39 protein-coding genes and 3 pseudogenes (2 of these 42 running past the window's edge) are annotated in these 57,671 nt (G+C 43.8%); 11 read left to right on the forward strand and 31 right to left on the reverse strand.

The genetic code is table 11. From position 1 onward, the window contains the following. The 16 genes and pseudogenes from CLIN57ABFB40_RS12635 to CLIN57ABFB40_RS12710 all read right to left on the reverse strand — a co-directional run. Positions 1 to 840: the start of a hypothetical protein gene (locus CLIN57ABFB40_RS12635; RefSeq protein WP_254871767.1), read on the reverse strand. The gene continues 1,113 nt to the left of window position 1, outside the view; the window shows 840 of its 1,953 coding nt (coding positions 1–840); its start codon is at positions 838 to 840; its stop codon lies beyond the left edge, outside the window. A gap of 38 nt (positions 841 to 878) precedes the next feature. Next, positions 879 to 3,281: a glycoside hydrolase family 3 N-terminal domain-containing protein gene (locus CLIN57ABFB40_RS12640; protein WP_175630446.1), complete on the reverse strand. Its 2,403-nt coding sequence runs from the start codon at positions 3,279 to 3,281 to the stop codon at positions 879 to 881. A 24-nt stretch (positions 3,282 to 3,305) separates the two neighbouring features. After that, complete coding sequence (locus CLIN57ABFB40_RS12645; RefSeq protein WP_175630447.1) at positions 3,306 to 4,454, reverse strand: glycoside hydrolase family 105 protein; 1,149 nt, start codon at positions 4,452 to 4,454, stop codon at positions 3,306 to 3,308. A gap of 11 nt (positions 4,455 to 4,465) precedes the next feature. Continuing rightward, positions 4,466 to 5,734 (reverse strand): DUF4861 domain-containing protein, encoded by a 1,269-nt coding sequence (locus CLIN57ABFB40_RS12650; protein WP_175630448.1) that lies wholly within the window; start codon positions 5,732 to 5,734, stop codon positions 4,466 to 4,468. 22 nt (positions 5,735 to 5,756) lie between these two features. Continuing rightward, on the reverse strand, positions 5,757 to 9,863 hold the full coding sequence (locus CLIN57ABFB40_RS12655) for a hypothetical protein (protein WP_175630449.1): 4,107 nt from the start codon (positions 9,861 to 9,863) through the stop codon (positions 5,757 to 5,759). A 21-nt stretch (positions 9,864 to 9,884) separates the two neighbouring features. Beyond that, on the reverse strand, positions 9,885 to 11,045 hold the full coding sequence (locus tag CLIN57ABFB40_RS12660) for a glycoside hydrolase family 105 protein (protein WP_175630450.1): 1,161 nt from the start codon (positions 11,043 to 11,045) through the stop codon (positions 9,885 to 9,887). Between the two features lie 108 nt (positions 11,046 to 11,153). After that, a complete protein-coding gene (locus CLIN57ABFB40_RS12665) occupies positions 11,154 to 12,179 on the reverse strand; it encodes a formylglycine-generating enzyme family protein (protein WP_229126921.1) in 1,026 nt (341 codons plus the stop codon). Between the two features lie 28 nt (positions 12,180 to 12,207). Further along, the gene (locus CLIN57ABFB40_RS12670; protein WP_175630451.1) at positions 12,208 to 13,737 is read right to left on the reverse strand and encodes a RagB/SusD family nutrient uptake outer membrane protein; all 1,530 of its coding nucleotides are present in this window, start codon (positions 13,735 to 13,737) and stop codon (positions 12,208 to 12,210) included. A gap of 12 nt (positions 13,738 to 13,749) precedes the next feature. Beyond that, on the reverse strand, positions 13,750 to 16,950 hold the full coding sequence (locus tag CLIN57ABFB40_RS12675) for a SusC/RagA family TonB-linked outer membrane protein (RefSeq protein WP_175630452.1): 3,201 nt from the start codon (positions 16,948 to 16,950) through the stop codon (positions 13,750 to 13,752). A 155-nt stretch (positions 16,951 to 17,105) separates the two neighbouring features. Further along, on the reverse strand, positions 17,106 to 21,116 hold the full coding sequence (locus CLIN57ABFB40_RS12680) for a two-component regulator propeller domain-containing protein (protein WP_254871768.1): 4,011 nt from the start codon (positions 21,114 to 21,116) through the stop codon (positions 17,106 to 17,108). A 39-nt stretch (positions 21,117 to 21,155) separates the two neighbouring features. Further along, the gene (locus CLIN57ABFB40_RS12685) at positions 21,156 to 23,231 is read right to left on the reverse strand and encodes a beta-galactosidase (protein ID WP_175630454.1); all 2,076 of its coding nucleotides are present in this window, start codon (positions 23,229 to 23,231) and stop codon (positions 21,156 to 21,158) included. A gap of 208 nt (positions 23,232 to 23,439) precedes the next feature. Further along, on the reverse strand, positions 23,440 to 24,144 hold the full coding sequence (locus CLIN57ABFB40_RS12690; RefSeq protein WP_175630455.1) for a hypothetical protein: 705 nt from the start codon (positions 24,142 to 24,144) through the stop codon (positions 23,440 to 23,442). 15 nt (positions 24,145 to 24,159) lie between these two features. Further along, positions 24,160 to 25,668 carry a hypothetical protein gene (locus CLIN57ABFB40_RS12695; protein ID WP_175630456.1) on the reverse strand — a complete coding sequence of 503 codons (1,509 nt, stop codon included), beginning with the start codon at positions 25,666 to 25,668 and terminating at the stop codon, positions 24,160 to 24,162. 43 nt (positions 25,669 to 25,711) lie between these two features. Then, entirely contained in the window at positions 25,712 to 26,683 is a 972-nt protein-coding gene (locus CLIN57ABFB40_RS12700) for a hypothetical protein (protein ID WP_175630457.1), read from the reverse strand. 48 nt (positions 26,684 to 26,731) lie between these two features. Further along, positions 26,732 to 28,960: a hypothetical protein gene (locus CLIN57ABFB40_RS12705; protein ID WP_175630458.1), complete on the reverse strand. Its 2,229-nt coding sequence runs from the start codon at positions 28,958 to 28,960 to the stop codon at positions 26,732 to 26,734. A gap of 611 nt (positions 28,961 to 29,571) precedes the next feature. Then, positions 29,572 to 30,041 (reverse strand): annotated as a pseudogene (locus CLIN57ABFB40_RS12710) (IS66 family transposase); the annotation flags it as partial. A 3-nt stretch (positions 30,042 to 30,044) separates the two neighbouring features. Between CLIN57ABFB40_RS12710 and CLIN57ABFB40_RS12715 the strand changes: the two are divergent. Next, positions 30,045 to 30,428 (forward strand): annotated as a pseudogene (locus CLIN57ABFB40_RS12715) (DNA-binding protein); the annotation flags it as partial. A gap of 152 nt (positions 30,429 to 30,580) precedes the next feature. On the opposite strand, the gene rhuM reads toward CLIN57ABFB40_RS12715, so the two are convergent. Further along, positions 30,581 to 31,555 (reverse strand): RhuM family protein, encoded by a 975-nt coding sequence (gene rhuM / locus CLIN57ABFB40_RS12720; RefSeq protein WP_175630459.1) that lies wholly within the window; start codon positions 31,553 to 31,555, stop codon positions 30,581 to 30,583. Between the two features lie 398 nt (positions 31,556 to 31,953). Between rhuM and CLIN57ABFB40_RS12725 the strand changes: the two genes are divergently transcribed. From CLIN57ABFB40_RS12725 to CLIN57ABFB40_RS12740, 4 genes are all read left to right on the forward strand, one after another. Continuing rightward, positions 31,954 to 32,658: a fumarate reductase gene (locus CLIN57ABFB40_RS12725; RefSeq protein ID WP_024986771.1), complete on the forward strand. Its 705-nt coding sequence runs from the start codon at positions 31,954 to 31,956 to the stop codon at positions 32,656 to 32,658. Between the two features lie 37 nt (positions 32,659 to 32,695). Continuing rightward, on the forward strand, positions 32,696 to 34,675 hold the full coding sequence (locus tag CLIN57ABFB40_RS12730) for a fumarate reductase/succinate dehydrogenase flavoprotein subunit (RefSeq protein ID WP_175630460.1): 1,980 nt from the start codon (positions 32,696 to 32,698) through the stop codon (positions 34,673 to 34,675). A 36-nt stretch (positions 34,676 to 34,711) separates the two neighbouring features. Next, positions 34,712 to 35,467 carry a succinate dehydrogenase/fumarate reductase iron-sulfur subunit gene (locus CLIN57ABFB40_RS12735; RefSeq protein WP_004298485.1) on the forward strand — a complete coding sequence of 252 codons (756 nt, stop codon included), beginning with the start codon at positions 34,712 to 34,714 and terminating at the stop codon, positions 35,465 to 35,467. Between the two features lie 362 nt (positions 35,468 to 35,829). Then, positions 35,830 to 37,581, forward strand: coding sequence for an AAA family ATPase (locus tag CLIN57ABFB40_RS12740; RefSeq protein ID WP_175630461.1), 1,752 nt, complete (start codon positions 35,830 to 35,832; stop codon positions 37,579 to 37,581). A gap of 260 nt (positions 37,582 to 37,841) precedes the next feature. Here CLIN57ABFB40_RS12740 and dprA read toward each other — a convergent pair whose 3' ends face one another. From dprA to CLIN57ABFB40_RS12755, 3 genes are read right to left on the reverse strand one after another with little or no spacing between them, the layout of a single operon-like run. Continuing rightward, positions 37,842 to 38,966, reverse strand: coding sequence for a DNA-processing protein DprA (gene dprA, locus CLIN57ABFB40_RS12745; RefSeq protein WP_175630462.1), 1,125 nt, complete (start codon positions 38,964 to 38,966; stop codon positions 37,842 to 37,844). Continuing rightward, a complete protein-coding gene (locus CLIN57ABFB40_RS12750) occupies positions 38,959 to 39,363 on the reverse strand; it encodes an acyl-CoA thioesterase (protein ID WP_175630463.1) in 405 nt (134 codons plus the stop codon). The genes dprA and CLIN57ABFB40_RS12750 overlap by 8 nt, the downstream gene beginning before the upstream one ends. A gap of 33 nt (positions 39,364 to 39,396) precedes the next feature. Further along, complete coding sequence (locus tag CLIN57ABFB40_RS12755) at positions 39,397 to 40,686, reverse strand: peptidase U32 family protein (RefSeq protein WP_175630464.1); 1,290 nt, start codon at positions 40,684 to 40,686, stop codon at positions 39,397 to 39,399. 124 nt (positions 40,687 to 40,810) lie between these two features. Here CLIN57ABFB40_RS12755 and dusB point away from each other — a divergent pair, with 124 nt between their 5' ends. Further along, on the forward strand, positions 40,811 to 41,806 hold the full coding sequence (dusB, locus tag CLIN57ABFB40_RS12760; protein WP_175630465.1) for a tRNA dihydrouridine synthase DusB: 996 nt from the start codon (positions 40,811 to 40,813) through the stop codon (positions 41,804 to 41,806). Between the two features lie 57 nt (positions 41,807 to 41,863). Here dusB and CLIN57ABFB40_RS12765 read toward each other — a convergent pair whose 3' ends face one another. Together CLIN57ABFB40_RS12765 and CLIN57ABFB40_RS12770 are read right to left on the reverse strand one after the other, a co-directional pair. Beyond that, on the reverse strand, positions 41,864 to 42,829 hold the full coding sequence (locus CLIN57ABFB40_RS12765) for a phosphatase PAP2 family protein (RefSeq protein ID WP_175630466.1): 966 nt from the start codon (positions 42,827 to 42,829) through the stop codon (positions 41,864 to 41,866). Further along, on the reverse strand, positions 42,820 to 43,827 hold the full coding sequence (locus CLIN57ABFB40_RS12770; protein ID WP_175630467.1) for an NAD-dependent epimerase/dehydratase family protein: 1,008 nt from the start codon (positions 43,825 to 43,827) through the stop codon (positions 42,820 to 42,822). Before CLIN57ABFB40_RS12770 ends, CLIN57ABFB40_RS12765 begins: the two co-directional genes overlap by 10 nt. A 285-nt stretch (positions 43,828 to 44,112) precedes the next feature. Here CLIN57ABFB40_RS12770 and rnr point away from each other — a divergent pair, with 285 nt between their 5' ends. From rnr to CLIN57ABFB40_RS20300, 5 genes and pseudogenes are all read left to right on the forward strand, one after another. Next, a complete protein-coding gene (gene rnr / locus CLIN57ABFB40_RS12775) occupies positions 44,113 to 46,269 on the forward strand; it encodes a ribonuclease R (RefSeq protein WP_175630468.1) in 2,157 nt (718 codons plus the stop codon). Between the two features lie 177 nt (positions 46,270 to 46,446). Beyond that, on the forward strand, positions 46,447 to 46,926 hold the full coding sequence (locus CLIN57ABFB40_RS12780) for a pyridoxamine 5'-phosphate oxidase family protein (protein ID WP_175630469.1): 480 nt from the start codon (positions 46,447 to 46,449) through the stop codon (positions 46,924 to 46,926). Then, positions 46,913 to 47,212, forward strand: coding sequence for a glycoside hydrolase family 3 C-terminal domain-containing protein (locus CLIN57ABFB40_RS20295; RefSeq protein ID WP_254871769.1), 300 nt, complete (start codon positions 46,913 to 46,915; stop codon positions 47,210 to 47,212). Before CLIN57ABFB40_RS12780 ends, CLIN57ABFB40_RS20295 begins: the two co-directional genes overlap by 14 nt. After that, positions 47,187 to 47,315 carry a hypothetical protein gene (locus tag CLIN57ABFB40_RS20460; RefSeq protein ID WP_262886965.1) on the forward strand — a complete coding sequence of 43 codons (129 nt, stop codon included), beginning with the start codon at positions 47,187 to 47,189 and terminating at the stop codon, positions 47,313 to 47,315. Before CLIN57ABFB40_RS20295 ends, CLIN57ABFB40_RS20460 begins: the two co-directional genes overlap by 26 nt. Before the next feature lie 39 nt (positions 47,316 to 47,354). Next, positions 47,355 to 47,552: pseudogene (locus CLIN57ABFB40_RS20300) on the forward strand (fibronectin type III-like domain-contianing protein). Positions 47,553 to 47,823: 271 nt separating this feature from the next. On the opposite strand, the gene CLIN57ABFB40_RS12790 reads toward CLIN57ABFB40_RS20300, so the two are convergent. The 9 genes from CLIN57ABFB40_RS12790 to CLIN57ABFB40_RS12830 form a co-directional block, all read right to left on the reverse strand. Then, on the reverse strand, positions 47,824 to 49,587 hold the full coding sequence (locus tag CLIN57ABFB40_RS12790; RefSeq protein ID WP_175630470.1) for a CotH kinase family protein: 1,764 nt from the start codon (positions 49,585 to 49,587) through the stop codon (positions 47,824 to 47,826). An 88-nt stretch (positions 49,588 to 49,675) separates the two neighbouring features. Next, a complete protein-coding gene (cysK, locus tag CLIN57ABFB40_RS12795; RefSeq protein ID WP_175630471.1) occupies positions 49,676 to 50,623 on the reverse strand; it encodes a cysteine synthase A in 948 nt (315 codons plus the stop codon). A gap of 460 nt (positions 50,624 to 51,083) precedes the next feature. Beyond that, positions 51,084 to 51,992 carry a hypothetical protein gene (locus CLIN57ABFB40_RS12800; RefSeq protein ID WP_175630472.1) on the reverse strand — a complete coding sequence of 303 codons (909 nt, stop codon included), beginning with the start codon at positions 51,990 to 51,992 and terminating at the stop codon, positions 51,084 to 51,086. 6 nt (positions 51,993 to 51,998) lie between these two features. Further along, complete coding sequence (locus tag CLIN57ABFB40_RS12805) at positions 51,999 to 52,988, reverse strand: alpha/beta hydrolase (protein WP_175630473.1); 990 nt, start codon at positions 52,986 to 52,988, stop codon at positions 51,999 to 52,001. A 48-nt stretch (positions 52,989 to 53,036) separates the two neighbouring features. Further along, the gene (locus tag CLIN57ABFB40_RS12810) at positions 53,037 to 54,239 is read right to left on the reverse strand and encodes an alginate lyase family protein (RefSeq protein WP_175630474.1); all 1,203 of its coding nucleotides are present in this window, start codon (positions 54,237 to 54,239) and stop codon (positions 53,037 to 53,039) included. Between the two features lie 120 nt (positions 54,240 to 54,359). Further along, a complete protein-coding gene (locus CLIN57ABFB40_RS12815) occupies positions 54,360 to 55,112 on the reverse strand; it encodes an SDR family NAD(P)-dependent oxidoreductase (protein WP_008641349.1) in 753 nt (250 codons plus the stop codon). Positions 55,113 to 55,136: 24 nt separating this feature from the next. Then, a complete protein-coding gene (locus CLIN57ABFB40_RS12820) occupies positions 55,137 to 56,603 on the reverse strand; it encodes an MFS transporter (protein WP_175630475.1) in 1,467 nt (488 codons plus the stop codon). A 4-nt stretch (positions 56,604 to 56,607) separates the two neighbouring features. Continuing rightward, a complete protein-coding gene (locus tag CLIN57ABFB40_RS12825; RefSeq protein WP_175630476.1) occupies positions 56,608 to 56,952 on the reverse strand; it encodes a cupin domain-containing protein in 345 nt (114 codons plus the stop codon). 236 nt (positions 56,953 to 57,188) lie between these two features. Further along, a protein-coding gene (locus CLIN57ABFB40_RS12830; RefSeq protein ID WP_175630477.1) for a heparinase II/III family protein crosses the window boundary here: on the reverse strand, positions 57,189 to 57,671 show its 3' end. The gene runs 1,725 nt beyond the window's last position; only the last 483 of its 2,208 coding nucleotides appear in the window; the start codon falls outside the window, past its right edge; the stop codon is at positions 57,189 to 57,191.

The following is a 57,671-nucleotide window of genomic DNA, read 5'->3' on the forward strand; positions in this document are numbered from 1 at the left end:
ATTGCCCGTATATAAATTGGTCCAGCCTTTGCAACGGGGTGGATTGGCGCAATACAATCCCTGATTCCAAGGCAACATCAATTGTGCTGCCATGTGTTGATAAGTAATTGCAGCCGTCTTACGTATCTCTTCATCCCGACTGAATTCGGCAAGCATTCGCACGTATTGAAGATTGGTTCCTATATAAGTGAATGCATCTGCTTCGCGGCAATTGTCTGTGAAAAACTGTTTCAGGACATTGAGGATTCTGCCTCGCAAATAATCTTTCAGGTAAGAAGAGTCATGCCCGTCCGCATCCACAAAATCCGGCCATTCTTCTGCACACAGAAAACCGCTTGTCTGATGCATCATCCGCATATTCAGCGTTCCACGCTCGCTTGTATACTTCCCTATTTTCATAAATTCCTTAATCTTCTTACGCAGTTTTTCCGGCATTTTATCTTTGGTAAGCAGATAACCGTGCATAGTGGCATGAGCAAAGAAATCCATATCAGAACCGGACTGATAGAAATCATCCACATGGTCCAGTTGATATTGATACATATCAGTCAACTTCGAGATAGCCTCTTCCGTTTCATAATCGCACCACAATCGTACATAGTAAAATGGAGACAGATACTTGATGTTGTCCTCTTTCGCAAGTTTAGCTTGTAGCATACGTTGAATGAGCGACCGGCTTCTCTCTTCATAAGTGGCTCCGCGCATGACAGGTTCTGCGTCATTCTGCAAATTTTCCAATACAGAAGGCGAGAACGGGCTTCTTTTCTGCCCCATACTGTCATTACAAATGACCATGCCAAGCGACAACAATATGCAAAAGCCGATATATCTTAGTTTCATATTATCTTTGTTGTTAAGTTTGAAAGAATTCAACTCTGTCATTCATGAATCGTAAAGCCACCGGTAAGGCGAATATCAGTAGAGGACGAGCCAATCATCACTTTAAATGTACCCGGTTCCACCACAAAATTCATATCCTTGTTCCACAAGCCCAAATCCTGGGGAGTTAATCGGAAATGTACCGTCTGCTCTTCTCCCGGTTTCAAAGTGATGCGTTCAAAACCTCGCAGTACCTTCACATAAGTAGTCACACTGCTTACCTCATCCCTTAGATAGAGTTGTACCACTTCATCCCCCACGCGACTTCCCACATTCTTTACCTTGCAAGATACAGTGATGCCACCTTGCGTTCCTTGTCTTTCGGGAGTGATAACCAAGTCACGATATTCAAAAGCGGTATAGCTCAAACCATATCCGAAAGGGTAAAGAGCACCATATACCGAAGTCTCCGAAGCCTCATCCGAACCGGGCTTGAACGGGAAAGCAAACGGTATCTGCCCCACCGATTTAGGGAAAGTAACCGCCAAGCGCCCTCCGGGATTATAGTCGCCAAACAGAGCCTCTGCAACCGCCTGGCCGCCGAACTCACCAGGAAACCAGGCATGAAGAATAGCGGGAACATACTTTTCCGCATAGTTGATACTGGCGGCACGTCCATCAATCATCACCAATACAACCGGTTTTCCTGTAGCACAAACAGCTTCCAACAATTCCTGTTGACGCCCCGGTAAGTCCAGACTCGTACGTGAACGGTCTTCACGAACCGTCAGTTCCGAGCCTCCCAAAACCATGATAACCACTTCCGCTTCACGTGCAGCAGCCAGTGCCTCTTCCATCATGTGCTTTTCTTCTTCCGTCTTCTCAAAAGGAAGTATCTCACTCTCCGGGAAATGAGGATCGACAATCTCGCATCCTTTCTTATATACCACAGAAGCATCCGGCAATAGCTCTCTGATTCCCTGATAAACCGTTTTTACCCGCGCATTAGCCGGACCATAACGGCAAATCAGTTGTTCGCGTTCATCTGCATTCGGGCCAATGACGGCTAACTTCGTATATGATTTCTTCAAAGGCAACAGCTGGTTCTCATTCTTCAATAATACCAATGACTGGCGGGCTACCTCTAATGATAAATCCTGATGTTCCTGGCAATGAACCACCTTTTCCGCCTGTTCGCCATTTCCTCTAAACGGATTATCAAACAGTCCCAGCCAAAACTTAATACGCAGAATATCCGCTACCCGGTCATCGAGCGTCTTTTGCGATACCTTTCCTTCGGCAATGGCTTTCCGCAGAGGTATGATAAAATCTTCGGGAGCCGTGAAATGAGTACGGATATTGAGTCCTGCATTGACAGCCTGCGCTACTCCGTCAACTTCATCTGTCGCCACCTGATGCTTAGTCGTTATAAATTCTACCGCTTCACTATCGGACACTACATACCCCTTGAAACCGTATTCCTGACGCAGAATACCTGTCAGAAACTTATGACTGCCGGTAATCGGTTCACCGTCATAATCATTGTACGAACTCATTACGCCCAATGCGCCCGCCTCCGTAAATGCCACCCGGAACGGGTCCAGATACAGAGTACGCATTTCTCTCGGTGCTACATGAGGATCAGTGCGTGTCTTCCCGTCACGTCCTCCTACCGGTATGCTATATACAGCAAAGTGCTTGACCGTAGAAACCAGATTCTGCTTTTGCAGACTCATAATCATCTGTTTTCCCAACTGTCCCACCAAGTATGGATCTTCTCCGTAAGTCTCCACAGCACGTCCCCAACGAGGGTCCTGCACGATATCGAGAATAGGAGAATAGATATTGGTATATCCCAACGCATCGGCTTCTTTTGCTTCCGCCTCTCCGACACGGGCAATCAATTGCTTATTCCAGGTAGCTCCCTGTCCGATTTGCGAAGGGAAGTAAGTAGCCCGGTCATGGCACAATCCACGGATGCCTTCGTTAGTGAAGTCTACGGGAATGCCCAACCGTGTCTGTTCCACAAACCAGCGTTGGAGATCATGCTTCGTCTTTACATGCTTCGTATAGGGAAAAGAATATTCGGAACCGAACTCTCCCAATCCGTTGTGTTGTTCATCGATATTGCCGATTCCGTCTTTCCAAATTTCCAGTTTCCACCCTTCGACAGGTACGGCCTCCTTCAACACCCGTCCCGAACCATAAAGGGTAGCCATTTGGCAGGTCTTTTCTTCCACCGTCATTTGGTTCAGCAAGTCTTGCACACGCGCTTCCACAGGAGCACTCGGATCTTCGTAAACATCCATCCTGCCATTCTTATTGAAATCAATCCAGCCTTTGCGATAGATTCCGTTCTTGGGAGTGGCAGAAACAGAAGGGCTGTTGAAAGCCGCAGCAGATATATTTAAAACCGTGGCAGAGCAAATAGCCCAGGTAGTGACTTTTAAAAATGTCTTCATGTGATTCCAGTCTTCAGTTTATACTTATGATTGAGCTTTCAGCAGTTGATACTGGTCGTAAAACATAATGGCGACTCCATATCCGAACGGACGGTCATTCACAACCCCACGATTATAATAGTAGTCCTTATCACCGATACAAGTGCCGGCACATACATTCTTCATCACCAGATACTCTCCTTTCTTCATCAGGCTATGTTCCTGCAAACCGTTATAAGCACGTTCCACTACCGGCAGATAGGTGTCGGCAGGCAACAGCCCGTTTCTGATTCCCGCTGTGATAGCGTATGCGAACATCGCTGTGCAGGAACTTTCGATAAAGTTTCCTTCCTCGCCCGGATAAACAGGCAATTGATACCAATGTCCATTCTTTTGATCCTGTACATGGGCCAATGTATTCATCATTTTGAGGTATTTCTCTTTCAACTGTTCATATTCTGGCATTTGTTTCGGCATAAGCTCAAGGATATTCACCAGTGTCATGGTAATCCATCCGTTGCCTCTGCCCCAGAATTCATTATTTCTCCGATAAGGATTATCCGCCCATCCCAACAGGCAACAAGGGTCGACCGTAGAAATAGAATCATTATCCCAACCATGATACCACAAGCCTGTTTCCGGATCTTCCAGTTTCTCGGCGTGCGCATTGATTTGGAAAATGGCTTCTTTCAGAAACTTCTCATCCCCTGTCAGTTTATACATCTGCATCAAAAACTCGCTTACCATATAGACAGTATCATCCCACAATTCGATCACTTCTTCACGATGAGAGATTCCTCCGTTAGTAGATCGCGGGATATTACAATAATCCTTATAGACATCAAAAGCTTTTTCCTTATATATCTCTTCCCCTGTGGCCTGCGCCAGATAAGCCATTCCGAAGCCGGAAGCCACTGCATTAGGATGCAGCCCGTTCACATCGCCCATTGTATGTTCCATCGCCTCGCGCACATAAACAAACATCTGTTCTGTTGCGATATTATTCTCACAACGTTCAATGGCAGCTTTCAAGAAAATGGCTTCATTCCAGTTCCACACATACTTGTTAGCAGGCATATAAGATTCTATCACATAGCGGTTTAATTCATCTCCCCAGGTATTCGCTTTCTTATCTGTTGCACATGATGAAAGCATGCTTACAACGATAAGCAATAAAAATATTTGTTTCTTCATTTCTTCTTATCTTATTTGATGGTTATAATTACAGGATGATTCAAGTGATCGGCATAGGTATCAATTAAGCGGATGAAATCTTCTCGTTCGGAAAAACTGTCCACACCAAGTTCCCAACCAGCATATACCTGATAGTGATAGCCTTTCTCTCCCGATTTCAGTTTGGCACACCATGTCTTAAGGATTCCGCTTCCTGTGTCGGGGGTATGGAAGGTTTCTATCAGTTGTTCCTGCGGAATCAGTAAGGCCATTCCTAATTCATAGTCCTTATTAACCGTCTGCTTATCATGAGTAATCATGGAAATCCACTTCCCATCATATTGCTTCTCCACAGGTTCCTTTGTGTTGTTATTGGCCACAATACCCGTTACTAATACCGCATTTTCAGTAAGCGGCGAGATCCGGATATCTTCTTCGTGTCCTTGTTTTCCCGCCCATATCGTCACCGTTTCATGAACGTCGATTTTTGTTCCCAATACATCCCAGCCAATAAAGTCTAACCGAAACATTGAGCGTACCGGACCTTCCGTGATTATCTCAAAGTGAGAGGAGTCGATGATATCCACCGTATCTTTAGACTCCACTCCCATACGCACCAACGTATCCGGCAACTGAAGGGCGAGCCCACCCAAACCAAAAGAATTGGCCGCACTCAAAATGTCGCATCCCCACTCTCTTAATACCTGATAGGTGTTATCCGGGTATCCGTCCGCACGGATACCTACTGTATCCAGCACCATCTCCGATATTCTCTTACCAAACAGATCCCGACAGTTCCGCCCGTCGAAATAGTGGCGGAAAGCTATTTTATCATTTTCCCATGCCGGTCCATCCATCTGATAAGGATAATTCACAGATCTAGGTAAGTTATGTTTGCCATGCATATCAAATGCCAGTTCCTCCACGTGCCCGGGAGAAGTCATTTTCCCATAACGAATATTGGTACGTCTTTCAAAAACTGGATAATCAGATACAGAAACCCACTCTACCATCAGTTCAACCTTTTCTTCTCCTTTCAGGGTATATACAAAAGCCAATTCATCCCACACACCGTCCCGATCAATATCATCAACCTGACAGGGAACGTATGTACCGTCCAGCTTCTTCACTACGGGAACCAGGCTCTCACTGGCAGCTTTCAACTCCGCACGTGAAAGTTTGAAACTTTCATCTACACGCTCTTTATTTATCGGATTCTGTAACACAATGGTAGTTGCGGCTTTCTCCTGACAAGAGGAGAAACTGACGAGCAAAGCACACAGAATATAGATGATTCTCATTGCACCTCTAATAGATTGGTTATTAATCGGGATAATATTTCTCCAGTGACATAGGCTCCGGCATATACGGTGGCATCCAGAATGCGGACTGACGTTTGAACTTCAAAGCCGTAGCCGGATACCAGTTCTTCCACGAAGCCGGATCAGTATTCTCTATCGGAGACAAAGTTCCTTCTCCATTCCCATTGACAGCGGAAACAGCATACTCATATATGGTCAGATTCTCCCTGTTCTGCAAACGATTATCCAACGAACCGGGCATATTGAAGGCTTTCCGAACACCTTGAACTGTCTTATCAGTAAAGCAGTTTGCCTTTCCTTCATAGATTTTCCGGAATTCAGTTTCACCTTTCACTCTCCGGTACAAACGATACTGCTGTACGCCAAGAACTCTGCCCCACGATAATGTCACGCAGTTATCATTGAGTTTCATCCAAATACCCTCCGGATAGTGGGGTGCTTTATCAGTAATATAAACCGGATATTCCTGTGCAAAAGAAGCCTCCCTCTTTCCATTCATGGCAACAACCCGAACATGAATTTTACCTTCATAACCATTTTTGGATAACTTATAAGGAGATTGATTCGTCGTTTTCACCGCTTTCCAGTTCTTTCCACCATCAACCGAAACTTCCAGCCGCACCGTCTTCATCCGATTCGGATTTTCCCACTCAACCGATAACTGATTCTTTTCGTACGTTACATTCGTTATTTTAGCAGGTAGCGGCATAGCCTTTCCTGTGGTATACTCCCATGTATGTTCACCCTGTGGTAATGTCACCACTGCCTGTCCTGCCTTCACGCTGACAGGTTGAGCTACACCATCGATATAGAAAACTCCTTTAGTTGTCAGTCCCGAAAGAGTCATCTCGGTGGCTTTCAAAACCTTAAACATACCCGACAAAGTTCCATCAACCGCACGGGTCACGGCAACAGCCGCATCCGGTTCTCTCTTCAATGACAAACTTAAACCGTCTGCTGAAATCTTTGTACCTTTGATTAAAGCTAGTTGCAGACTGCCATCCTTCATCCGGCGAATCACTCCTGCCTTGCCTTCAAATGTTTCTTGCTCCGTGTGATATTCCAAATCCTTTCCTGCACGGAACACCAAATCTTCACTTTGCGGAGCACGGATGCCTACTACTCCTTCCGGGTAAGCATCTTTCTTAGCCGGAATGAAATCGGTTACATCTTTCGTTTCCAATAAAGGAATATTCTTCATGCTCCCCCGCAAGGGCGTCACTTTACCTTTCTTATGAGAAACCAATGTCAGCAGCGAACCGAAGGCATCCCGATAAAAGCCTTTGGATGTAACAGTTTGTGCAGTTGTCCAGTAATCATTACGTGCCGGTTTGGACAAGAAAGTAATTTGGGGATAATCAAATCCTTTTCCTGTAAACCAGGAGAAACGATGTGCTGCCCGCCAATTAGTTCCTGTTTCATCAAAGATCAGATAGTAATCCGTACCAACAAGCAAGATACTGCGGGACTGGTATTCAGGCCAGCTATATAAATCTGTTCCGGTAGCAGGTAACAGTTCCGCAAACTGCGCAATACCCAGATCATAGAGTGGAGCAGTCAACTCATTCATACCGATCGTACGGAACTCTCCGTTCTTCATCACACCGAAGTTGGTGATCCCATCCAAATTATTCGTCACATGGTCACCGGCATTTTCATTCTCATGACCGGTGAAAAGTTGTCCCTGCACATAAAAATAGATGCCACCGGAATTTCCCTGTGCCTGATTTCCCCAACGATAATTAGGTCCTTTGTCCACTTGTTCCAAATGGATAGACAATTCTTCCGGCGTGTCCACACCCGCCCGGAGCACAATACCATGCCCTACATATTTACAGCTTTTCAGATGCGGGTTCGTTCCGGCATTATTTACTGTATGCATCTGCTTATACACCTCCGTCCAATCCGAATTATTCGGTTTATGCTCCAGTTCTTTACCCAGCTTGCCAGCCCAAAAGATATTCTCTGCCACTATCGGATCGTAGTTAAATAGCCATTCTCCCAATTCCATCAACGAAGAAGGACGATCGAAAGTCGTTCCTCCCCCATGTGCGCCGTGAGCAGGATACTGGCGAGTGAAATGTTCTCCGTCCAATGCATCTCCCGGCTTCCATCCTTGCGGATAACCCGGCTTCGCATCTTTTATATTTCGATAATTATAGACAGGAGCAGTCAGCATATCCACCAACCATTTACCTCTCTCCGCCATATACGGGCTGGCAAACCGGTTCTTACCATCATACAATTCACTTGCTATATTAGAGTGACCTGTTGGACGAAGATAAGCCCAGTTGTAGACGCCCAAGCTCTCTACCCAGCGTCCGCCTTTTCCTTCAAAAGCTTTCACCTCGGGGCGTGTGTAGAATAGACCGTAAATTTCCAGACATTTCTCAAAGAAGTCTCCCCACTCCTTAGCCATCGGATGTTCCGGGAATAAATAAGATACCTGCATAGGAACACACCAACCATCGGCCGCCATATTTGCCGTACCCGCCAATGAGGTACGGATAGCATTCATCTCTTCGAGCATATTGACGTATCCCCCCATTATAAATAGGGCATTCACAGTCTTCCGTTGTTTCTCGGTCAACTTACGGGCATGAAACAGATAACCTTCTACCAATTTAGAATATACCGGACGGTGTTCTATTGAATGAATACCCGGATAAAAGTTCAACCCCATCGGATAATAAGCGAAAGCGGATGAGATCACACTCTTATAGAAACTCTCCGGAGTCAGCTTAGTGACATCGGTAAACAGGTTTTCCGGCTGTTTCCTGTCATCCGGATATTCCAGTTCCCAGTCCTTAACCTTATCCAAGCTCAAGGAAGCATATTGCTGATGTAGCATCTGTGCATAGCGATAGGACAGAAACTCCGATCGATGTGCACCACCATTAGCGGCAATCTTATCGATGCGTTTATTAAACTCTTTTACTGCTTGCTGACCTTGCTCTTCCGAAAAGAAGGCAATTGCAGTAGAACGACTTCCGTTCACGAGCGGATATTTAAAATATAACTTCTTCTGATTGTACCGGAAATAAATACTTAAATCGGGAGTCGGCTGCCAGATTCCATATTGACGGTCGTCCCACTTTTGATGATCATATACAAATACCCCCAGTTCATCCGCATTCTTCCCTTCTTCCCAAAAAGACATAATCGGAGTCTGCTCTCTCACTGAATTTCCACCAAATGGAGAAATACGATAAATCATCTCCTTGGAAGGATCTTCTATCCAGCCCATTCCCGTCCAATGAGGATCTTCCTGCGAATAGCTGGTATGAACAGGTGCATCGATACCCACCCATTGCGATGCTTTGTCGAATACCCGGTCCCACTGCGTTCCGAAACGTTTGACAGGAGCAAAATCCTCCCAACACATATCTAGATATACCTGATCTTCTTTCGACAGATTATTCATCTCTTCTTCCAAGATAACGAACGGATAACCTTGCACCACTTTTACACGAGCGATATAAGTAGCATTCCCTTCCAGATAATACTTCACCTGATATGTAACAAACAGATCACCTTTTTCCACAGGAATAGTCTCTATCCGTTCAATCTTTTTCCGGCCAGCATATAATACATTATTTCCTATCTTTCGTTCACCTTTGCGAAGCGAGATAATGGGAGCCGGAGCTTTTACCACCCCGGCTGCCTGTGAACCTGGAATATACACAACCAACTCCTCATTGCCTATTGAAAACTGATTTCCTTCTGACGATACTTTCAACGGACGTTCCACCGCAACAGGTCGGGAACCTGTCGCAGTAAATTCATATTGAAACGATCCTCCTTGCGGCAACACCGCAAAGAAACTTACCGTAGCGTTATACAACAGTCCGTTCTTTACCACCTTTTCCGATAATTGGAAAGGAACAGACTTGTTTTTTATTTTATCGATCAATGAAAGCGCATCCTCTTTCACTCCTCCTTCAAAAACGACCGGATAATTTACCAGAGTTCTCGGCCAATTATAAGTTGCAATATCAATCACATCCTGTTTTTCGAACCGGACGGATTTCCCGGCAGACATTCTTACCTGTGCCTGCAAGCATACTGCCAATACAATGAATACTACAAACAGAATACGTGTTTTCATGGTCTAAAATATTATCAATCTTTATAAGTTTGCCACCAATGCATATGCACACCAAAGCATAGGTGCTTGTCCGTGAAGATCTCCCGTCAGTGGCAGACGGTTGACGTAATGTTCACGACTATTCTTAATCATCGTTCCCTCGCATACAGCCTTTACATCTCCTGCTTCATCAATATAGTTACATAAAGCAATCCAGCCCTGACGTGCTGCCTTTCCATATTCTTCCGCATCCAGCCAACCTTTCTTCACGCCTACAATCATTGCATATGTAAACATAGCACTTCCCGAAGTTTCCTCCCACAATTCCGGATCATCTACCAACTGTCTCCACATGCCATGTTCATTCTGGGTCTCTTTCAGTTTTCTCATCATCTTCAGATAACCCTTCATAATGGCAGGTCTATCTGAGTTATTCTCCGGTAAGATACGTAATAATTCTGCCATTCCCACAGCCATCCAGCCGTTGGCGCGTCCCCAACAATAATGAGCGGAAGGAGCATGATAGAACAAACCGTTATTCAGTTGCAATGAATCCAGATAAACAACCATTTCACGAGAAGCACGATTGATGTATTTCTCATCTTTTGTCACCCGGTAAGCCTGTGCCTGAATAGCTGTAATCATAAACATATCGTCCATCCATAAACGTGTTTGCCAGGAAAATCCCTTATCCGCCCACGCTTGTTCGTAGGCAGTCAGTTTCAGTGTATCAGGAGCCTCCCACTGTGTATCGGCATATTTCATACCCATTTCCAGGTATTTTTCGTCCTTTGTTTGCATATACAGTTCCAAAGGCAATACGCCAAAAACATTATTATCAACATGGTTTGCCTTAGGTTGCAAATAAGCCTCTGTAGTGAACAACGGTTGGAAGCGTGCTTCAAGTCGTTCCTGCAACCCGATATTTTGTGTTGCTTTTGCGAACCACAATCCTCCCAACCAAGTACATACATCCGGATAAGTGACCTGTGTACGCGGCTCGTCCACACGTAACGGACTACCGTACTGCGAATGCCATTGCTCCAAAAAGCGGTTGGATATTTTATTTCCTACAGCCACCGGATCTGCTTCCAGTGGGAAGTCTGTTAATTCAGTATTCGCTGTTCCGCGATGTCCGAATGTGAAAGCACATACAGCTACTACCACTAAAAGTAAAGATCCTATTATACTATATTTTCTCATAACTCATACCTATTTAATAATTTAATATACCAGTTTTTGCTGTTGGACAATCGGCAAAGCCGATATGCCCAGGCAAATTAGTAGATAAAAGAGAATCAATCTCACAAATCAATCTATTTTGGGATGTACTAGTCTGAAACCGATTAATTTATTACGTTTCTCTATGGGGAAAGCGCTGCGTGAGGAAACCCGACAAGCATTTGTATTGGTATTCCATCCTCCACCACGACAGATACGTTTTTGTGGTACATCTGATGGCAACGATTCCGGTCCCGTCGGATCTATCTGATCTTCTCCGCCATATTCTTCATACCAGTCAAGACAAACTTCGGCTACGTTACCGGACATATCATAAAGCCCCAATTCGTTCGGTGCTTTCTTTCCTACTTCTTCCGGCCAAAACTGCATAGCTGTTTGTCCTTCGGGCAATCGGTAACAATTGGATAGATTATATCCTACTTCATCGAAGACATTACTACCGGCATAGATTGTAGAAGTCCGTTTTCTACCACCACGGGCAGCAAACTCCCACTGTGCCTCGGTAGGAAGCATAAAATGCAATCCGGTTATCTCATTCAGTTTATTACAAAAGTTCTGCATCTCTGAAAAAAGACGATTATCCATTGGCAAGCGAGTACTAGCCTTGTCTTTCCAGGAAAAATTCTCCCACTTACCCATTACATAAGAATATAATTCTTGCGTGACCTCAAATTTACAAATGTAAAAATCACTAACAGTCACTTTATGCACTGGAAGCTCGTGAATATGAACGTTCTCTCCCTGTTCCGCAGTTCCTCCCATCAGGAAAGTACCACCGTTCACAAACACCATATCTTCCTTAATAAATTTTTCAAAAAACTTTACTCGTTCGGGACGTATTTCTGTGGTCCAAACATTTTCCGGATCTGCCGGATACCAATCCCTAGCATCTTTGATGCGTGGTATTTTGGTTGCATTTATAGTAGCAGCCTCAAACAAAGAAGGACCTTCCTTTAATGGCTCCGAACTGAAATAGGCATCACCCGGTTCTACCGGACGTGATATGTTATCATACTCATCATTATCGCTGCAAGAAGTAGTTGCCATAACCAAAGCAGTACCCAGCATTATATATTTTAATGTTTTTATCATCATAGCTTTCTTTTTTAGCGTTAACCGTTGATTAATATCCATCATTCTGCCACATAATCTCCTTATTTCCGTAAGCCAATATATCCGAAAGAGGGATAGGAGCTAGTTTATAGTATGAGCGCATACTATAAAGAGGTTGTTCACTCGTTTCATTATATCCTTCGTCTTTCAAAGCAAAATGCGCTTTCATAGCATCCTCTGCCAAATCCCAACGAATCAAGTCCGGCCAACGGATACCTTCAAAACAGAATTCTACAAAACGTTCTTTAACAAGATAATCGAATACAGACTGTTTATCAAGGAAATCTTCAGCGACTTTAGCTGTCAACCCGGCTCTTTTTCTTACATCATTGATAATAGGCAATATCTTTTCAGACAAGTTCGCCGAATAGTTCACCTCATTCAACGCTTCCGCATACATCAGTTTCACGTCCGTATACCTTAGGATAGGAATATTATTTCCCCATTCATCAACGGCAGTAGGCGCATTTTTAGTAGCTCTCAAGAATTTTCTGACATAATAGACATCCGGTTGCGGAGTACTTTTATCTCCATACAAGTTATTAACAATGGTCAGATCTCTTCTTTTATCATTCTCTTCATAAACGCCATCACCTGCAAGAGACATAGACGCACGGATAGAACCGGAGGCACCAATAAATGTAATCCCATTCAGTTTCTCATAGTCCCCCTTATCCTTATTCAATGTAGAAGGTATAAACCAGCCACTGAAACTCTGGCTCAATCCCAAAGCCTTGCCGGCAGTACCACCTAAATACTGCACCTCCCACACGCGTTCCTTATCATTATTATACACGTCACTGAAACAATCTTCGTATTTATCGGCCAATTTATAAAGAGTACCTTCCTTGGCAACTACCTGCGACAAATATTCCGCAGCAGTAGCATAATCGCGCATATACATATAAGTACGTCCCAGCATACCGGCAGCAGCATATTTTGTCACCCGCCCTACTTCACTGCTTGCCCAGCTTTCCGGCAATCTGTTGAATGCATCCTTAAAATCGGATATAGCTTGTCCGTAAGTATCTTCCTGACTGGAGCGCTTCACCTTATACACTTCTTCACGAGTGATTTCCTTCGTAATCAGCGGAGCACCTCCCCAGCACCAAGCAAACTGAAGATATGCCAATCCACGCAAAGCATAAGCTTCTCCAATAATATGCTTCTTACGATCTTCATCCGTAAACGTTACCGCATCTATTCTACTTAACAGTTGATTACAACGAAAGACCAGCGTCCACCAAGACGACCAAGGCTTTGACCATCTACTCTCCATAGGAGTATCCATAAACCGTCCTATCGGACTGGAGTTACGAACTTCGTCGGCACGGGTAACAATCGCTTCCAGATAATTCTTATTGTAGATCGTTTGCAATTGGGCATAACAACCATTAATGGCAGTCTCAAAATCCTGCGGCGTCTTATAATAATTCTGGTCAGTGTAGATAGAAGGCTGGTCTACATCCAAGTATCCCTCGCAAGAAGAAAATGCGAACAGACAACTTATCCCTATGATTAATTTATACAATGATTTCATAATGACAATAGATTAAAATGTTAAGTTAACTCCGAATATATACTTTCTTGACTGTGGATAAGTGGTATAATCCGCACCACGTACCATCGGATTACTAGGTGAATAGCTATTGACATCCGGATTGCCGATATAGTCGGTGAATGTATACAAGTTTTCTGCCGTCACATATATCTTGGCATCCTGAATATGAGATGTTCTCAACCATTTCTTAGGCAATTTATAAGTCAGGCTGATATTCTGTATGCGCAAGAAAGACGCATTATAAATAGCCAAGTCCGTCATGTGCATTTGGCCGTCTTTATTTAGAGGCGAGTTGTTACCCAGACCGTAAGGCAACGGAGTCACTCCATCCCATGACATGTCCACTCCCAGATCAGTTGGTATCGGATTGCCACCGGCATAATCTTCCTTGTAGCAATGCAGCCATCTTTTTAATCCGTTATAGTTTCCGCGTCCCGTATCCAGACTACGTCCTGCCAGATAAAGTACTTTACCACCAATCTGTCCGCGCAAGAAAACGCTCAACTCAAAGTTCTTATAAGAGAAGCGATTGGTGAAGCCATACGTCAGGTCAGGATCGTTCGAACCGTAAGGAACCATATCATCGGAGTTGATTTCTCCATTTCCGTCTGTATCAACATATCTCACATTCCCCGGAACCTGATTGGTCAATACAGGAACACGCGGACGGCTTTTGTCATATTTACCATCAGGACCAAGTTCAAAATCACTGTCTGTCAGCAAACCATTCGTGCGGTAAACGTAGAACTGCGAAATCGGTCCCCCTACTTTCGTAATAAAACGGGCGTCATACGCTTCTGTTATCACATCATCATTACCTCCCATATCAAGTACCTTGTTCTTATTCGCTGCCAAATTGAGCGAAGTAGACCATTTGAATGCTTTCGTATGTATATTAACCGTTGTCAGGTCAATTTCCCATCCCCGGTTTTCGATAGATGCCAAGTTCGTCTTTACTGTTCCAAATCCGGTGGCTGCCGGCAATTTCATCGAATAAAGCAAGTCATCTGTCTTATTGACATAATAATCGACATTTAACTGCACACGATTATTGAACATTGACAAATCGAATCCCAAGTCGAATGCTTTGGTTGTTTCCCATTTTAGGTTTGCATTGGCTATGTTTTTAGCATACACACCCACTTGTGAAGTACCTCCGTACACCGTGTTAGTCACATCATAATTAGGTATATAGTCCGCAGTACCGATACGGTCATTACCGGACATACCCCAAGAAGCACGAAGTTTCAACAGGTTGATAAGTTTGATATCTTTCATAAATTCTTCACCACTAATCTTCCAACCACCAGATACAGACGGGAACATCGCCCAGCGGTTTCCAGGACCGAAACGGGAAGAACCATCACGACGTACAGATGCCGAAGCTAAATACTTATCAGCATAATTATAAGAGACACGACCGAAAAGTGAAGAAGTGCGAACAATCGTTCTCGAGCTGCTGGCGTTGGTAGGAGTAGCTCCCATGTTGAGGGTCGGCACACTTTCCAACGGATAGTCCATGGCTCCCATGTTCGTTCTGAACTCATTGCGTTCGTCGATACTCTGACCTAACAATGCTTCCAGTGCATGCTTTTTACCAAACTTCTTATTGTAAGTCAACGTATTCTGAATACCGGTGCGGCTCACACTGATTGTATTAACAGTTCCTTTCGTTGTCGAACCATTATTAGGCTGCACATTGGCAGGAAGGAAATACTCATCAATTCTCATGTCCGAATTATAGTTGAACAATGTCTTAAAAGTCAATCCTTTTATGATTTTAGCTTCTGCCCACAAAGAAGTATTGAATGTCTTTTTCTCGGTCTTATCTATTACACTCATTAATCTTTCATAAGGATTCACATTGTTACGGTAACTGGCATTAAACCCATACTCACGAGTATTCTCATCCAAACCGATGATAGGAGGCATCTGTAAGGCACTCATAATCTGCTTATCCTTTCCTTCAGACTCACCTTTATCCTGATGAGAAATGGTAGGAGCGAAAGTAGCACCCACTTTGATATACTTATTCAGATTTACAGAAGCATTCAAACGGAAGTTGAAACGCTCGAAACCAGTATTCTTCACAATACCTTCCTGATTGAGATAACCGGCAGAGAGATAAACAGCATACTTCTGCCCTTTGCTCGATACAGATACCTGGTGACTATGCGTGAAAGCATTTTGCAAAATTTGATCGATCCAGTCAGTAGTTGGAATATCATTTCTGAATCTCCAGTCGGCTACGTCCGAAGCCGGATTAACCAGCCATTGCTCTTTAATCTGGTCGCCGGAGGATCTTTTATTATTGGGCACATACATACTGTTTGTTCCTCCTTTATTCAGATACTTGGCATTAGTATACCATATATTATAGGCGAGCCATTCTTGAGTAGTCATCATGTCCGGCAATCCGACCGCATTCTGCGTACCGATATAAGACTCCCACGTAATCACCGGCTTGGAGCCCTTAGCTTGTTTAGTTTCAATCAGTATTACGCCTGCCGAACCTCTGGCACCATAAATAGAAGTAGCAGCCGCATCTTTCAATACTTGAATAGAAGCTACATCCGAAGGATTTACATCGCTCATGGATTCCGTAATCACACCGTCCACAACGATCAACGGTGAAGAAGAACCGTTAATAGAACTTGCACCTCTGACCAGCACCTGCATTTCCTCACCGGGAATACCGCTCGATGTCTGTGTCTGCACACCTGCCAACTGACCGGAAAGCGCATCACTCAAACTGGTAATAGGACGTCCTTCAATAGCGTCCGAAGATATTTTGGAAACCGAAGTAGTCAGATTGGATTTCTTCACCGAACCGTAGCCTACAACGATCACCTCATCCAGTGCCTTAGAGTCTTCCTCAAGTTTAATAAGGAGCTGGCTTTTATCACCTACTTTGACTTTCTTCTCCACAAAACCAACATAAGTAATAACCAACACTGCATTCTTACTTACATTTAAGGTGAATTTACCATCAAGATTAGTTATCGTACCTACTGTTTTGTTTCCACTTTCCACTACGTTGGCGCCTATAATAGGTTCTCCCATCATATCTGTCACCGTACCGGTCACTTTCATTTGCGCCCAAGTCATCGTACTCAAGCATAACACAAAAAGAGTAACCAGACATCTTATTTTCCTGCCGGAACTCTTCTTTAGATTGTTTTTGTCGTTCATACACTAAATTTTACAAGGTTAATAAATCGTTTACTATTCCTTAGCGGCGCAAACATAGATAATGTTCATTCATCTCACTTGGGGAATAGTATCAAAGACCTGTAAAAACGTCCCAAAGTTATCTTTTGGGACGTTTTTACCATAGAAATATGCTTTTATACATATTGCTTAAGGTAATTGGCAGGTGCTATGTTATAAGTCGATTTAAACACTTTACTGAAATAAGAGGGGTCAGAATATCCGACATCATAAGCCACCTCGGAAACGGTATATTTACCAGTCGCCAACTTCTCGGCAGCCAACTTCATACGTACATTCAATATTAACTTATTAGGTGATACATCTGAAATAGCTTTTATTTTACGAAAGAATTGCGAACGACTCATTCCCAACGCTTCGTGCAGATCATTAACTGATAAATCGGGATCTTGTGCTTTTTCGCGAATCAGCTCCATTAACTGTTGCAAAAACTCATCCTCCGCACTCAATTCGTCAACAGGCACCTCGATAGCATCCAGTTTTTCACTGAAAAGCTGACGAAGCCGATTACGGTTCTTGATGATACTCTCCAATTTAGCCAACAGAACTTTAGGTGCAAACGGTTTCAACACATAATCGTCCGCCATCGCTCCATACCCTTCTTCAATATGTTCATTCAGCGCTTTGGCTGTCAACAGCACCACAGGAATGTGAGCGGTAGTCATTTCTCCCTTGATTGCCTTACACAGCTCGAGCCCATCCATTACAGGCATCATCACATCACTGACAATCAAATCGGGAATTTGCTCGATAGCCATTTCCAACGCATCTTTCCCGTTAACAGCTTCCGATACGATGTACTGCTTCGACAATATAGAAGCGACATACTGGCGCATATCATCATCATCTTCCACTACCAGCACACGACATCGGTCGTCATTGTCCGATGCCACAGCATTTTCTTCCTCGATGGGCGCAATACATTCCCGTTTTATCTTTTCCAAATACGTATCTTCATGTGTCTCTACAAATTCCACATTGGCTTCAGCGAAACATTCCCTTCCTAAGTTCAACTCTACAAAGAACTCGGAGCCATGACCAAAGACACTCTCCGCCCATATCCTTCCTTTGTGCAACTTCACCACATATTGCGCCATGTTCAGCCCGATACCACTACCAAATAAATCGGCTTTACTTCCCTGCTCCACCTGAAAAAAAGGATCGAATATTTTCGACAGATTCTCTTCCGAGATACCTTCTCCACAATCCTTCACAGAAATCACCACATGGTTTTCTTTTTCCAATGAACGTACTTTTATCTGCGTCTCTTTGGGTGAATGTTTCACTGCATTGGACAAGAGATTGAACACTACCTTCTCCATCAAATCCATATCAATCCAAAGATCATCACCATAATAGGTGTTCTTATATTCGATAGTCAATTCTTTCTTATGTAACAAATCAGAGAAACTGTCGATCTGGCTGGTCAGGAAGGTTCCTATATTGACCCGGCTCAATTTCAACATCATAGCCCCATACTCCAGCTTCCGGAAGTCCATCAACTGATTGACAAGCAACAACAACCGATTGGAGTTCTTATAAATCTGCTTCATGGGGAACAAGAATTTGCCGGGCAACGTTTCATCCTGCAAGATGTCTTCTGACGGACCGGTAATCAAAGTCAGCGGTGTGCGAAGTTCATGAGAGAAGTTTGTGAAAAGTTCAATTTTCATTCGGTAATTGCGTTCGGTGTTTTCCTTCTCTATTTCTTCTATTCTTCTTTTATACTTGGCGGTCTTCCGCTTATACAGATAATACATTAAAGCACCGACCAGTGTAAGTGCCAACAAAACATAAATCATTTTCGCCCATCCGGTCAACCAAATAGGTGGATACACAACTACATCCACCGCACTACTTTCGCCCCATTCACCATTACTATTGCACGCTTTTACATAAAAAGTATAATGCCCGGCAGGCAAATGCGAATAAATGACTTCATTACGTTCAATATAATTCCAGTTCTTATCCAACCCTTCCATTTGGTAAACATATTTATACCCCTTCGGAAAGATATAATCCAACGGAGAAAACTTAATGGAGACAGCCGCATTCTTGTAGGAAAGTTCCACATGCTCCAAACTGCGTGCATTATCAAATTTCACCTGATCTGTGCCCTCGTCCGAATCCAGACTATTGACAGAAGATATGCGCACCACCGGCAACAACTTTTCTTGTTGGGCAACAATTTCTTCAGGAGAAAACTCCGCAATGCCATTGTTTCCACCAATATAAATCCGTCCGTCCTCTGTTTGGAGTAAAGCATTTCTGGATACCTCATTCAACGGAAAGCCGGTGTCTTTTGTATAATTGACAATCTTCGCGTCTTTCACAGATAGTCGCGATAACCCAACGACGGTAGATATCCAAAAATCTCCCATTGTCGGATCTTCCAGTACACCACATACGGAATTGTGTATCAATCCTTCTTTTACTCCGAAATGTTCGATAGTTCCTTTCTCCAAGTGACAACGATATACACCTAGATTATAAGTACCAATCCAAAGATATTGATTGCTATCCAAATAAAGAAGACTGACGTTTTTGTTCTTCAGAACACTGAAATCAATCTGCTCACCTTTGAAATAATGAGCAGCCTCCTTAGGATGATAAGGAAATTTCCATACGCCACTGGTACGTCCGCCAACCAGCATGGTCGTGCCATAAGGCAATAAATCCTGCGTCAGCATGAATCGAGTGTCTCCATCCTGATTCGTAGAAAAAGAACGGCTAAGTGTCTGCGTCTGCGGATTATAACAGGAAAGTTCGTTTTCGGCAATCCAGATATTACCCAATGTATCCTTTGCCATCGCACGTATCTGCGCATTGGGCGAAAGTGCGGTCATCTGCCTGCTAATAGAAAGAGTTTGCAAGTTCAAGGAATAAACTCCTTTATTTAACACATAGAAAAGCACTTCATTTTCACTGTTCCGAAACATATAGTATACTTCATCCTCTCCCGTACAATTTTTCCCCATTGGCAACGGAATGTTTTCAACCTTGCCATCGGCAAGACTCAATGTACAAATTCCGCTATTGTGGCCGATCCATAACTTGCCCTGCGCTTCTATCAACTTACCATTAACCCTTACCGGCTGATTGACATTGGTAGTCAGCGAATGATACCGGAACAGGTATTGACCGGAATTATAAAACAAGGCACCCTCGTTGAAAGTACCGAACCATAACGATCCCTGTCTGTCTTTATAAAGAGCCATCAAACGACGTGTTGACAACAGCCCCACAGGAATACGTTCTTCAAATGTCCGGCGAACGGTATAGGTATATTCATCCATTACTGCCAATCCGTTATCGGTTGCAAGCAACAATGTCGAATCATTATATACCTTTATATCATGCACCTGCCCTTCCCATAATCCCATATCGGCAGGGAGCTTCACTTTAATCTTCGTCACTGTACGAGTAGAACAATCATAGAGTTGCAAATTTCCCAAGCTTGAAGCCAGCCAGGTACGCCCTTTCGCATCCAGAAAAATCTTCAGGAAAGCCGGATAGTCCGGTCCGTCAAGAATATACGAGTAATCGGAAGTGCGGGTATCCAGTCTAAGAATACCTTTATTAGCCACATTCAAGAGAAGGAATTCGTCCGTACAGGGAGCCATGCTGTTGATGTACAATCCTTTCAAGTCTTCCATACAAATGCATTTCCCATCCCGCAATACATAAACTCCCATTTTGGTAACCACCCAGACGGCCTTATCCGGTGCTATCCACAATCCGACCACTACTCCGCGAGGAAGTTCATCACCTTGATAGAGCGTATTCAAATCGATAAATCTTTCCGCAAACGTATCAAACAAAGTCACCCCATTGAAAGTACCGATCCACATTCTTCCCTGTCCGTCGCCCGTGATACTGACAATGTCATTGGATTGCCTGACCGTCTCTTCCGATTCATAAAAGAAACTCTTTATTTCATAGCCGTCCAAACGATTCAGTCCATCCTTGGTACCTAGCCATATATAACCCATTTCATCCTGATAAATAGCTTTTACCGTACTGTTGGACAGTCCGTCAATAACCGAATATGAACGGTAGGAACTCTCCGCGAAAAGAGCATTTATGCTACTTGCGATGAGTATGAGTAATATGATTATTTTCTTCATCAACATTGATTTAAGACAGATTCCTATGGTATTAGACACTTATACTTGCTTCTTTATTCTTAATACTTTATATTCCATCGGATTTACGGAAACAATTCCCGCTTTCCATTCTTCTCCCGTCATCACATCGTTGCTCGGATAGTTGAGTACCACCTGCTGCAAGTCACCAGAGAAGTTAATCAGATAAAGATATGAATTTCCTTTCATATCTTGCAATTCCGCTATTTCCATTAACGGACTGGCATGGTGAGCAATCGGCTTTAGTGAGGTTTCGGAGATGACCACATTCATTAATTGATCAATCACTTTTTGTTCGGGTACAGTGGCTACATAATACATTTTCCCATCACCTACCCGATTACAAGTAATGGCAGGAGCGTCTTTGAAATAAGCTCCATTATACCGGGATAAAACAGTAGCCTGCACAGGCTTAACCTTATCAAACCAATATTTACATATTGCCGTAGAATCAACGTAATCCAGTGTATTGTGCTTTCGTCCGAAAAGAGCTTCCTGCCGCTCGATTTCAATTCCCGCCAACCGCTGCAAAGGTTGGTAAACCCCTCCATCAAATTTGTGAAATTCTTTATTGCGTACTCCGGTGAGACAAGTCATCACCACAGTAGCTCCTTTTTTCACCTTTGTTTCTATTTTCTCCGGAAAGTCCGGTGCGACCAAAGCCAAATAGGGAATAATGACACAATCATATGGCGACAGATCAGCGTCTGGAGATACCATATCCACCATTACCGAACGAGAGCGCAAAGCTTTATAATAAGCGTATACCTCCCTCAAATATTTCAAATCGGGACAAAAAGTATACCCATTTTCAAAGGTCCAGTCCGCATCAAAGTCCCGAATGATAGCTGCACGGGCAATCGGCAAGAGCTTTCCGGTCTTTGCGTACAACGCCCGTACTTCATGGGCGGTCTGCTGTATTTCCTGATATTTATCCCGCTTCACATAATCAGATTCCACCACGCCTACCATCAAATGTTCATGAGCAGACTCGAATGCCCTGAAAGGAAAGAACACGGACATATTACAGCCATAAGCCAATTGCTGATGTGTCCACAAACGAACAATGCCATCGGGTACAATCTCTCTTTGTGTCAAGGCAGTGCGTCCCACTTGCTCTTCTGTTACCCATATATTCTCCTTTCGTCCCCCACGAATCTGCTGCAAGGCAAAAGACACCATCGACGGTTCAAAAGGCTGCCCCACATTGTTGCCATACAGATTCTCTACAGTACAGTTGATAGGATAATTGTCTATGGACAATACATCACACTCTTTACCAAGCTGATAGAGGTCAATCGTCGTCACAAATCCTCCTCCGCCCACATTAGTGGTACAAAGCATTCGGGGAGCTATTTTCTTTATTTCATCCCGTTGCATACGATAAAAATCGAGTGTACAGTCCGAGAAGAAACGTTGATAATCCAAGTAAATAGCGGGATTGTCCATGCGACGGGGCAACCATGCCTGGCTGAAAGAATTCAAAGTTTCGCTCCAGAAAGTAGTTCCCCATGACTGGTTGAGCTTCCCGATAGTCTTATACTTCTTCTGTAACCATTCTACAAAACGCATCCTACAATTCTCACAATAGCAATATGGATCCTCTGTTGTCATTTCATTATCTATCTGGAAACCGATAACAGCCGGGGTCTCCTTGTATCTCGCCGCTAATTCGCGGACAATACGGACGCAATAAGTGCAATAAGCCTCGTTATTATAGCAGGCATGACGACGACGGCCGTATGCTTTCCGCTGCCCATCCACCTGTACTTGCATTATATCGGGATGCGCGTCACACATCCATTTGGGAATAGCAGCCGTAGGGGTACACAGTAGAGTCTGAATTCCTTTCTTCTGCAACGTATGAATTGCGTTGTCCATCCATTCGAAAGAGAAATTTCCATCCTCACTCTCCAATGCGCTCCAAGCAAAATCTCCTATACGTACCATATTCAGATGAGCCTCCTGCATCAAAGAAGCATCTTTATCTATTCTTTCCTTCGAAAGCTGTTCCGGATAGTAGGCCGAACCCACATACATTTGTGCATTTGCAGTTATATTTATCACAACAACAATTGCCAATATATAGAATTTCATAAGATCAGATAAATTTGATTGCATTAACGACACCCGGCAAAGATAATATCCCTTTTTCTAAAATCATGCCACTCAAGCGGATTTTAACAGGAAACTCCATTGCCAATCAACAAGACAGGATCAAACGGAAAGAGCCCGGCACAATACCGAGCTCTCCCGCAAGCTACATCATCACTGACTCGCACAACTCATTAGGGGCATCTCACTTTTACTTGTTTATTTTTGCTTTTACCTCACCGATAGATTCAGCATTTCCCAATTCTTCCATCGTGAAAGACTCGTTACCCTGATCTTTATCCAATTTCGAAATCAGGATAAAGTCGAAACGATTGCCCTTATACTCATTCTTTTTGAGGTCTTTCAGAATCTTGTTGTAAATTTTGGTGTCATCATCTTCACTGGTGTATAAAACCTTCGGCTTCCCTTTCACCTGAAATTCATACGTATACACACCTTGCTTTTTAGCGTCTGCACCCAACTTGGAAAGGTCGAAAGCAATCCATGTAAATCCACTCTTATCTTTACCCAACTCGTATCCTCTCAACTGTTTAATCATCAATGTCCCTTCTTCTCCATTCAGTGAGTAATTTGGAATAAAGATAGATATTTTAGCATCCCTGATACTTAAATTTGCCTTATCAGCCTTTACCTTGTAATAAATAACTGACTTGCTATTTACAGCATGAGTCGTTTTGCTGGATGGATTGCAACGATTTCGATTGTCGGCGATAAAGGTAATTCCCTTGGCGTTGTAATCAATAGAGCCTTCCTTTAATTGCCAGTTGCCATTCGAGGATAAATCCCAAGGGGTACAGGATACTGATTGTGCAACCATTGAGGTCGTTCCTGCAACAAGGAATAGAGCCATAAATACGATTATTCCCAACAGTGATTGTTTCTTTATATTTTTCATAATGATTGAGTTTTATTATTTTTGTATTTTCTTTTTAACTACGGACAAGGGAGCTACGCCGACTTCTTTCACAAGGAACGATTCAAACTTACTTTTATCGCCCAAGTCTGATATCATGATGAAATCCAAGCGATTGAAAGTTGCTCCTTCCACTGCCATCATATCTTTTGCAGCCGCAATCAAAGCATCATACAGATCCGAACCCGATTTGTAGGTGGTGTCCGAGGTTTCTCCATCCGGTCTGAATTTCATTTCCGCTGTATGCCCTTCTGTTCCAAGCTTCGACAAATCGAAAGCATACCACTGATAACCTTCCTGGTCTGTCCCTAGTTCTTCGCCTTTGTATTGAGTGATTGTTACAATCCCCTCTGTACCATCAACGTTTATTTTGCCGTCGATATACACAGAAACCTTCGCGTTGTTCGCAGTGATTATTGTTCCCTGGGTCGCTTTCGCCCGGTAATAAATCACTTTATTGCCCAGTAATGACATAGCCAGACTAAGTCCCTTCAGATTGGAATCGCATCTGTTATATCTGTTTGCCGCTGTCGATGTCAATTTAACATATCCGTCCACATAGTCTACCGTAGCACTTGAAACCGTCCAGCCTTTTGTCATATCAAAAAGATATGGTACTTCCTCTTCCACTTCGTCCGCTTCCCACTTCGACGCTGTGATGCTGTTTCTTTTTCCTCCGGCAAAGCAAAGACCACCTGCAGGAGCGGTAAAACTAGCAGTATAACTTCCATCTGAACCTACTAGAGTAACAGTCAGTTTCTTTCCTTCGGCACAAGCGGCATTATCTCCATTGGCGCCTAACATCAGATAAGCCTTGATGCTGTTATTTCCAGACGTGATTGCCGGGAAGCCGTTCAGATTCAATGAAACATCTGTTCCTACGGTGTTGTTGGTTACGGCCAGACAAGCCTTCTCCGCATGAATCGCAACTGATTGTGGCGTTCCCACTCCTTCAGGCAGATTCTTGAGATTGAGCACCAACAGTGATGATTGCACTGTAGCCGCATCTCCAAAGTTGATAGAAGTAACATCAGATGAATTGACCGCCAACTTAATGGTATGGAATGCAGCCAGGTGAACCGTATTATCGTTGCCGTTCTGCACCTGCCCACTGTACGAAAACGCATCAAATGCAGCCGTATTAGCCAATTTAGCTGGATACAATACGGTATATCCGCTGGCGTCTACATCAGGAGCGTAACCGTTAAAAGTGCCGGCATTTGTATTTGCTCCTTCCGCCAGTGTAAAGACCTGTGCATCAGCACCCGCTTTTGCCGGAATAATAGTGAAAGCATCGCCTTCCGTCCATTTGATAGCAACGGCAGAACCATTGTCTTCATATCCCATACGGGTTTGGGCGTCATTGTCTGTATATGCTTTGATTGAGATCTGATTGTATGATAATGCGTTATTATGATTATTCTCTAGCATATCTTCATTGCTGCAACCCGTTATAACGATGCCTGCCAAAGCAGCCAAGAGTGATACTGATTTTATTGTTTTCATTTTTCCTTTGTATTAAATTAAACTACTTGAACTTTCTATCTAATTAATCTTCAATATTAATTCCTCCCCCAAAAGACGGAGTATTTCCGCCTGTCGAAGTATTAGAATCATCCAATATCACTCCATCGCCAAACGAAGGAACAGTAACGATGATGTCTTTGTCTATCGGTGTATCATCCAGATCCCAGTTACTGATATTGATAACATGGCGTTTGTCTCCGGCAAAAACGACATCAGACTCCATAACAAAGGTTTTATAACATCTGCCCGTAGTACCGGTTACGTTGATTTTCAGTTGTTTGCCGGCAGACAGTTTTGCATTGCCGGGATTAGCTCCAAGCACCAGATAAGCTGTCAGCGTGGGAGATGCCGTCATATTGACCAGCTTCAAAGTGATTTCGTTCGACACAGTAACATTGGTGGTTGGCAGACAGTTTTCGTCCGCCGTCAAAGTGATTTGAGTAGGCGAACCGACATAATCCGGCAACTTCTTGAACGACAACACCATCACGGAAGATTGTACCGCATTTGCAAAACTGAACGCAGTATAATCGGATGTTGTACCGGCCAGTTTCACAGTATGATAAGCAGCAATCCCTTTGACGTTTGAGCTTCCATCCTGCTGCTGACCTGCAAAAGAGAAAGTATCAAATTCCTCTACCGACTGAAGCGTACTTGGAAATAACACTGTATATGTACCATCGCCCACTTCAGGAGCCGTCCCTACAAAAGTACCGACCGATGTGCCTGCTCCTTCGGCCAACGTAAAGACCTGACTCTCGTTGCCATTATCCGGTATGATTCGAAAAGCATCGTTTCTCGTCCAACTGGTAATGAGGCCATCCGCCTGATCGACGTATCCCAACCTGGTGTTCAGAGAATTCATTGTCACCCTGATTCTCGTAAGACCATCTGCGGGAATCTCGTCTTCATTGCTATTACTGCTGCAACTTGCAACACTTATCGCTGCGAACGATAAAAGCGAAGCTGCACAGATTGATTTAAGCATTCTCATAATACTAAAAGTTAAGTTATTAATAGATATAAATTAGATAATCATTGTTCAAATCCCGGTAGTCACCGATGCCTCGGTAGGGGACAGAATGGCAACAATAGCCGTTCCACTGGGGCTTGGTATAGATACCGTATAAACGGAACCCTCTTTAGCCACCGATATACCACTAACAAATGTCTCTACCTCGTCAGGTTTTCTCATCGGTATAATCAGCGTGATGAATTCGGCATCTTCGCCACTGTTAAGTTCGGTCTGCGAGCAGAGTACCGAACTAATGCTTTTATTGTTGCGCAGCGGATCGGTCTTCACGCTCATGGTATTATTGTTCTTTGTTCGCGGAAAATAGAAAAGTGTCTGTCCTGTAAAGTCGTATCGACTATCCAGTTTCACCATGCTACTCTTGTGTACTCCTTGCAACAGCCAATTCTTTCCAGTCTTAGCTACAGACGGCCACACATTATACAGTACACCGACCACATCTTTCCGGTTGTTCCCGGCAGCCGAGGCAACCTTGTCGTAAACAATAAGAACGCCATTGTTCAGCAACAACATCTTTCTCTTTGCGCTAATGCCTTCATACTGGAAGCGGGTATATTCTACTTCGCCATAAGCCACATCTTCAGAAAGCTGCTTGACCGCATAATTGCCTATCACATAATCAAAACGCGAATCAAATCCCAGTCTACTGTAATAAGATGCGTTCGGCTCTACTTCCGCCTCCGGTATATTGAATATCGGGAAATTCTCGCTCAAGCTTTTGGGTGCGATAAAAGGCCGGTTGATGCGGAAGCCTTCTGCCGGACGTCCCAAATAGGTGCAGACGTGCGTTCCGTTGAAGATAAAGTTGTCTATCCCAATGCGATGGTCGGGAGCTGCCTTGTGTTGTGTATAACTTAAATCCATCAGCATATAAGGCGCACGCGGATGATGTCCGGTAGAAAGGATCAATTTATCCTGCACTTGCTTGTAATCCCTGTCTCCCCGACCCAACAACAGACCGTCATATTTGCTCTTCGAAGTGATGCGGGGAGTGAGTAAAGAGGAGGTTTGTTGAGCGGGGACATCGGCATCGGTATCTTTGCGGTTGATGTCGATGGGATAGAGGTCGATGTAGTCATTGTTCCATTGGGTACAACCCACATTGAAACGGAAGTCTTCATACTTACGAGCCATGTACAGGTAATACGGATCTTTGAATAAGCGATATCCCACTTTCAGACACCAAGTCATCCCAATACCGGCATCCAGCAAATATTCTCTTCCTCCTTCATACACTCCTCCCATGAGTTTTCCCCATCCGGCAGTTTGCCCCGAGTTCATAATGGTACGGCTCATGCGATCCATGATACGCTTGATATGGATACTGTTTTTCAGTCCGGCCTCATCGTTCAGAAGCAATCCCCAATGCAAAAGCAGGTTGAAGCCGGTATTTGCGTCATAATGAGGTGAATTGTCAGCATCGTAAGAATAATTAAGGAGTGCATTGTATACCGTATTAAACGAGGTTTTGCATAACGGATATTTGGTGGAGTCGTCGCTATACAGCATCTTCACCCAAAATGCAACGTTCAAAGCGAACAGTTCCTTGTTGTATCCTGTCGACAGATAGTCTCCTTTATAATAATTGGCTTTTCCCTCCACATGAGTGTCGATGACAGATTCAATAAAGAGTTTGATTTCTCCTTTATAGGCTCCCAAGCGTTTCAGACAATAGGCATCTTCCATGATAATGCCCGCCGGCTGTGTGGTGTTGAGATCCCTCAAACTGCCGCTTTGCCCGTTTTTCTTATCTATTTCTATCTCTTGAAGTAATATCTTATACTGAACTTTAATGTCATCTTTGATTTTCGTAACCAGAAGTTTTTTCAGCTGAGGGCAGTTATAGTCAACACAAAGGTAAGTAAGGTCTAGATACGGACTGCGTTCCTTAGTAGCTATTTTCGTAAAATTATCAATCCATGCATTAAGAGTATTGCCTGTGATCGCCGCATTTAAGTTTATCCAAAAGTCAGAAATACGCTTTCTCACCCTGGTGTCTCGTTCCAGTACTTCCTGCCTTGTCTCTTCTCTCGGAACATAATCCATCGGATAAATGGCATCGGAATAAGGAGTTGCAACACCCTCTACATAAGACTCGTCCTGACTGTTCCTTGTCTGTCCAGATTCTACCGGAGTATCTTGCGCAGCCACTAACTTTTCATCCTCACAAGCTGATAAAGAATAAACGCCGCAGAATAAATATAGAAAACTGAATAGATAACTATGAATATGGTTCATAATATTAAAATTTACTGGTTACAGAATTAAAGTTTTATACGGCAAAGGTGGGAAATACCAGCTTTTGAATCATGGAAAATTGTATCAAAGGCTGGTATTTTAGTCTCGAAAGGTCAAATAGAGAGATAAATCTGAAAGATAAGAGATTGAATTGTATTCTTATTGACTGGAAGACGAAAAGAGAGAATTATGGTTTCATGAACCACTTCTTTTTCGTGCGTACGCTACTCTTCACCAATTTAGTATGCAATTCTTTAATCGTGCATAGTTCAAACCTCTCCTGAATGTATACATAATAACCAAGCGGATCAATTCTTTATTCGGGCATGAGAACTCTTCTTTAGACAGTTCATCTATCACTAATATCCAATAGACAGAGGTTAACACAGTAAAATAGTTTAGTTCTCCCATACCCTAATCTATCAGATAGGACAAGGCGTATAAATACCTCAAACAAGCAGAGATAGTTTGCTTTTCTCCCTGATATAGTTTATCTTTGCTACCGATATAGTTCATTCTTCATGTGTAATCGCCCGTATTTCTCTCCAAGCTATAATAAAGACGAAGCATGTCTGGCTTTTGACTTTATCTATCTTTCTTGTTTATCCTTTTCAATTAAATGGCAGTAAATCGGTGTAGTCATTTTTCTCTTCTCTTTCATTCTCCTGTACCCTAATCAATACATCCTGCATCCATAGTTTTGGGTTCCACCTTATTTTCCCTGCAACATCCCATCAGTGAAAAGAATATTGCCGCTGTATGTACCGCCTCATGTGAACCGGAGAAAAGAGTGTTTTTTCTGTTCAAAGTCAATGGCCTTATAGAGCGCTCCACCGGATTATTGTCAATGCAGAGCTGTGCATCGTTGACATATCCGGACAATTGTCCAAAACGTGTGTACATTATAGAATATGGCCTTAGCAATAGGCGATTTCTCAACCGTATGTTCATACTCCTGCTTGCACCATTTTTCCAGTCCTTTGATAATAGGATACGATTCTTCCCAGCGAAGCCTTACTACAGCCCCGCCCAGATGTCCTATCCTGATTTTCTCCTCCACAGCATACAGTCTGCCTATTTGTTCATCACTTCGCCCAAACTGAAAGCCAATCAAATTAAGCTCAAAACCAACATCAACTTCAAGGCGGATGCCAAACTGAAAAGGTCAGTCAGCGTCGTACACCTGGAACGAAGCAAACTGAAACCCCATTCGGCTTCCTGCTCGAACGAAGAAATAGACAAGCTACTGGCTAACTATTTCAGCAATAACCCGGTATTAACCCACTCCGACTTCCAAAGGCTCTGCGGGTTTACTCCCACCACTGCCGCACGGCACATCAAACGGCTGAAAGAGGAAAAGAAGTTGAAGAATATCAATACATATTATAATCCGATTTATATGCCGATGCCAGGATATTATGGCAAGGCGGAGATAAAAGAGGATAAGGCAAATACTATACAGCAATAAAGTAAAGAGTATGAAAAAAGTGTCCAGGAAGGTATTACCGATCATTTTGCTGACGTCAGCAAAATGGGATTCCTAATAATAAATGAGAGACACTTTGCGGCGAGGTGTCTCTCATTATCTACATCTATACCACCAATTAATAAGACCTAAATTCAATTATTCTTATTAATCAAATTGACTACTACCTTCACCATCACGTCCTTTTCTTCCGTCCGGCTTTCGGCAATCATCAACGTAAGTGCTACTAGCGTATTGTTGCCGATTAACTTCGAACCATCGGATTTATATAATATACCGTTCTTCTCCAAAAACCAAAGAAACAGGAAAGCGGCAATACGCTTGTTACCGTCACTAAACGAGTGGTTCTTCACGACAAGGTAGAAAAGCATCGCTGCTTTCTCTTCAACGCTCGGATAAAGTTCTTCTCCGCCAAACGTCTGATAAATAGTATTGATAGAGCTTTTGAACGACTGATCCTTTTCATTTCCAAACAAATCACTGCTTCCGAACTTTTCCTGCAAAAGGTGAATGGCTTCCATAGCTTCTTCATAGGTGGCATGAAATTCTTCAGTAGGAGTCGTAGAGTCTACTTCCAATTGCTGGTAATCGTATTTATCCAGTGTATCCAAACCGTAAGTGTAATCGGTAATCACACGCAAAAGTCCATTGGCCTCATCCAGCGTCAATTGTTTGTGTTCGATGACGTTGGAAAGAAGACGCACGGTGCTCTTCAAGTCTTCCAGTTGAACAGCTTTGGCTTGCTGATTAATGGCGTAGCCTTTAATCAGATAATCCTTTAACACTTTGTTTGCCCAGATACGAAATTGAGTGCCGCGTTGCGACTTTACACGATAGCCGACGGAAGTTATCATTTCAATATTATAATATTCTACCTGATAACTTTTACCATCCAAGGCAGTTGTCGCAAATTTTGCGACAACTGGAATCCCTTCTAACTCTTCCTTTTTCGCATTATTAATATGCTTGCCAATCGTTTTGATATCACGATCAAACAACTCTGCCATCTGTTGGCGATTCAGCCACACCGTCTCATTCTCCAACTTCACATCAATGGAAGTCTTCCCATCCTTTGTCTGAAAAATGACAATATTTCCTCTATTGTCCATAAAATGCCTCCTTGTTTTATGCATTGTGTTCATCCATTACCTTCGTAGTAATGGACGGACACACAAATGTACAACTTTCAAAAAGAAATAAAAATATGAAGCCGTTTTTCTCAAAGCATTTCACTGTAAATGAGAATATACCCTTGTCTGAACAGAATAAAACAGCGCTTTTTATGATAAAGGGCGAATTACTTATCAATAAATAATGAATACCCCACGCGCTTTACCATACATACTGGCTGGCATACTGATACATGAGCGTATTGATTCATTATTAAAGAATTATTTCTTTAATTCCTTGCTCAATCAATCTATTTCCCCTATTTTTGCAGTCTGTAAGAGGTGTAAAACGTTGAAATTTTAGTTCTAACAATTAAATAATTTAAATTCAATCATTTATGTGGTTAAGTAATTCATCTGTAGGAAGGAAAGTGGTGATGAGCGTTACCGGTATCGCCCTTGTCCTGTTTCTAACATTTCACATGGCGATGAACTTGGTTGCAATCATCTCGGCTGATGGTTACAACATGATTTGTGAGTTCCTGGGAGCAAACTGGTATGCATTGGTAGCTACCGCAGGACTAGCCGCTCTTTTTGTGATTCACATCATCTACGCATTCTGGCTGACAATGCAGAATCGCAAAGCGCGTGGTAGCGAACGCTATGCAGTGGTTGACAAACCAAAAACTGTAGAATGGGCTTCTCAGAACATGTTAGTGTTAGGTATTATCGTAATCGTAGGTCTTGGCTTACACCTCTTCAACTTCTGGGCAAAAATGCAGTTGCCGGAACTGATGCACAACATGGGCATGCACGCTGACACACTGACGCTGGCTTATGCCGCTAACGGTGCTTATCACATCCAGCAGACTTTCTCTTGCCCGGTTTACGTAGTTCTTTACCTCGTTTGGCTGTTTGCTTTGTGGTTCCACCTGACTCACGGTTTCTGGAGCTCTATGCAATCACTGGGATGGAACAACAAAGTATGGATCAACCGTTGGAAATGTATTTCTAACATCTATTCTACGATTGTTGTACTCGGTTTCGCACTGGTAGTAGTGGTATTCTTCGTGAAAACACTGATTTGTGGCGGTGCTTGCTAAATAGTAAATTGTAAATGATTAAATTGTAAATAATATTATGATCAAGATAGATTCAAAAATTCCAGAAGGCCCGGTGGCTGAGAAATGGACCAACTATAAAGCTCACCAGAAATTGGTGAACCCCGCTAATAAACGTCGTTTGGACATCATCGTTGTGGGTACGGGTCTGGCAGGTGCTTCTGCCGCTGCTTCACTTGGTGAAATGGGTTTCAGAGTATTCAATTTCTGTATTCAGGATTCTCCCCGTCGTGCACACTCTATCGCTGCACAGGGTGGTATCAATGCTGCGAAGAATTATCAAAATGATGGTGACTCAGTTTACCGTCTGTTCTACGATACTGTAAAAGGTGGCGACTATCGTGCCCGTGAAGCAAACGTATATCGTTTGGCTGAAGTGTCTAACGCTATCATCGACCAATGTGTAGCGCAAGGTGTTCCTTTCGCTCGCGAATATGGCGGTACACTGGACAACCGTTCTTTCGGTGGCGCACAGGTATCCCGTACTTTCTATGCTAAAGGCCAGACTGGTCAGCAGTTGCTGCTGGGTGCTTACTCTGCATTGAGCCGTCAGGTAAACGTAGGTACTGTTAAACTGTATACCCGCTATGAAATGCAGGATGTTGTCATCGTTGACGGACGTGCCCGCGGTATCATCGCAAAAAATCTTGTAACAGGCAAATTGGAACGTTTCGCTGCTCACGCTGTAGTAATCGCTACCGGTGGTTATGGAAACGCTTACTTCCTGTCTACTAACGCTATGGGTTGTAACTGTACAGCTGCTATCTCTTGCTACCGCAAGGGTGCTGTATTCGCAAATCCGGCATACGTTCAGATTCACCCGACTTGTATTCCGGTACATGGCGACAAGCAGTCTAAGCTGACTTTGATGTCCGAATCTCTCCGTAACGACGGTCGTATCTGGGTTCCGAAGAAGAAAGAAGATGCTGTAAGACTCCAGAAAGGCGAAATCAAAGGAAGTGATATTCCGGAAGAAGACCGCGACTATTACTTGGAACGCCGCTATCCGGCATTCGGTAACCTGGTTCCGCGTGACGTTGCCAGCCGTGCCGCTAAAGAACGTTGCGACGCTGGTTTCGGTGTAAACAACACAGGTTTGGCCGTATTCCTCGACTTCTCTGAAGCTATCAACCGTTTGGGTATCGACGTTGTTCTTCAACGTTATGGCAACCTCTTCGATATGTACGAAGAAATCACTGACGTTAACCCGGGCGAACTGGCTAAAGAAATCAGTGGTGTGAAATATTATAACCCGATGATGATTTATCCGGCTATCCACTATACAATGGGTGGTATCTGGGTAGACTACGAACTGCAAACCACTATCAAGGGGCTGTTCGCTATCGGTGAATGTAACTTCTCCGATCATGGTGCAAACCGCCTCGGTGCTTCTGCATTGATGCAAGGTTTGGCTGACGGTTACTTCGTATTGCCTTACACCATCCAGAACTATCTGGCAGACCAGATCACTGTTCCTCGTTTCTCTACTGATCTTCCTGAATTCGCTGAAGCTGAAAAAGCCGTTCAAGCTAAGATCGACAAGTTCATGAGCATCCAGGGTAAAGAATCCGTTGATTCTATCCACAAGAAACTGGGTCATATCATGTGGGAATACGTAGGTATGGGACGTACGGCAGAAGGCTTGAAGAAAGGTATCGCTGCACTGAAAGAAATCCGCAAGGAATTCGAAACTAATCTGTTTATCCCTGGTTCTAAAGAAGGCATGAACGTAGAGCTTGACAAAGCAATCCGTCTGTACGACTTCATCACTATGGGTGAGCTTGTTGCTTACGACGCATTGAACCGTAACGAAAGTTGTGGTGGTCACTTCCGTGAAGAATACCAGACTGAAGAAGGAGAAGCAAAACGTGATGACGAAAACTTCTTCTATGTAGCATGCTGGGAATATCAAGGTGACGATGAAAAGGCTCCAGTATTGTACAAAGAACCGTTGGTTTATGAAGCTATCAAGGTTCAGACTCGTAACTACAAGAGCTAATCGGTGAAGTTAAACATTAAAAAGAATTAGAAGAAAATGGATAAGAATATATCATTTACACTGAAGGTATGGCGCCAGGCTGGCCCGAAGGCTAAAGGTGCTTTTGAAACCTACCAAATGAAAGATATCCCCGGTGATACTTCATTCCTTGAAATGCTGGATATCCTGAACGAACAGCTCATCAGCGAAAGAAAAGAACCGGTAGTATTCGATCATGACTGCCGCGAAGGTATCTGCGGTATGTGTTCTCTTTACATCAACGGACACCCGCACGGTCCTGCAACAGGTGCTACTACTTGCCAGATTTATATGCGCCGTTTCAACGATGGTGACACAATCACTGTTGAACCGTGGCGTTCGGCTGGTTTCCCGGTTATCAAGGACTTGATGGTAGACCGTACTGCTTATGACAAGATTATGCAGGCTGGCGGTTACGTAAGTGTCCGCACGGGTGCTCCTCAGGATGCCAACGCTATCCTGATTGCAAAACCTATCGCCGACGAAGCTATGGATGCCGCTTCTTGTATCGGTTGCGGTGCTTGTGTAGCTGCATGTAAGAATGGTTCTGCTATGTTGTTCGTTTCTGCAAAGGTCAGCCAGTTGAACTTGCTGCCGCAAGGGAAACCGGAAGCTTTGCGTCGTGCAAAAGCCATGTTGTCCAAGATGGACGAACTGGGCTTCGGTAACTGTACCAACACTCGCGCTTGCGAGGCTGAATGTCCGAAGAACATCTCTATCAGCAACATCGCCCGCTTGAACCGTGATTTCATCATCGCGAAATTAAAAGACTAAAAAACTGCTAGTTTTCGAGTTGAGAGACAATTTGATTAATGACAGAATCCCCAGTCGGCGTGCCGGCTGGGGATTTATTTTATTACACTCTTCTACAAAGACTATATTGAGGTTTGTGCAAATGCCAAGCGTCTTTCAGAATCATCATTCGGTATAAATAAAGTAATGACATCAACCACTTGCCTCGTTTCTTGTCATATTCATTAGATATAGATTGCATCTTTCTCAATATGATTTCGAATGTTCATACATGAACGCAAATGCAAATGTGCAAAGAAGTTATAGAATGTTTGTTTGGAGAAGTAACAAAAAGACCCTACCTTTGTTTGTATTCAAAGAGAACCTTTAAAAAGGTATAAATTATGGAAGAATATATAGCACCGCGCAGAAAACGTATCCCCTATGGTATGATGAACTTCGCAGTAATCCGCCGCGACGACTGTTATTATGTGGACAAAACCCGTTTTATTCCCATGATAGAAGAGGCAGACAAGTTTTTCTTCTTTATCCGCCCGCGCCGTTTTGGCAAAAGTCTTACGGTAAATATGTTGCAGCACTACTATGATATACTTGCCAAGGATAAATTCGATACCCTGTTTGGCGACCTTTACATCGGGAAGTACCCTACACCAGACCGGAACAGCTACTTGGTGCTATACCTCAACTTCTCCGGAATAGTCGGTGAACTGCACAACTACCGCAAGGGACTAGACGCGCACTGCCAAACGATGTTCGACTATTTCTGTGATATTTATGCCGACTATCTTCCTCAAGGCATAAAGGAAGAACTCGACAAAAAAGAAGGAGCTGTCGAACAAATTGAATACCTGTTTACAGAATGCAACAAGACCAATCAGAGAATTTATCTCTTTATCGACGAATACGACCATTTCACCAATGCCATCCTCTCGGATATAGAAAGCCTGCACCGATATACGGATGAAACACATGGCGAAGGTTATCTGCGCGCCTTCTTCAATAAAATTAAAGCAGGAACCTATTCAAGCATCGAGCGTTGTTTCATTACCGGCGTAAGCCCCATGACAATGGACGACCTCACAAGCGGATTCAACATCGGAACCAACTACTCGCTCACACCGGAATTCAACGAGATGATAGGTTTCACGGAAGAAGAAGTGCGCCAAATGCTCACTTACTACTCCACCACCAGTCCATTCAACCACAGCGTGGACGAACTGATAGAAATGATGAAACCATGGTATGACAACTACTGCTTTGCAGAAGAATGTTATGGTGAAACCACTATGTACAACTCCAACATGGTGCTCTACTTCGTCAAGAATTACATCCAACGGGGCAAAGCACCTCGGGATATGGTAGAAGACAATATCCGTATCGACTACGAGAAGTTACGTATGCTTATCTGCAAGGACAAGGAATTTGCTCATGACGCTTCCATCATACAGACATTGGTGAGCGAAGGCTACGTCACCGGAGAACTGAAAAAAGGTTTTCCTGCCGTTAATATTACCAACCCCGACAACTTTGTGAGCCTGCTCTACTATTTCGGCATGCTTACTATCAGTGGTATGTATAAAGGAAAGACCAAACTTACCATCCCCAACCAAGTAGTCCGCGAACAAATCTACACCTATCTGCTGAGTACTTATAACGAGGCTGACCTCAGTTTCAGCAGTTACGAGAAGAACGAACTGGCCAGTGCTCTTGCTTACGACGGTTCCTGGAAAACCTATTTCGGTTATATTGCCGACTGTCTGAAACGTTACACTTCCCAGCGTGACAAACAGAAAGGTGAATTCTTCGTCCACGGCTTTACTCTTGCCATGACGGCACAGAACCGCTTCTACCGCCCCATTTCCGAACAGGACACACAGGCTGGTTATGTCGATATTTTCCTCTGCCCGCTACTGGATATCTATTCCGACATGAAGCACAGCTACATTGTGGAACTGAAATACGCCAAATATAAAGACCCCGAAAGCCGCGTGGAAGAACTACGCCTGGAAGGGATTGCCCAAGCTAACCGCTATGCAGAGACCGAGACGGTGAAGAATGCGGTCGGAGCCACACAACTTCATAAGATTGTGGTAGTGTATAAAGGAATGGATATGCCGGTATGTGAAGAAATTTAAGATAACCTCAGCAATAAAATCATACAGAATCTGAGATTTCACTATGAATAGAAGCATATTGTGCCCGTTAACAGTGAAAATCCGTAAAAGAATTTAAAAGAGAAACAAATACAATAAAATTATTTGGAAAGGACAAGACAAAGGCTTACATTTGTCATGTGATTTTTTTCATAGTATTAGATTTAAGGTTAACAAAGGTTGGAGCAAGGCGTTGCTCCTTTTTTTATGCCTATATACGGATTTTTATGTCTATATACAGACTAAGCCAATAATTGATACATTCCCCCTGCCAATACACGAACTACTCCTTTCATCTCCAGTTCGAAAAGAATAGCATTTATCTTATGCACAGGAATATCCGCTTCCACCACCAGAGAATTAATTTGTTGATTCCCCCGTTTCTCCAGAATAGTAACTATTTTCTGTTCCTCATCAGACAGTTCGAGGAAAAGACTACGCTGTATATTTGCTTTTTCCGGAGGGGTTACCAACATATCCCAGCCCATTGCTTTCACAAAATCTTCGGCTGACAATAACAAAGAAGCTCTGTTTTCTCTGATTAACAGGTTACATCCTTTGGAATATTCATCATTCACACGACCGGGGAAAGCAAAACAATCGCGATGATAGCTTTCGGCAAGTTCGGCAGTAATCAGTGAACCACCTTTCTCTGCTGATTCAATGACAATGGTAGCATCACACATACCGGCGACAATACGGTTGCGGCTGATAAAGTTATGCCGGTCGGGATTGGTGCCGGACATGAACTCGGTAAGCAACCCGCCTCTTTCAAGCATATCAACAGCCGTTTTCCGATGCACATAAGGATAGATACGGTCCAAACCATGTGCAAGGACCCCTACCGTAGGTAGTTCATTAGCCAACGCCTCACGGTGCGCATGGATATCAATCCCATAAGCAAGCCCGCTGACTACCAACACATCAGGGCAAAGCGTTTTCAAATCCCGCAAGAAGGAGGCACAGATTTGGGTTCCATAATCCGTGGCATTGCGGGTTCCTACCATATTTATTACATGAAGGGAGTTTAAATCGGTATTTCCTTTAAAGAAAAGAACGACAGGGGCATCCTCACACTCCCGCAAACGGGAAGGATAAGCCTCATCATGAAAAGTAAGACATGAAATCCGGTTCTTCCGGATAAATTCATATTCCTGTCCGGCACGGGCAATAGCTTGCGGACAATCCAACGCTTCCACTACCCGCCGGCTTATTTCAGGAATACGTTCCGGCAGTTCTTTGCGCAGGCGGAATACATCAACGGCATTGCCTATTCCGCTTATAAGATGTTTCGCTCCAATGTGCCCGATACCGGGCACCATTGTCAAAGCGATGCTATAAATCTGTTCTTCTTCGGAGCTATTCATTCAGGTAAGGAGCAAAGACGTTATCAAACAATTCGCTGTCGCTCAAACGTCCATTTACTACACATACCGTTTCAACAGTGGATTTCACTACAACTTTATTATCACTTTTGCGGAAGATATCCTGGTAGAATACATACTTGATGCCTTCTTTCCTCATATATAGCTTGGACACGAACTCGTCCCCACTTTTCAGCGGAGTTTTGAAAGCCATATTGATACGTGCCACTACCGGGTCTACGCCCTGCTCATGGAGCACAGCAAAACTTACGCCGACTGAGGTCAGAAACTCATGGCGGGTATGTTCCAGATAATGCTGATAATTGGCATTGTTCACGATGCCCTGAAGGTCACACTCATAATCGCGTACCTTCATTTCCAATTCATAGATATAGTTCATTTAAATTGAGAATTAAAAGTTGAGAAATAACGGTCAGCCTCTTTTCTGTTCGATATCAAGCCCTTTGAACTTCTTCAGTTCTTCGGTTGATACCAGTTTATACAGCTTGTCACTGGGACGTATCTTATCCGATTTCATGGAGAAATGCTGTCCCTTCTTCACTGTCTGCACAGGTTCCAAGTCTACGCGGGCTTCTTCCAAAGTCATAAATAGAGCACCGGTAGTCGGTCCTGTAATGAGAAGTTTATCGCCTACGCTTACTTCAGCAGCTTCTACCAGAAACTCGGAAACTCCGATATTAGAGAAGTATTTGACACCTTTACCTACATAAATCTTACGTTCCGTAGCCGCCGAACCATAATTGCGGGTCCATTCTCCCAAACGCTGTCCCAAATAATAGCCGTCCCAGAAGCCACGATTGAAAACTGTCTTCAAGCGTTCGTCCCAAACTGCAATCTTTTCATCGGTGAATGTATCTTCCAGATAGGCTTTGATAGCTTCCTTATAACATTCTACCACCGTACGCACATACTCAGGACCACGGGCACGGCCTTCAATCTTGAATACACGCACGCCCGCATCCATCATCTTATTCATAAAGTGAATGGTTTTCAGGTCTTTCGGCGACATGATATATTCGTTATCAATATCCAGCTCCACATCTGTTTCCTTATCACGGACGGTATAAGAACGGCGGCACACCTGCATACAAGCACCCCGGTTGGCAGAATGGTTCATCTCATGCAAGGAAAGGTAACATTTGCCCGAAACAGCCATGCAAAGCGCACCGTGACAGAACATCTCAATACGAATCTGTTCGCCACTCGGACCGCAGATATGCTCTTCCTGTATCTGGCGGTAAATCTCCGCTACCTGTTCCAGGTTCAACTCGCGGGCTAATACCACTACATCGGCAAATTGCGCATAGAATTTCAATGCTTCCGCATTGGAGATATTCAACTGGGTGGAGAGATGCACTTCCTGCCCTATCCGGCGGGCATAGTTCATCACCGCCACATCAGCCGCAATCACAGCCGAAATTCCCGCTTCCTTAGCCGCATCGACAATCGTATGCATCAAAGGAATATCTTTATCATAGATAATGGTGTTGACCGTCAGATAACTTTTCATCCCGTGTTCATCGCACGTACGGGCTATCTCCCGCAAATCATCAATGGTGAACGTATTAGCCGAACGGGCACGCATGTTTAGGTTTTCTATACCGAAATAGATAGAATCGGCACCTGCCTGAATAGCCGCAGCAAGAGATTCGCGCGAACCGACAGGAGCCATAATTTCAAAATCTTTCAAACTAAGACTCATAGAATATATACTTATTTGTATCAGTTAAGCAAATGAATGCGTACAAAGGTAGGCTTTTTTCCGTATTTTTGCAGCGAAAACAAGAAGTTACTTCAATCATAAACAGTAAATAGCAAAATCATATATGAAGATTAACCATATAGACCTCGGTGAACACCCTATCCTGCTCGCTCCCATGGAAGACGTGACCGACCCGGCTTTCCGCTTGATGTGCAAGAAATTCGGAGCGGACATGGTATATACTGAATTTGTATCGAGTGACGCACTGATACGTGCGGTCAGCAAGACGGCACAGAAGCTAAGTATCAGTGATGAGGAACGCCCTGTCGCTATTCAGATATACGGAAAGGATACGGAGACAATGGTGGAAGCCGCCAAAATCGTAGAAGAAGCGCAGCCTGATATACTGGATATAAACTTCGGGTGTCCGGTGAAGAGAGTAGCCGGGAAAGGGGCAGGAGCAGGAATGTTACAGAATGTCCCTAAAATGCTGGAGATTACTCGTGCCGTAGTGGATGCGGTAAAAATTCCCGTAACGGTTAAAACCCGTTTGGGATGGGATGCAAACAGTAAAATCATCGTAGAACTGGCGGAACAGTTGCAAGATTGTGGCATTGCTGCACTGACGATACATGGCCGTACCCGTGCACAAATGTACACCGGAGAAGCGGACTGGACGCTGATAGGAGAAGTGAAGAACAATCCGCGGATGCATATCCCGATTATCGGGAACGGAGATGTAACCACACCCCAACGCTGTAAGGAGTGTTTCGACCGTTACGGGGTGGATGCTGTCATGATAGGTCGCGCCAGTTTCGGACGTCCGTGGATATTCAAAGAGATGAAGCATTATCTGGAGACAGGCGAAGAGTTGCCACCACTTAGTTTTGAATGGTGCATGGAAGTGCTTCGTCAGGAAGTGATTGACAGTGTGAATCTGCTCGATGAACGTAGAGGTATCCTACATGTACGACGCCATTTGGCTGCAAGCCCATTATTCAAGGGGATTCCCAATTTCCGCAATACACGTATTGCGATGCTAAGGGCTGAAACCAAAGAAGAGCTGTTTCAAATATTTAATGAAATACTCATCAACAGAGAAAATAATCCAGAAGACTAATTCATTATACCCGTAGCATTGTATCCGTAAAAGTAATACTTGCGGACCAATGCTCCTTTACTTGAACATCGGTTGCGCAAACCACTTCTTGAACATCCAAGTTGCCACTACATACAGCAAGAATGCAGAGAAGAAGCCCACAATGGCATCAATGACATAATGCGCCTGAATATACACAGTAGCGCCACAGAGCAACATATAGAAAGGTATAAGGCAAGCGAACAGTCTCTTACTGCCACGCCACGCCATAATCATCAGGATAGTAGAAATGCCAACATGCGAACTTGGGAATGCCGCTGTAGGACGTTCGCCCACTTGCTGCGAACCTTCCACTAAGCTATAAAAGAACCCGTGCTGATATCCCGGACCGGGAAGCAATTCCTGATGATGATTGAAATAATCACCGATAGCAGGAAAAATCCCTTTAGACACATTATCAATCCCGATAGCAGGGAAATAGAACTGAGGTCCGGCAACAGGTACAAAGATATAAATCAGATAATATATAAAAAAAGAAGTGACAAGCACAAAAGACATCTTTTCAAACCACTCGAACTTATAAATGAAATAGAACAATGCCACAATCAGCATCATCGGATAATAGAAGAAATATCCCATATTAAATGCTTCACTGACTAGAAGATGCGGGAATGTATGGCAGAACCAAATAGCAGGCTGCCCGTTAAAGATAAACTGCTCGGCAGTAGCAAAGACATGATCCAGGTTTGGAAAGAAACGATTAAATTCGAAAGTATCCGGATACCAGTAAGAAAGCAGGCTCATCTGAATAACAATACGCACAAACGCCGAGAACTTACAAGGGGCAAGGCGATAAAGGTACATCAGCAGAAAAGTCATTGCGGCAATCATAGCCCTATCCAGCAACATATGCCATGGATGATCCATCCGCTGAAACAGGAATAGAATCAATATGGAAGTCAACAGATTATAAATCAATGTAATCTTTTCCACAGCAAACAACCCCTTCCGGGTTTCTACGCGCTTAAATAAGTCTAAAGCCATCCTTCGTTTTTATACCAAGCAATAGTTTCACGAACTCCCTTTTCCAAATCATATTCGGGTGCATACCCCAATTCATTAATTGTCGGGATGATATCGCATTGCCAGTTGCGTTGTTTCATTATCTTATATTTATCCGAATTCAGGGTACTGCTCTTTCCGGAACGCGTAGCTATGAATTCAGCGAGCAAAGATATAACTTTTAGCACAATTAACGGACATTTCATATGAAGAACAAATGGATTCCCCAATTCTTTTTGTATCAAGTTCGAAAAAGTACTACTTTTATAGACCTTTCCATCTGTCAGGAAATACGCCTTTCGTGTTACTTTTTTCTCTATGCCTAAGAAAATAGCCTGCACAATATCTTTCACATAGACGAAAGTCAAGTCCTGACGCCTAAAACCTACAGAGAAATCAACATGTTTCTGAATAGATTTCGCCATCAGGAAATAATCTGATTCACGAGGCCCGTAAACTCCCGTAGGACGATAGATGACATAAGGAAAACCGGGAATGCTCTGAATATATAGCTCCGCTTTTAGCTTACTGAAACCATAAGCTGTATTAGGTGCCGGAACATCATCGGCTTCAATCGGAGTATAATCCTTCTCACGCACAGGGCCGAATATGCTCAACGTGCTGATGTATATAAACTGCTTAGGAACCATATTCAACGCCCTCAGCGTATCAATAAAATATTTGGTCTGGAGATAGTTGACATAATCAAAAGTCTTCTTGTCAGAACATTTGGTAACACCGGCACAATGAATGATATAATCAAATTTGTTATATGTACCTTTGTGTCCGGAGAGTTGGGCACGAAGTTCATTAGGGTGCGCAAAGTCCAGTTCCAGAAAATGAATCTTCCGGTTTTTCAGATATTGCTTACTACTTGTAGAACGAATTCCCGCCCATACACCAAACTTTCGTTTCAGTGCTTCCTCCACGATGAAGCTCCCGATAAAACCGCTTGCGCCCGTAATTAAAATACTCTCCATTATTACTTTCTAGGTTCTGCGTGAATATTAATTAAAGTACTCTCACCAAACATTCTTTTTGATAATGCCACAAAGATACAATAAATATAAAATAAAAAGCATTTTGCATTTCTCTTTAAAAAGTATTACCTCAACTTTAATTGTTATGCTACTCAATTCATAAATATGCCATCCTACCATAAAACATAAAATACAAGACAACCCCGCTATTTTTCTTCCCCCAAAGTTTCCATAAGGAAAATAATCGTCTATCTTTGTAATTACATATTTTTAAAAGACTACATTATGGCGAAAAAGAAAGAAAAGAAAGAGAAAAAAGCCGGCAAGAGAATGAGTAAGAAAGAGCTGGCAGCGTTGTTAATAGACTTTTTCCATGCCAAATCCAACGAAATTCTAAGCATGAAATACATTTTCTCGGAATTGCGTCTCACCACCCATCCCCAGAAAATGCTATGCGTCGATATACTGCATGACCTTTTAGATGACGATTATATCAGTGAAATAGAAAAAGGGAAGTTCCGCTTGAACAGTCACGGAACAGAAATGACAGGCACTTTCCAACGGAAGAGCAACGGTAAGAACTCGTTTATTCCCGAAGAAGGGGGTGACCCTATATTCGTGGCCGAACGTAATTCCGCCCATGCGATGAATAACGATAAAGTAAAGATAACCTTCTATGCCAAACGGAAGAACAGAGAAGCCGAAGGAGAAGTCATCGAAATACTGGAACGTGCCAACGATACATTCGTCGGAACGCTGGAAGTGGCTAAGTCATACGCATTCCTGGTGACGGAGAACCGTACGCTTGCCAACGACATCTTCATCCCGAAAGATAAGCTGAAAGGTGGAAAGACCGGAGACAAGGCAATCGTAAAGGTCACCGAATGGCCGGACAAGGCAAAGAATCCTATCGGGCAAGTAATAGATATCTTAGGACAGGCTGGTGACAACACTACAGAGATGCACGCCATTCTCGCAGAGTTCGGCTTACCTTATGTATATCCGAAATCAGTAGAAACGGCAGCCGACAAGATTCCTGCCGAGATTTCTGCCGAAGAGATTGCCAAACGAGAGGACTTCCGCAAGATTACCACTTTCACCATCGACCCGAAAGACGCCAAAGATTTTGACGACGCACTTTCTATCCGCAAACTGAAAGACGGATTGTGGGAAGTAGGCGTACACATTGCCGACGTGACACATTACGTAAAAGAAGGCAGCATCATCGACAAGGAAGCTGAGAAACGTGCCACTTCCGTCTACCTCGTAGACCGTACTATCCCGATGCTTCCCGAACGCCTGTGCAACTTCATCTGTTCACTTCGTCCGAACGAAGAAAAGCTCGCATTCTCCGTCATCTTCGACATCACCGAAAAGGGAGAAGTCAAAGACTCACGCATCGTACATACAGTTATCAATTCCGACCGCCGCTTCACCTACGAAGAAGCGCAGCAGATTATTGAAACCAAAGAAGGCGACTTCAAAGAAGAAGTGCTCATGCTGGATACCATTGCAAAAGCACTTCGCGAGAGACGATTCACAGCGGGAGCCATCAACTTCGACCGTTACGAAGTAAAATTTGAAATCGACGAGAAAGGAAAACCTATCAGCGTTTATTTCAAAGAATCGAAAGACGCCAATAAGCTCGTTGAAGAATTCATGCTACTTGCTAACAGAACCGTGGCAGAGAAAGTAGGTCGGGTACCCAAGAACAAGAAAGCCAAAGTACTTCCTTACCGTATCCACGACCTGCCCGACCCGGAAAAGCTGGAGAACCTGTCGCACTTCATCGCCCGCTTCGGTTATAAAGTACGTACGAGTGGGACAAAGACGGATATTTCAAAATCCATCAACCACCTACTGGACGATATTCACGGAAAGAAAGAAGAGAACCTGATAGAAACCGTGTCCATCCGCGCCATGCAGAAAGCACGTTATTCTACGCATAATATCGGTCACTACGGACTGGCATTCGATTACTATACGCACTTCACCTCACCCATCCGCCGATTCCCGGACATGATGGTACATCGGTTGGTAACTAAATACATGGATGGAGGACGCAGCGTATCCGAAGCCAAGTATGAAGACCTATGCGACCACAGTTCGAACATGGAACAAATAGCAGCCAATGCCGAGCGCGCTTCCATCAAATACAAACAAGTGGAATTTATGAGCGAACGGTTGGGACAGATTTATGACGGTGTTATCTCCGGTGTAACCGAGTGGGGATTATATGTAGAACTGAACGAAAACAAGTGCGAAGGTCTTGTACCTGTCCGCGATTTGGACGATGACTATTACGAATTCGACGAAAAGAACTACTGTCTGCGCGGACGCCGCAAAAATAAGACATACAGTTTGGGAGACGCTATCACTGTCCGTGTAGCACGTGCCAACCTGGAGAAGAAACAGCTCGATTTCGAATTAATTGAAAAATAACGAAAGTCGATGTCATTAGCCGTGCTCAAAACATTCTTTGATTTTTAGTTCAAGGAATAGTCAGACAACTACAAGAAGGAAGAATCCGCTTTTCATATAAACATCAAGAGCAGATTCTTCGCTTCGCTTGAATGACAGAAACTACGTTCCATCCTATTATAAGATAACTCAGAATCTATGAAAACCCTTATTATTGAAGATAAACAACGAATCGAATCTATCATCCTTCACTGTGACGCCTGCTTTGTAGGCATCACAGACCTGGAAGGCAATCCATACGTGATTCCCATGAACTTCGGTTATGAAAACGGCGTCATCTACCTTCACTCCGGCCCCGAAGGTGGTAAATTAGAGATGCTGGAACGCAACAACCATGTCTGTATCACTTTCAGTCTCGGACACAAACTCGTCTACCAACACGAGAAAGTAGCTTGCAGCTACAGTATGCGTTCCGAAAGTGCTATGTGTCGCGGGAAAGTGGAGTTCATTGAGGATATGGATGAGAAACGCAGCGCATTGAACATCATCATGCGCCATTACACGAACAATGAATTCAGCTACTCCGACCCAGCTGTCCGCAACGTCAAAGTATGGAAAGTACCAGTAGACCAGATGACGGGCAAAGTCTTCGGTCTGCGAGCCGATGAAAAGCCATGAAACGGCTTACAACTTCCTCGACCTAGGTTGGAATGTCCGTTTATTGTCCGACAGCCAGATTAAGGATGCAGTGCAACGGGCACACAATTCCGATTTGGCGATTCTTGTGGTAGGAGAAAACTCCATGCGTTACCACTGGAACGAGAAGACTTGCGGAGAGAACAGCGACCGTTACGAGCTTTCTTTGCCGGGACTTTACCAACCATTGGTTTCTGTATGCAACAGGAAATTCATTACCTTTGTACGAGTTCGGTTACGGTTTGAGTTATACGACGTACAAATATGATAATCTCAAACTGTCTGAAGCGGCAATCACTCCCGACAAGAGCGTGGAAGTAACCGTAGACGTCACGAATACCGGAAAGATGGACGGTGAAGAGACTGTGTAACTTTATATCCGCGATGAATATAGTTCGGCTACCCGCCCTGTGAAGGAGTTGAAAGATTTTGCCCGCATACCTTTGAAGGCGGGGTAAACGAAACAGGTTTCGTTTACTCTTACTCCCGAAATGCTGTCGTACTATGACGCTGATATGCACTACGGTGTAGAGAAAGGGACTTTCAAGATTATGGTGGGAGCTTCTTCACAGGACGCCCAGCTGAAGGGGAGTTTTGAGGTACAATAAATTCAAACCTGTTTTTCAGATATAACAATTATCCCTACAGTTCAGGGATGAAGTCGAAATCTTTGTTGATAGTTCTCTTTTACAAGACAGTAACGTTATCCGATAAAAAGAATGACAGTATATGCCTGGGATACTAATGACGTCAGTTCGATAGATGCCTGTACTTTTCGCTTCTTCTCCTTCCCGAAGGGAAGCCATGCGGGCGAACATCTATCGAACTGACGTTAATTAATATAATCTCAGTATTTATCTAACGCAATCTATGGCAATATTAAAGTTTACTGACCTCACCATCTATATAGCTTGCTCTACCTTTCAACCAATTTTTCAGTTCCTTTACTTTATCATTAAATGATTTAGTATTGTCCCATAGCTCACTATTTCTTTCCACAGATGGTTTAAGCATTGCAGCATAATCATCTACATACTGTAACAATGCGTCCAACTTATTATTCTTGAAATCTTGCCAGGTTTTCTTATATATCGCTTTCACACGGCTATCTTGCAAGAAACGTTGGAAAAATGCAGTTCCGACTCCATTCATGTTACTTGAGAATAATGGCGTATTATAACGCCCGAAATGCTTATTCGTACCTTCATAATCATACGCCCAATCGAAATCCCAAATCGGCCCCATCACATACTTACCATTTCCTTCTTTATGGAGAAAAATACTTTTAGGATGATTTATCTCCATATTGTGCACCAAGTTGAGAGTTATCAGATATTTGGCTACCGATTCAATGTCAATCAAATCTACATAAGTATTTCCCGCTAATGGTTCTTTTGCGAATTGTGTCGCAAATGCATTGAAGTCCTTCTTCCAATATTCAAACTGCTCTGTGGTTAAATCGGGGTCTTTCACCATTACAGGAAGGTTAAACGCAGTCGATTTGAATTTAGGTTCATCATCCCAATAAGAATCAAGTTCCCACATGACACTGTTGTTCTCATCCAAATCTACACGATTTTCTTTAACCTCTATCTGTTCGGTCAACAAATAAGAACCTTTATAATTGCCATTCAAAACCACATCTACAGGAATTGCGTGATTGGTAAAAGGTAGTTCCAACAACCGTCCTATCTTAAAAGCAACCGAATTAAGCATTAACGTAGGGTCAATATGATTCGCCAACAACACATAGTTCTTTGCTTTTCCAAAACCACAGATTTCCGCTTTCTTACTAAGTTTCAGTCGATAAGGCTTTTTGGGATATCCCCACGTTGAATTACCTCTTCCTTTCACCTCAGTTTTCCCAGTATAGTTCTCATAGACTCCTTTGCCGTTAACTGTCAAAGTTGCTTCCAAGTACTCGTCTTTGCTTGGTATTTCCGTTATAGACGGGTCTGTTGTCGTAATAGTCAATTCAGGAACAGCAGATAATAAGAACTCAGCCTTTACCGTGTATTGAAAGGTTTCCCCGTTCCGCATTACAAACTGATAAATGACAGGAGATGCAAAATCAATCTTTGTTATCCCACTTTGCTGTTCCACATCATCCACTAATACTTTTACAGCATTCGTAGTAAATGTAGGAATGAGCTCGGATTGTGAGAATGTAACAAGGGGGATGATACTTTTTTCTCCAATAGAAGATGAAACATCGGCAGCTAAGAATGCATTATTCTTTTTTAAGAAACGAAAAGAAGAAAGCACACTGGTATCTTTCAACAATACTTTCACCGTATATTGTTCTTTACTCCCATCTTCTGCCTCGACTGTGAAAACCAATGGTTGAGAATAATCATTCGAGGTAATCCCCGACTCCTGCTCAACTCCATTTGCCGTGACGGATTTCCCATTATGTTCGAATATGGCAATCAACGACTTCAAATCATCGTATGCATCTAATGATAATGTTATCACATTCTCCTGAATAGAGGCTTCCACATCATCGGTAATCTTATCTTGATTATCAACTTTCAGAATAGAAAAGCCAAGCAACTGCTTCGTAGAAGAAAGAGGAGAATCTTCGTCTTTACAGGCGGAAAATAGAAAGAGGATGGTTAGAATCCCGAGGATCTTGTTTATCATAGCACTAAATAAAAATGGTTACTTGGCAAATATACGGTTTTACCAAGCAACCACAAGGTTATTCTCTCTCTTTTTTCTAAAATTCTTCTTATAGAGGGTATTCCTCAAAAGCGTACAAGATGGTAGACAAATAACGTTCTCCCGTATCAGGCAATAATGCCACAATCATCTTCCCTGCATTTTCCGGTCGTTTCGCCAGTTCTGCAGCAACATATACGGCAGCTCCCGAAGAGATGCCTACTAACAAACCTTCCTGCTTTGCCAACTCACGGCTCGTGCGAATAGCGTCATCATTCTGCACCTGGATGACTTCATCCACAATGGAAGCCTTATAATTCTTAGGGACAAAACCGGCACCGATTCCCTGAATCTTATGCGGGCCGGGCTTTCCACCGGACAATACCGGAGAATCGGATGGTTCCACCGCTACTATCTTTATACTCGGGTCGCGCATTTTCAGCGCTTCGCCTACACCGCTAACTGTCCCGCCAGTACCTACTCCGGCCACAAAGATATCGACTTTCCCCTCGGTATCTCTCCATATTTCCAGGCCGGTTGTGCGTAAATGCATGGCGGGGTTAGCAGGATTCTCAAACTGTTGTAAGATAACAGAACCCGGAGTGGCTGCTTTCAACTCTTCCGCTTTGGCTATGGCTCCTTTCATTCCGTCCGCACCGGGCGTCAGAACCAGTTCCGCCCCCAAAGCTTTCAGAAGATTACGCCGTTCGACGCTCATTGTGTCGGGCATAGTCAATATCAGCTTATATCCCTTGGCGGCAGCTACGAAAGCCAGTCCTACACCAGTATTACCACTGGTAGGCTCGATAATGGTAGCTCCCGGCTGCAAAACACCTTTCACTTCGGCATCTTCAATCATTGCCAACGCCACACGGTCTTTTACACTCCCCGCCGGATTAAAGTATTCGAGCTTCACTACCAGACGAGCTTTCAGACCATTACTCTTATTATAATTGCTGAGTTCCAACAACGGGGTGTTACCTACCAAATCCGTCAATTTTCTTGCTATCTTTTCCATATATATCTGTTTTTAATTTCCTCTGTTTTAATATATGACAAAGATAAGGCGGATTCTGTTCAGGGAAAATACCACAGATGTGGTAATTTCATACCACATCTGTCTGAAAACAGTCCTTATTCAAAAGCATTCTTATTAATCATACTTAATAAAACAAGGAAAAATGTCTGTTTTATAAGTTATACTTAATAAAACCAATATGTTTGTTATTATGGAGTAGAAACATTATTTTTATACTACATAATATGTATAAAGGTACTTTTCTTGAAACATAAACTGACTCAAGAAAATGATACTTTTGTAATGACACCTCAACAAGTTATTGATTCTATTGGGTAAATTATTCAGATGACAATCTCCCACCCGAAAATATACCGAAAGTATATCCCGGACAGGAGACCACCATAATAGACAAAACTAACCGTCTGTCCTTTTCTAAGGTTTTCTTTAAAATCCCTCTCTAAAGCTTCCTGATAGAGAAGTCGGCAAAACGAATTTCTTCGTCACGCAACTGGTCTTGCCAACTCCGGTTTTCGCCCAGATAGCGGTAGATACCCCATTTGGGACGAAGTCCCGTACAGTCCGTGCGCCACATATCCATCTTTTCAGAACTGAATTTCAAGAGAACTTTTCCGTCTTTTATGCGTGTGATGACTACTTCATACGAACCGTTTTCACCGAAACAGGCTTTTTCTTCTACTTCCACCCAGTTGCCGAGGAAGCCGGCAAGATCTGTACTGGCAAGGGTAGTAGTGCTTCCGCCACGTTTGTCATAACGTACGCGCAGTTGTTGACCGCCCTTGCTGCCGCTGTTGGAATAAGCAGTCAGGGTAATGAGTGGAGAACCGACGTCTGCCGTGCCCGATGAATTATCAATACCCTTCAATTGGTGGAGATGGGAGAATTTGGTTGTCGTCTGGAATCCAGTTGGCAAACAGAATTTCCAGCGAAACACCATAGTCTCTCCTTTTTGCCCGACAAGGCTTTTCGGAGATTTATTATCCGTCTTTATCTCATTACGCTGGCGGTCAGTGATGTTTGTCAGTCCACGGTCGTCGTCTATCTCAGCATGAATAAAGAAAGCAAATACGTACTTATTTAGCTGGTTGTCATGCACCTGCTGAATATGTTGGAAGTGCTCTGCCTTATGTTCGCGCGAGGAGTCGGGAGCTTCATGGTTATAGCCCGAACGTTTAATCAAGTCATACGTTTTTGAGCTATTACCGTCAGCGGTTAATGTGCCATCCACCGGTTGTTCCGGTTTCGGTCCTTCCGGTTTCGGCTGTTCTTTCTCGTCTATCACTTCCGACGAACTGTTAGAGCAGGCGATAAAGGCAAAAAGAGCTAAGAATAAAATTCCTTTTCTCATTTGGATTTATTTAATATGGTTGGTCAGGAAATCTACCGACTTGAAGAAAATCTCTTCCATCTTGTCGGAAGTCTTCGAACTTACGTTATGGTCATAGTATTCATACTTCAACAAGTCACAGACTCCCCCTCTTTTCTTTAAAGCCGATGCGAACATTTCGCTCTGTTCGCACTCTACCGTAACATCACACGTGCCACATACCAACATGGAAGCAGGAACGTTCTTCTTTGGAATCAGATTTATGGGAGAGGCTTCACGAAGCACTTTCGGCTCTCTGTCACAGAAGTATGCGATACGCTGGGGGTCTTTTGTTTTCATAGTGATGGCAGCTTTTTCCAGCTCATAAATACCGGAATAGCCTACGAAAGCCTTTGTACCGGGGACAGTCATCGCAGCTACTGCTGCCAGGTGCGCGCCGGCAGAAGTTCCCAGGAAGCCGAAACAGTCAGGGTTAATGTTCAGTTCTGCGGCATGCTCCTGTACATACTTCACTGCGTCCAGAATATCCTGGATAGAGACTTTCACCGTTGCATCGGATTGAGGTGCCAATGTATAAGAGACACGCACGCCTGTTATGCCTTTCTGTTTCGCCAAGTATTGGGACAAAGACCGGGACGAGCCGTTATTACCGCGCGCCCATCCGCCACCATGAATATAAACAACAAACGGGGCAGGCTTCTCTGTCTCGGCAAAGTCTACCGTGAGTATCAGTTCGTAATCCTTATGTTTCTTGTAGACGATGTCCTTGGTGGTTACGCCTTTATAATCCTTGCTTTTCAAGCGGTCTGCCTGATAGGTATAGGGAACCATCACATCGGGAATGGTATTCACGTCAATAAACTTTGAGTATTTCTTTGCATACAACAAGGCGTATGAACCGTCGTCGTTCCGCGTCATCTTCATGCCATAGCGGTTGGAGAACTGCTGTGGTTGCGCTTCTTGTGCAAGGCAGAGAAGCGGCAGCATACACAAACAAAAAATCAGTTTCAGTTTCATGTTATCACTTTATATTAGGTACAGATAATCTTATTTCTTCTTCAAATTTTATTTCTTCTTTAAAACCAGATACGGTATTGTTTCCACATCGGACGTACTGTATTTCAGACCGATGCGCTTTGCCGTATCGACATACTTCTGATTACCCAATGCCGTTCCCGCTTCATAAAGGAGAATGGCGGCACGGGACTGGTCGAAAGGTTTAATCTGTTTGAATTTCCAGCTTTCGGGATTCAGATAAAACAGATACAGATAATCTACCGCCTGCGAAGCCACTTTTCCGTTGGAAGCAGGAGTACTCCATAGATTGATGCCTATCTGGCTGGTAATTTGGTTGGCTTCCATTAAGGCTTCCAAAGCGAAAGTGGAATAATGCAGGGAGAGAGTCCGTTTCAGTTCCTGGGGTAACGAGCCGTCGTCGGCAATCTGTGCACCCATCTTAGGGAGAATACTTTGTTCCGCCACTTCGCGGATACGGTCGGTACGGTCCAAGTAAGCCAGTACCATCAAGTGGATGGCTTCGTACCACAAGCCATGATTGTTGGCGGCATGAGATTCCCTTTGCCCTTGCGTGCTGTTCTCCATCCAATAGCAGAAAGCGGTAGCCCAATCATCGAGTTTTTTCTTATCCGAGGGAGTCCAACTTTTCGAGCCTTCTATCAGTTTGGCAACACCCAACGCACGGCTGAAACGGCGCGAGTCAATGAAGCCGGAACCTCTCATTTTCTTCATACCCGGCACAGTTTGGGCGTAAGTCATATTCGGGTTCATACCTAGTTTCGGGTCTGTGAACCATGTCCGCAAGTGGTTGGCACATGCTTTGGCGTAGACTTCTTTTCCTGTGATATAATAGAGTACTCCCAGGCAGTAAGCGGCATCACCGAAACGGTTGGCATTCTCACGTTCGGGGTATTCGTAGACTTCGGGATTTCGTTCACCGTCTTTACGAATATAAGGAAGTCCGTCGGTCTTGGTAGAATCAGGCCACCAATAGGGAGATAAAGTCATATAATCCCTGGGGTCTTTGCTGGGGGGAAGTTTTTTCTTGGCAGTCACCGATAGAGGAGTCATCTTTATATATTTCTCTGCCACCTTTTCCTGAAGTTCAATGTATCGGGTGACCTCTTTCTCACCTTTCTGATAGTCGTTTTTTAGCTGTTCAAGCAATATCGCATTAAACGGGCCTAAGGGGGCGGCATTCAGTATCCCCCAACAGAGGCATACAGCCCATATAGCAAAGATTCGTCTCATAAATATTTTCTTTAAAGTAGGTAAGTATGTCATTCGGAGCGAAGCGGAGAACCTGCTTCTGGTATCTGCCAAGGGGCAGGTTCTTCACTACGTTCGGAATGACGGTATCAGCTTTCTTCTTTAAGAGAAGAAACAGCCACCGTTGATGTCAATGTTCGTACCTGTCAGGTAAGAAGATTCGGAGCAAGCGAGGAAGCAAACCAGGTCGGCAACTTCATCGGCAGTTCCTTCACGACGCAATGCGTAGGAAGCCTTCATACGTTCGCGGTTTTCCGGCGTATTGAAACGGTCGTGGAAAGAAGTGGCAATCGTGCCCGGACAGATAGCGTTGCAACGGATTCCCTGAGGACCGAGTTCCTTTGCCATAGAACGGGTAAATGTCATTACCGCACCTTTCGCGGTTGCATACATGGAAGCTCCGTTGCCACCGCCGTCGCGGGCAGCCAATGAAGAGAAGTTGACGATAGAGCCGCCTGCCGGCATCATCGGAACCACTTCACGGGTGCAGAGGAATACGGAACGCATATTGACATCCATCAGGAAGTCATACCAGTCTTCGTCCTGTTCGGTGATTTTCTTACGGCCTACGATGCCGCCCACTACATTCACCAATACATCTACCTTGTCGCCAAATGCCTTGTTGCACTCTGCAAAAAGATTCTTTACCGCAGCAGCCTTTGTCATATCACCCTGAACAGCGATTGCTTCGCCACCGACGTTTTTAATCAGTGCCAATGTTTCCTGTGCATCGGCTTCATTGTCGAAATAGTTCAGGCAAACTTTTGCACCTTCTGCTGCCAATTTCACTGATATTGCACGACCAAGGTCGCGTGCGCCACCTGTTACGATAGCTACTTTTCCTTCTAATTTCATAATTGTCTTGTTTTTAAAATACGTTTATTTTTCTATTTGTTTAATCTCTCCTACTGTCAGGAAGATGGAACACAGCGATAGCGGCACCAAAGCTCCCAACAGACTGAATAATAATATCCAATTCGTAATATAACTGGCAAAAAGGATTGCCAGGATAGTACCCAATACGGCCGAAGCACCGCCCAATCCTGCCAGCGAGCCGACAGATTTGCCACTGTGCAGGTCGCTCGGGATAGTCTGCAAGTTCGTCATAAAGAACTGGAATCCACCCAGTACCAATGCCATGAAGACGATAGCGACCGGAGCCGTAGTAGACATGATAGCCGCCAGAATGGACGGGATGATGATAATCCCACCAAGCAGCATTGCCGCCTTACGGGCATAGTTCACCGTATGTCCCCGGTTTATCAGCCAACCGGAATACCAGCCGCCGGCAATACTTCCCAATGCCGCACCTACATACGGAACCCAGGCGGAGAATGCCACCTCTTTGATATTCAAGTGGAACACATCTGCCAGATATAACGGCAGGAATGTCACGAACATCCACCAGATAGGGTCGAGGAAGAACCGTCCCAAAATGACAGACCAGTTCTTTCTTACTCGGAGCAGTTCGCCCCAGCTTTTTCCTTTATCCTCGGTTTTCAGCTCCTGTTCGGGCTGACCGCTTAGGATATAGGTACGTTCTTCTTCTGTAATCCAGGGATGCTTCTTCGGGCCTTCCTTGTTGATAATCAACCAGGGAATCAACCAAATCAGTCCCAATCCGCCGACTACAATAAAAGTCAGTTTCCAGCCGAAGGCAATGAACAGCATCAGGATAATAATCGGTGCAAGGATTGAACCGATGGATGCTGCCGCCCCGAACAATCCCTGTGCGAAAGCGCGTTCTTTCTGCGGGAACCATTCGGCGTTGCTTTTCGTCGTACCGGGCCACGGACCGGCTTCCCCCAATCCGAGCATCATCCGGAAGAAGGTCAGCGAGAAGATTCCCCGTGAAAGGGATGCTAATGCATCCGCTGCCCCCCAGACGAGCACGCTCCAGAAGAAACCTTTCCGGCATCCAATCTTGTCGTACAGTTTCCCGGAGACAAGCTGGCTGATACCGTATGCTATCATAAAGAAGATAGTTATCAGACCAAGAATATCTTTCGCCTTCTGCGAAGCATCCGGGTCGTTGCGGTCTATCAAGCCGAGGTCGATAGCGATACCTTCGCGATTGGTTACGAACGTAACGCCGTTTTTCTCCTTCATCTGTACGTTGGCTACGCTGACAGAATCCCGGTTGCCGTTGGCGGCTGTCAGGATATACTGCTCTCCTGCCAGGACAGCATGATTACCTTTATCTGCCGACGCATCCGCTTCGGAAACCAGACGATAGTCGATATTAGCCACCCACATATAGTTGAGCGTACCTCTATCCAGATAGTTGATGATGGTTATCAGCATGATTAACCCGATAACCATCCATCGGAGTCCTTTTACCTTCATACGTTTACAGGTTTAAGAAGTCTGCACGCACAGGGCTGAACGTATCAATCAGGATACCGGCTTCGAGGCAAACACAACCGTGCAGCTCGTCGGGCGCTACATAGTAGCCGTCTCCGGCAGAAAGGATTTCTTTCTTATCGCCGATGGTTAGTTCAAACTTGCCGCTTACTACGTAAGTCGCCTGGCTGTGGTAGTGCTCATGCATACTACCTACCGCACCTTTGTCAAATTTCACTTTGACCATCATCAACTGACCGTCATACGCCATAATCTGGCGATTTACACCCGGAGCAGGATTTTCCCACTTCAATTCTTTCTCAAACTGATAAGTTTCACTACATGTTTTCATATTTCTGTCTATTAATGGTTTATTATATTCTCGATTCATTCATAACTCATCTTTTATTAGTTATCTCATCCCATATTAACATCCTGTAATCAAGTTGTTAATTCACTGTATTTCAGAAGTTAATTCATCGTTCGTCAAGTGTTAACTGTTGAGTTGTCAAGTGTTAACACTTGAGCCGATAAGTATTAATACTTGAGAAGACAGGTATTAATACCTGAGAAACGGAAAACTAATCATCATTTCATAAATACTCCGCAACGACCGTTCCAAGCATATATGGTGCCTTCGACCGTCAGGCGGTGTTCTTTTTCTCTGTCGGTATCGGTGTTGCTCAAGCAAAGCATTACGGAATGCCCACCCTTATAGGTTGCTTTCACCACTGTATAGGAAGCCGTATCCATCACGACTTTCACCTCTTCGCAAGATGAGGTCAGGTTACTGGAAGTTTCCCTTACCACATCATATTCTCCATGCGTTTCGATGGAAGTGGCGAATGTATGGTTCTTCCGTGCTTTTTCCCTTATCAGGAAAGCGGTTTCGTTTCTCAAGTTGAAATCAAAGTCATTAGCGCCCAGACGAAGCATTTTCATTTCTGTTTGCGGAGTAGTAGCTATACTAATAGTATAGAAACGATCCTTATTGACAAAGGTGAAGCTCGATGTATTTCGGCTCTTGTTCTGCCCCCAGGCTTCCAGCCAAAGATGCTGATAGCCGTCTTT

Source organism: Bacteroides acidifaciens (genome assembly GCF_903181435.1).
In the GTDB taxonomy this organism is placed as follows: domain Bacteria; phylum Bacteroidota; class Bacteroidia; order Bacteroidales; family Bacteroidaceae; genus Bacteroides.

Bases quoted from the DNA above. Each gene is read 5' to 3' on its own strand.
- CLIN57ABFB40_RS12640 (WP_175630446.1), bottom strand. From the start codon at position 3,281: ATGAAGACATTTTTAAAAGTCACTACCTGGGCTATTTGCTCTGCCACG.
- CLIN57ABFB40_RS12645 (WP_175630447.1), bottom strand. From the start codon at position 4,454: ATGAAGAAACAAATATTTTTATTGCTTATCGTTGTAAGCATGCTTTCA.
- CLIN57ABFB40_RS12650 (WP_175630448.1), bottom strand. From the start codon at position 5,734: ATGAGAATCATCTATATTCTGTGTGCTTTGCTCGTCAGTTTCTCCTCT.
- CLIN57ABFB40_RS12655 (WP_175630449.1), bottom strand. From the start codon at position 9,863: ATGAAAACACGTATTCTGTTTGTAGTATTCATTGTATTGGCAGTATGC.
- CLIN57ABFB40_RS12660 (WP_175630450.1), bottom strand. From the start codon at position 11,045: ATGAGAAAATATAGTATAATAGGATCTTTACTTTTAGTGGTAGTAGCT.
- CLIN57ABFB40_RS12665 (WP_229126921.1), bottom strand. From the start codon at position 12,179: ATGATGATAAAAACATTAAAATATATAATGCTGGGTACTGCTTTGGTT.
- CLIN57ABFB40_RS12670 (WP_175630451.1), bottom strand. From the start codon at position 13,737: ATGAAATCATTGTATAAATTAATCATAGGGATAAGTTGTCTGTTCGCA.
- CLIN57ABFB40_RS12675 (WP_175630452.1), bottom strand. From the start codon at position 16,950: ATGAACGACAAAAACAATCTAAAGAAGAGTTCCGGCAGGAAAATAAGA.
- CLIN57ABFB40_RS12680 (WP_254871768.1), bottom strand. From the start codon at position 21,116: ATGAAGAAAATAATCATATTACTCATACTCATCGCAAGTAGCATAAAT.
- CLIN57ABFB40_RS12685 (WP_175630454.1), bottom strand. From the start codon at position 23,231: ATGAAATTCTATATATTGGCAATTGTTGTTGTGATAAATATAACTGCA.
- CLIN57ABFB40_RS12690 (WP_175630455.1), bottom strand. From the start codon at position 24,144: ATGAAAAATATAAAGAAACAATCACTGTTGGGAATAATCGTATTTATG.
- CLIN57ABFB40_RS12695 (WP_175630456.1), bottom strand. From the start codon at position 25,668: ATGAAAACAATAAAATCAGTATCACTCTTGGCTGCTTTGGCAGGCATC.
- CLIN57ABFB40_RS12700 (WP_175630457.1), bottom strand. From the start codon at position 26,683: ATGAGAATGCTTAAATCAATCTGTGCAGCTTCGCTTTTATCGTTCGCA.
- CLIN57ABFB40_RS12705 (WP_175630458.1), bottom strand. From the start codon at position 28,960: ATGAACCATATTCATAGTTATCTATTCAGTTTTCTATATTTATTCTGC.
- rhuM (WP_175630459.1), bottom strand. From the start codon at position 31,555: ATGGACAATAGAGGAAATATTGTCATTTTTCAGACAAAGGATGGGAAG.
- CLIN57ABFB40_RS12725 (WP_024986771.1), top strand. From the start codon at position 31,954: ATGTGGTTAAGTAATTCATCTGTAGGAAGGAAAGTGGTGATGAGCGTT.
- CLIN57ABFB40_RS12730 (WP_175630460.1), top strand. From the start codon at position 32,696: ATGATCAAGATAGATTCAAAAATTCCAGAAGGCCCGGTGGCTGAGAAA.
- CLIN57ABFB40_RS12735 (WP_004298485.1), top strand. From the start codon at position 34,712: ATGGATAAGAATATATCATTTACACTGAAGGTATGGCGCCAGGCTGGC.
- CLIN57ABFB40_RS12740 (WP_175630461.1), top strand. From the start codon at position 35,830: ATGGAAGAATATATAGCACCGCGCAGAAAACGTATCCCCTATGGTATG.
- dprA (WP_175630462.1), bottom strand. From the start codon at position 38,966: ATGAATAGCTCCGAAGAAGAACAGATTTATAGCATCGCTTTGACAATG.
- CLIN57ABFB40_RS12750 (WP_175630463.1), bottom strand. From the start codon at position 39,363: ATGAACTATATCTATGAATTGGAAATGAAGGTACGCGATTATGAGTGT.
- CLIN57ABFB40_RS12755 (WP_175630464.1), bottom strand. From the start codon at position 40,686: ATGAGTCTTAGTTTGAAAGATTTTGAAATTATGGCTCCTGTCGGTTCG.
- dusB (WP_175630465.1), top strand. From the start codon at position 40,811: ATGAAGATTAACCATATAGACCTCGGTGAACACCCTATCCTGCTCGCT.
- CLIN57ABFB40_RS12765 (WP_175630466.1), bottom strand. From the start codon at position 42,829: ATGGCTTTAGACTTATTTAAGCGCGTAGAAACCCGGAAGGGGTTGTTT.
- CLIN57ABFB40_RS12770 (WP_175630467.1), bottom strand. From the start codon at position 43,827: ATGGAGAGTATTTTAATTACGGGCGCAAGCGGTTTTATCGGGAGCTTC.
- rnr (WP_175630468.1), top strand. From the start codon at position 44,113: ATGGCGAAAAAGAAAGAAAAGAAAGAGAAAAAAGCCGGCAAGAGAATG.
- CLIN57ABFB40_RS12780 (WP_175630469.1), top strand. From the start codon at position 46,447: ATGAAAACCCTTATTATTGAAGATAAACAACGAATCGAATCTATCATC.
- CLIN57ABFB40_RS20295 (WP_254871769.1), top strand. From the start codon at position 46,913: ATGAAAAGCCATGAAACGGCTTACAACTTCCTCGACCTAGGTTGGAAT.
- CLIN57ABFB40_RS12790 (WP_175630470.1), bottom strand. From the start codon at position 49,587: ATGATAAACAAGATCCTCGGGATTCTAACCATCCTCTTTCTATTTTCC.
- cysK (WP_175630471.1), bottom strand. From the start codon at position 50,623: ATGGAAAAGATAGCAAGAAAATTGACGGATTTGGTAGGTAACACCCCG.
- CLIN57ABFB40_RS12800 (WP_175630472.1), bottom strand. From the start codon at position 51,992: ATGAGAAAAGGAATTTTATTCTTAGCTCTTTTTGCCTTTATCGCCTGC.
- CLIN57ABFB40_RS12805 (WP_175630473.1), bottom strand. From the start codon at position 52,988: ATGAAACTGAAACTGATTTTTTGTTTGTGTATGCTGCCGCTTCTCTGC.
- CLIN57ABFB40_RS12810 (WP_175630474.1), bottom strand. From the start codon at position 54,239: ATGAGACGAATCTTTGCTATATGGGCTGTATGCCTCTGTTGGGGGATA.
- CLIN57ABFB40_RS12815 (WP_008641349.1), bottom strand. From the start codon at position 55,112: ATGAAATTAGAAGGAAAAGTAGCTATCGTAACAGGTGGCGCACGCGAC.
- CLIN57ABFB40_RS12820 (WP_175630475.1), bottom strand. From the start codon at position 56,603: ATGAAGGTAAAAGGACTCCGATGGATGGTTATCGGGTTAATCATGCTG.
- CLIN57ABFB40_RS12825 (WP_175630476.1), bottom strand. From the start codon at position 56,952: ATGAAAACATGTAGTGAAACTTATCAGTTTGAGAAAGAATTGAAGTGG.